Source organism: Deinococcus sp. LM3 (genome assembly GCF_002017875.1).
Classification (GTDB): domain Bacteria; phylum Deinococcota; class Deinococci; order Deinococcales; family Deinococcaceae; genus Deinococcus.
The window spans coordinates 1,600,200-1,654,848 of sequence record NZ_MUFV01000001.1 but is presented as its reverse complement, the minus strand read 5'-3'; the positions used below and the strand labels follow the sequence as shown (position 1 = coordinate 1,654,848).

Sequence of the window (54,649 nt, the reverse complement as noted above, 5' to 3'; positions counted from 1 at the left end):
TCTGGCGGTGGTGATCCTGATGGGGACGCTGGGGAGTGTGATCGGGACGTTGCCGCTGTATTACGTGGGGCGGGCGTTTGGTGAGGAGCGTCTGGTGGCGTGGGCGGATAAGCATGGGAAGTGGTTGACGTTGCGTGGGAAGGACATCCGGAAGGCGGATGATTGGTTTGATCGGCATGGGCCGAAGGCGGTGTTGTTCGGGCGGATGGTGCCGGGCATCCGGTCGCTGCTGAGTCTGCCGGCGGGGATGAGTGAGATGCCGATGGGGACGTTCCTGCTGTTCAGTGCGATCGGTTCGGCGTTGTGGTCGGCGTTGCTGGCGGGGGCGGGGTTCGCGCTGGGTGAGAATTACGACCGGGTGGAGCAGTATGTGGGGCCGGCCAGCAAGATCATTCTGGGTCTGCTGGCGGTGGCGGCGGTGGCGTGGTTCCTGCGCCGCAAGCGCGAGCAGGAGCACGCCGAGGTGTGATGGCTGTGGGTTGTGGGAAGAAGGAGGGGTGAAGCGCACAGGCCGTCACCCCTCCTCTGTTGCTGTTCCCACTGCCGACACCCCACTCCCCACAACCCTTGTCAGTGTTCGAGGCGGATGCGGGGCAGGCGTTTGTCGAGCCAGGCGGGCAGCCACCAGTTCCAGCGTCCGGCGAGTTTGAGGAAGGCGGGCACCAGCACGAGGCGCACGAGGGTGGCGTCGAGGGCGACGGCGACGGCGAGGCCCAGGCCGATGCTCTTGCTGGCGACGACGCGGCCGAAGGTGAAGGCGGCGAAGACGATGAACATGATGATGGCCGCCGAGGTGATGATGCGGGCGGTGTGGCCGACGGCGCGGACGACAGCCTCGTCGTTGGTGTGTCCGGCGAGGTATTCCTCCTGGACGCGGGAGAGCAGGAAGATCTCGTAGTCCATGCTGAGGCCGAACATGATGGCGAACAGCAGCACCGGGAGGCTGGCGTCGAGCACGCCGACGTCGGCGGGAATGCCGAGCGGGCCGGCCAGGAAGCCGTCCTGGACGATCAGGGTGACGACGCCGACGGCTGCCCCGACGGTCAGGGCATTCATGAGGATGCTTTTCAGGGGGATCAGGATGCTGCGGAAGGCGACCATCAGCAGCAGGAAGGTGCCAGTGAACACGGCCAGGATGACGGTGGGCAGGGAGCCGGTGATGGCGCGGCTGAATTCCTCGCCGCCGACGGGGGCGCCGCCGAGCAGGTAGGTGTAGCCGCTGGCCTGGATGGTCTCGCGGATCTGCCGCTCGAAGGCGGGGATGTCGCGGGCGGGGAGGTTGCGGTCGGGGACGACGGTGACGCGCAGCAGGGTGCGGTCGCGGCTGAACGAGCGGGTGGTGAGGGCGCTGACGGCGGCGAGGGCGTCGGCGTTGTCGCCACCGGCCGCCTGGAGGTCCTGCGGGGTCAGGAAGGGGCTCAGGACGCCCTGAACGCCGGGCAGGGCGCGCAGGTCGGTCACGAGGGCCTGGAAGGGCGCGCGGTCGTCGGGGCCGTAGCGCTCTCCTTTCAGGTCGAGGATGACCTCGAACTGGCTGAGCAGGCCGCCGGCACCGAGGGTCTCGACGTCTTTCAGGGCGTCGCGGCTTTCCACGCCGGGGGTCAGGCCCCACGCGCCGGCGTACCCGGTGCGGATGTTCAGGGCGGGGGCGGCGAGCAGCAGCAGCAGGGCGGCGCTGCCGAGTACGGCGGCCCAGGGGCGGGCGGTGACGCGCCGCGCGAAGGCGGTCCAGCCGGCCGAGGCGGCGCCGCTCTGCGCCCAGGTGAAGTTCAGGAGGCGGGGGCTGTTCACGCGGTCGCCGAGCAGGGCCAGCATGGCGGGCAGCGCGGTGAGGCTGGCGAGCACGGTGAGCAGGACGGCCAGGACGCCGCCGATGCCGATGGAGCGCACGAAGGCGATGGGCGGGAGGATCAGGCCGGCCATGGCGATGGCGACGGTCAGGCCGCTGAAGGCGACGCTGCGGCCGGCGGTCTGGACGGTGCGGTCGGCGGCGCGGCGCGGGTCGGGGGTGCGGGTCAGTTCCTCGCGGAAGCGGTTGACCATCAGCAGGGCGTAGTCGATGCCGGCGCCCAGGCCGAGCATGGTGATGACGCTCTGCGCGAAGGTGCTGACGGGCATCAGGTGGGTCAGGCCGTACAGGGCGGCCATGGCGACGCTGATGCTGAGGACGCCGACGGCGAGTGGCAGGCCGGTGGCGACGAGCGCGCCGAACACCACGAGCAGCAGCGCGCCGATCAGGGGCAGGGCGACGAGTTCGCTGCGTTTGGTGTCGCTCTCGGCGTAGTAGGTGAAGTCGTCGGCGATGGCCTGTCCGCCGGTCACGCGGATGTCCAGGGCGGGGCTGTCCTGCGTGGCGGCGTACTCGCGCACGCGGCGCAGGGCGTCGCTGGCGCCGTCGAGCAGGGGGATCTGGGCGAGCGTCAGGGCCAGGGTGCCGTCCTCGGAGCGGGTGCGGTAGGGGCCGCTGCCCTGCGCGGCGGTGACGCGGGTGACGCCGGGCACGTCGTCCAGGCCGTCCAGGAAGCGCTGGTAGGCGGCGTCGCCGTCGGGGGTGCCGAGGGCCGGGGCGCTGCGGGTGACCAGGATGACGGTGTTGGTGTCGGTCTCGCCGAAGCGGTCGCGCAGGGCGTCGGTGACCAGCGTGGATTCGGAGGTGGTCAGGCCGCTGGCCGGGTCGGCGTTCAGGGCGGCGGGGGCGCGGGCGGCGAAGGGCACGCTGAGTGCGGCGGCGATCAGCCACGCGATCAGGACGGCCCAGGGGTGGTGGGAGACGAGTCGGCCGAGGGTCCGCATGGGTCCGAGTAGATCACGGGTGGGTCGGGCAGACCGGAGGCAGGGCGACCAACTGCAACGGGTATCAACTGGCACCATCTTGCAGCATCTATTGACATCAGGCGTCAGATAGCGCAAGATGGCATCACCTGAGAGGAGGTACCGGTATGAACGACACGAACATCCCCACGGACGAGGTCCTGACCCTGGAGGAACTGGCCGCCTACCTGAAGGTCAGCGAGACCACCGCCTACACCCTGGTGCGGGGCGGTGAGATCCCGGGCCGCAAGGTCGGCCGGGAGTGGCGTTTCCTGAAAGCCCGCGTGACCCACTGGCTGATGCAGGCCGGAACGGAGGAAGACATGAACAAGACTGGATTCGTGCAGCGCGATGAACTGGGCGGGGAATTCAGGCAGGAAGGCGGCCAGGAGTACGTGGCCCTCTGGCTCCCCATCACCCGCGAGGAGAAGGCCGCGCAGATCGAGAAGGCCACCCGCGACGGCGTGAACGTCAGCGAACTCGTCGCCGATTACCTGCGCAGCTGGGCGAAGGCGTAAGGGCAGGGAGTGGGAAGTGGTGATACGGACTCCGATTGAAGGGTCTTTGTAGCCCCTTCAATCCGAGCGGATGCGAGTGGGAGCAGGCCGGGTTCCGGACGTGGAGCTGGCAATCCGGTGAAGTTCCGGATTGTCAGCGAAACAAACGGAATCCGTATGAGTGGACGGTGGAACCCCCACCCCGCTCACCACTTTCCGCTTCCTACGGTCCGTTTCAGAACAGTTCGTCGTGCAGGCGGTAGTAAGCGAGTTTCGTGTCGTCCACCAGGGCACGGCCGTACAGGTCGAGAAACATCCTGGCGTAGCGTTCACCCAGTTCGCTGCGCACACTGCGCGCGGCCAGTGCCAGATCGGCGTGGCGGTCGGCGATGCCGAGGCGGCCCACGTCGATCAGGCCCTCCAGCAGCTCGCCGTTCAGGATCAGGTTGTCCAGGGTGGCGTCCCCGTGCGTGACCACCAGGTCCTCGTGGGCGGGGCGGGTGCGGGCCAGTTCGTTGAAGACGCTGACCGGGCTGCGTCCGGCGTGGTCGTCGTCGAAGTCGCGGCTGTCGATCAGTCCGGCCTGCACGCGCTCGCGGGCCAGGGGCAGGGTCACGTCCAGCGTCTGCCGGAACGGGCAGTCCCGGATGGGCAGGGCGTGCAGTTCGCGCAGCGCGCGGGCCAGCAGGGTCACGACCCGTTCGGGGTGCAGCCGCGCGTCCGGGTGGCTCATGGGAATGCCGCGCAGGCGGGTCATGGCCAGGAATTCCCGGTCGCCCTCGATCTCGAAGGCCACGACCTGCGGCGCGGGGAGGCGTCCGTGCAGCCAGCGCAGCCGCTCGCGTTCCTGTTGCAGCCCTGTCGCGTGCGGCGAGCGGGTCTGGACCTTCAGCACGAACCGTGAGGATTTCCAGACCTGCGCGCCGCTCTGGCCGCCGCTCACGCGTTCCCAGCGGGCGGCGGGCAGCACGCGTTTCAGGGCGTCGGGCAGGGTCGGGCGGTCGGGCGCACTCACATCCCGCAGTCTGGCACGCCGGGCAGTCTGGCAGCGGCGCGGACGTTCAGGCAAGTGTGAAGTTCACCCGCGCCCGCCTGCCCCCCGGCGGCGGCGATCATGGGGGCGTGACTCCCTCTCCCTCTGCCCGGCCCACCTCTGCCCGGCCTCCCTCTGCCCGGCCCCCCACCGAAGAGCCGTCCAAGCGCGAGTGGTTCAGCGAGCTGATCGGCCGCACCCGCTTCGTGGTGCTGATCGCGGTGATCGCCGTGCTGCTGGTGTCGTTCAGCCTGTTCCTTCAGGGCACGCTGCTGGCGCTGTACACCATCTGGGACTCGTGGCGCGACACGCTGACGCAGGGCATTGCCAACCAGGACGGCGACATCGCCGTGGAATTCCTGGAGATCGTCAGCACCATGCTCAAGGCCGTGGTGTTCTACCTGATCGGGGTGGGCCTGTACTCGCTGTTCATCACGCCGCTGAACCTGACCTCGGCGCTGGGCGTCGAGAGCCTCGCGGATCTGGAGCAGAAGGTGGTGTCGGTGATCATCGTGATCCTGGGCGTCACGTTCCTGGAGCATTTCGTGCGCTGGGAGAAACCGCTGGACACCCTGTACTTCGCGGGCGCGCTGGCCCTGGCGGGCGGGGCGCTGGTGTTCTTTCAGCGGGTCCACCGGGGCAACGGCGGCGACCTTCAGCAGCCGCAGGCGAAACTGCGCGCCCGGCAGGACCTGTTCGAGCACCACACCGAGCAGCGGCACATCGAGGACCATGACGTGGAACTGGCCGAGCAGGCCACCGTCGCCAAGCAGGAAGGCAAGGTCGACGCCGGGGAGGGCAGCGGCTGAGCGCCCCGCGCAGACCGCCCCCGGGCGGGGAACGTGAGCCGCGCGGCCACCCCCCCGGCCCGGCGCGCGTACACTGTGCAGAATGAGGGTTGGTCTGCTTGAATCCCGCGCCGCGAGGCTCCCCACGTACTGGTCGGCGTACCTGAAAGAACTGGGGGCCGAGGTCGTCGTGCCTTCCCTGAGGGACGCCGAGTCCCTGGCCCTGGGCCGCGAGAGCCTGCCGGGAGAGCCGGCCCCGGTGCAACTGGCGCTGGGGCGCATCCTGTCGCTGGGCCGCGTGGACCTGGTCCTGCTACCGCAGTGGGCCGCCGTGAGCGGCGACGCCTGGAGCGAGGCGCTGCCCGAACTGCTCGCGCGGCGTATCAGTGGCCTGCCCACGCTGCTGGGCGTGCCGGACCGCCCGGACCTGATGGAAGGCGCGGCGGCCGAGGTGGGCATGCGCGTGTCGCAGAGTGCCGGCCGGGTCCGGCTGGCCATCGAGAAGGTCCGGCCGCTGGGCACCGACCCGCGCGCCGAGATGCCGCCCCTGAGCCGCGCGTCCCGCCGCACGGTTGCCGTGATCGGGCCGCGCGCCCTGCTGGGCGAGGACGCCCTGATCGGCCCGCTGCGCACCGCGATGGACGACCTGGGACTGTACCCGGTGTTCAGTCACGAACTGCCGGTCCCGGACGTCCTGAAACGCGCCGAACGGATCGAGCAGCCGGACCGGGCCGCGCCGGGCGACCTGGAGTTGTTCGGCGCGCTGTCGCTGCTGAGCGGCAAGGCCGCCGTGCGGGGCTTCGTGTTCGTCGTGCCGGCCGGTGACGGCAGCGCCGGGGCCGCCGTGACGCGGCTCTCCGCGCGGCTGCACAAGCCCTTCACGGTCCTGACCGTGGACGGCGTGCAGACGGACTTCCCGGAACTCGCGCTGCTGGCGGGCCGTCTGGACACCCCGGCCGCGTCCCGTCCGGCCGCGCCGGAACTGCCGGCCAGCGCCGCCGAGATCGCCGCCGCCGCGGCCGCCACCGGGGAGCGCGACGCATGAAGTGGTGGCGCTGGCTGACCACCCCGGACCCCGATCCGGGGTTCACGGGTCCCAAGCTGCTGAAACTGCTGACCCGCGTGATGCTGTTCGCTCTCGTGGCAACGCTGCTGAGCAGCTTGCTGCAACTCACGCCGCTGGGACCGTACCTGAATACCTGGTGGGGCAGTCTGCTGTTCGTGCTGGCGCTGTACATCCCGCTGGCGCGCTTCATGTCGGTGGATACCTTCGTGCCGCGCCGCCTGCAGGCCCGCGCCGACGCCGCCCGGGGCAAGGGGGCGTCCGGTCAGCGGGTCAGCAGCGCGCAGCGTCGCAAGGAACGCAACCGCTACGCCGGCGTCCGTAAGGGCGCGCCCAAGTACGGGGGCCGCCGGTAGGCACGGACCTCGCCCGCACGAGGAAACAACGCCCGGCGCGCGAGTGGGCCGGAGAAACCCTGTTCCGGCCGGCCGCGCAGCGACTGGTGGACCCGCTGGCCCGCCTGAACGTGGACCCGGCACACGTGGTGCTGCTGCACACGGCGCTGGGCCTGTACGCCGCGCTGCTGATTCACCGGGGCGAGCGCCTGCGGCCCGCCGTGCTGCTGCAGGTCAAGACCGTGCTGGACGGACTGGACGGCCAGCTGGCCCGCGCGACCGGCCGCACCACCGAGACCGGCCGCTACCTGGACACCGAGATGGACCTGGTCGTGGATCTGGCGCTGAACGTGGCGGTCAGCGGCGCGGCGGGCGTGCCGGCCACGCTGCTGCAGAGCCTTATCATGACCGTGGATTACCTGTGGGAACGCGAGTTCCGTGAGGCGCGCGGCGAGGTGTTCCGTGACCCGCCCGCGCAGGCCGGGGACAACCCCCATGTGCTGGCGGCCCTGAAGGGGGTGTATGCCGCCTACTTCGCGCCGCAGGAACGGACGCTGGGGGCGCTGTTCGAGCGGCGTCTCGCGCGCCTGACGGGCGGGGCACCGACGCCCGCCGACCGGGTCGCGTACACGCCACGCGCCGCGAACGTCGTGACTGCCAACCTGGGGCTGTCCACGCAACTGCTGCTGCTGGGGGCGTGCGTGCTGGCCGGGCGACCGCGCCTGTACACCCGCAGCCTGCCGGTGCAGGCGCTGCTGCTGGCGGGCGTGCAGTTGTGGCGCGAGGACCGGGTGCGCCAGTCGCGGGCCACCCGGTCAGGCGATACCGGGTCAGGCGGGGACGCCGCTCAGCCTTCCTCCAGGGGGTAGGTGCGGGCGGCGCGGGCCGCCAGCCAGATCAGGTAGGCGTAGAAGCCGCCCACCATCAGGAAGACCAGCCAGCCGGGAAAGTTCCCGATATCGGCCAACGAGAACGCCGCCGGGAATTCCAGCACCCATCCCTTGGGCTGCGCGAGGTCCAGTTTCGCCAGCCACGCCACCAGCACGGCCGTGTAGATCCACAGGTAGTTGCGGTTCAGGCGCCAGCCGAGCGCATCGGCGCGGGTCATGGGGCTGCGCGGTTTGCTCAGTTCGGCCAGCAGCAGCTGGTGCCAGCCGGGGTCCACGCGGTCGCCCAGCATGGCCGGGTAGAAGAACCGCTCCATGATCCGCACGCGGTGGTGCGCGATCTCGAAGGTCCGGAACCGCCGCGCCTCGAGGCGCAGGAAGAAGTAGTTCATGAACATGGCGAACAGGAACGTCGCATGGCTGTTCGTGGCGTCCCCCAGCGCGAACGACGCCAGACCGGCGGTCGTGACGACCGACCAGTTGGTGGTCATGTCCAGCCGCTGGCGGTAGGCGGTCATCTTGCCGACCTCGGCGCGGTACAGGTGAATCAGGGCGTTCGCCGCGTTCGTGCTGTAACTCACGTCCGTCAGGCCCGCCGTGACGGCCGCGCCGGGACCGCCGCCACTGCCGGGCATCAGCGACCCCCCGGTGACGGGCGGGCCGCCATCACAGGAAGGGGTTGCTGCGCCGCTCGTGCCCGACGCTGGTGCGGGGGCCGTGACCGGGGTACACGGCCGTGTCGTCCGGGAGGGTCAGCAGCTGCGTGCGGATCCCGGCCAGCAGCTGCGGATGGTTCCCGCCGGGCAGGTCGGTGCGCCCGATCCCGCCCTGGAACAGGGTGTCCCCGGCGATCACCACGCCGGGCGCCACGAACACCACGTGCCCCGGCGCGTGCCCCGGCAGGTGCCGCGCCGTGAGGGTCAGGTCGCCCGCCGTGAAGGTCTGCCCGCCGGCGATGTCGTGGTCTGGCGGGGCGGGCTGCGTGAACGGCAGGTTCCAGCGGGCGGCACTCTGCGCGCCCAGCGCGTACAGCTCCCGGTCGTCCGGGTGCAGCCACACCGGCACGCCCAGCTGCTCGCGCAGCGGCTGCACCGCCCCGATGTGATCGAAGTGCGCGTGCGTCAGCAGGATGCCCGTGACGGTCACGCCGCTCCCGGCGACGAGCGCGGCAATGCGGGCGGCGTCGTCGCCCGGATCGATCAGGAAGCCCTGGTCCTGCTCGCCCGCGATCAGCACGGCGTTCTCCTGGATGGGGCCGGTGGGCAGCGACCAGACGCGCAGCGGGCCGTGCGTGAAGGGAGCAGTCATGCCCCGGAGTCTACCGCCCGGCCGGGGCGGCCGTCAGGCGTGCCCGAGCGCGTCGCGCAGCGCCAGCGCGAACACCTGGAAGCTCAGGCTGGGGCTGGCGTACGCTTCGAGCGCCTCCTGCAGGGCGCTCAGGGCGCTGTCCGCGCGGGCGCGCTGGTGCGGCGGCAGGGTGCGCCACACGAAACGCAGCGCCTCCGGGTGCCAGCCGGGATCGAAGCGTTTCTCGAGCGCCTCGGCCGCCTGCAACGCGGCCAGCAGGCCCTCGCCCAGCGCGTCCGTGAGGTCGCGGGCGTCCCCCAGCGCGGCGCTGACCTTGGCGGGGTCGCCCAGCACCCCGGCGCGCCCGGCGGCGAACGCGATCAGGTCCGGGTCCGGGGCGTGACCGGCGCGCTCCAGTGCCCGCTGCAGCGCGCGGTCCGGGGCGGGCGTGACGCTCAGGCGGGCGCTGCGGCTCACGATGGTCGGCAGGACCGAGCGGCGGTCCTCGGCCAGGAAGACGAACAGCGCGCGGTGCGGGGGTTCCTCGACCAGTTTCAGCAGGGCGTTCGCGGCCTCCGCGCCCAGGTACTCGGCGCCGGCGACGATCACCACGCGCCGCGCGAAGGTGGGCCGCACCTCCAGGAACTCGAAGACGTGCGTCTCGTACTCGCGGGCCTTGTCGCGCCCCGACAGGACCGCGCCGATGGGAATCAGTTTGCGCCGCGCGGTCTTGCCGGTGGTGGTCGTGGCGCGCGGCTCGACCAGCAGCACGTCCGGGTGCCCCCCGGCGGCCAGGGCGCGGCAGGACGGGCAGGTGCCGCAGGCCTCGCCGTAGGGGCCGCGGCTGCCCGAGCAGTTGTGCTGCGCCGCGACGGCCCAGGCGACGTCCAGTTTGCCCACGCGGGCCGGGCCGGTCAGCAGCAGGGCGTTGCCCTGGAACGCGCCGGTCTGCTCGAGCAGCGGGCCGTGCAGGTCGGCCGCGCCCGCCAGCGTCGGGGCCGTCACTTGCCGATGGCGAGGCGCGCGGCGAGCACCTGCGGCAGCCCCGCCTCCAGCGCCGCCTCCTGCGCGCGTTCGATGTCGTAGGGCACGCGGAAGACCTCGAAGTGCGCGCGGGTCGTGTCGAACACCGCGTAGCTGGCCTGGGGGTTCCCGTCGCGCGGCTGCCCCACGCTGCCCGGATTCAGGATCACGCGGGTGCTGGGCGGCACCATGTAACTGCCGCCGTCCGTGAAGTGCTGCGCCTTGATCCAGTCCCCCACCGGCGAGTTCAGCGTGGCGTACACCGCCGGGACGTGCGTGTGCCCCACGAAGCCCAGGCGGCCCTGCCAGTGCCCGAAGGCCTCGCGGGCGGCGGGCACGGAATCGGTGTAGTCGTCCAGGCTGACGGGCGTGCCGTGCCGGTAACGCGCGCCGACGTGCGGGTCGTCGATCCCGTCGCGCCACAGGCGCACCCAGGCCACGTCCCGCTCGGACAGGCGCGAGAGTTGCCACATCAGCGCCATGGACACGATCGAGTCTTTCGTCTCGCGGCGGCCGTCGGCGTACTGCAGCAGCATGTCGTCGTGGTTGCCCAGGACGCACACGGCGTCCAGTTCGCGCAGCGCGTCGAGAACCTCGCGGGGGTGCGGGCCGTAGCCGAGCGCGTCGCCAAGGTGGATGACCTGATCGTACCGGCGTTTCTCGGCGTCGTTCAGGACCGCCTGGAGGGCGGTGTGGTTCGCGTGAATGTCAGACAGCAGCAGGAGCCGCACGCCGCCGATGATAGCGCGGCCCCTGCCCGGGGAACGTGTGAAACCCCCGCCCGGCACCCGGCGGGGCACCCGTCAGGGCCAGACGGTCACGCGGCCCGCCTGCGGGTCCAGCCGGGCCGGTGCGCCCAACGGCAGCGTGAGTTGCGGGCTGGTGTGCCCGAAATCCACGTTCGCCACGACCGGCATGTCCGCGCGGCCCGTTTCATTCAGCACGCGGCGCACCCAGCCGTGCAGGTCCTCGACCATCGCGGGCGTGTAGGTGCGGGGGCGGGCCAGGATCAGCCCGGCGGCGCCCGCCAGGATGCCCTGCGCGGCGTAGTTGCGCAGCCAGTACCCCACCTGATGCGGGGGCGGCACGTCGTTGCTGGTTTCCAGTGCCAGGACCGCGCCGCGCCACAGGGCCGGTTCCGGCCAGCCGGGCGTGCCGTTCAGCATGTCCAGCACCTCCAGGCAGCCGCCCAGCAGGTGCCCCTGCGCGGGCGCCTCACCCTGGAGCCACACCCAGCCGTCGCCGGGGCGGAAGGTGCGCGGGACTTCCTGCGCGGCCTCGTCGGCCCAGTCGGGGCCGCCCTGCGTCCACTCGGGGGCGGCCTCCAGATCGAAGGGCGCGGGCGGGTCCACCAGTGCGCGCCGCAGCCCCTGCACCGTGAAGGGGTGCATCCCGCCGTTCTCGGCCAGGTCGGTCAGGAGGGCCGGGCCGTGGTACGCCATGACGCCCGCCCGCAGGAACTGCGTGAGGGTCACGGTGGAGTCGCTGAAGCCCAGGAATGCCTTCGGGTGCGCGCGGATCAGGTCCGGGCGCAGGTGCGGCAGCAGGCGCACGCTGTCGTCCCCGCCGATGATGCTGACCATGCCGTCTATGTCCGGCGACTGAAGCGCCCAGTGCAGGTCGTCCGCGCGGGCCTGCGGGTTGTCCGCCAGGAACTCCGGGCCGCGCAGGGCGTTCGGGGCGGCCACGACCTCCCACCCGAATTCACGCGTGACCTGACCCACCCCGGCGCGGTAGCGGTTCATGACCTCCGTGACAAAACCGCTCGACAGGCTCAGCGCCGCCACCCGCGACCCCGGCCCCAGGCGCGACGGACGCACGAACCCGCGCTGAACGGAGAGAGGCACCAGGGACGCCGGATCGGGAACGGTCATGCCGGGCAGCCTACCGCCGGGACGCGCGGGCTGCCTGCGCCGACTGGCGTAGTGGCCGCCGGTGAAAGGCTCAGGGCGCGGTCAGGTCGAGGCTCAGCCAGTGCTCGGTATACACGCGCCCGTCCCGGCGCACCGCATCCGGCTGGGTGCCCCACACCCGGAACCCGGCGCGTTCGTACAGGCGGAGGGCGGCGGGCTGCGAGTCCATCACCGCGAGGTGCAGCGAGGTGACGCCCGCCCACGAGCGGGCCAGTTCCACTCCGGCCTGCACGAGTGCCGCGCCGACGCCCTGACCACGCGCGGGCGGGGCGACGGATACGCCGTACACGTTCACGCGGTGCGCCAGGGGTGGGGCCGCCTCACGCACCAGGGTCAGCAGCCCCACGAGGTCAGTGTGCAGGAACGCGCCCAGCGTGACACCCGGCGCGTCCGGCGCGAGGCGGGCGGCCAGCGCCTCGTCGCCCAGCGCGGCGAACTCGGCAGCGTTTGTCAGGAAGGCGGCCGGGTCGGCCTGCAACGCCGCCAGTCGCGCGGCCCGGTACGCGGGCGCGTCGGCGGGCGTCAGGCGGCGGACCGTGACGGTCACGCGGGTTCCGGCGTTCCGCCCAGCGTGACGACCCCGGCGGGCACGGCGCGGCTCACGCCGACGTGCCGGTCCCGCCAGTTCAGGACGTGCCCGTCCGCGCGGACGTGGCGGGTCAGGGTCAGGTCCAGGTCCGTGACCAGCCAGCCCGGTTCGTTCCAGCCGAGCTGCGCCACCACGCCGTCCTCGGGCAGCCCGTTGTCGGACGGGGCGTACACGCCCGCCGCGCCGTGCGCGTCCTCGACCGCGTACGTCCAGGGGGCGTCCGCGATCAGCGGGGCGTGCAGCGCGTACAGCTGGTTTTCCAGCGCGCGGGCCATACTGCCTACCCGCACGCGCGTGAACCCGGCGCGGCTGCCCGTGAAGGAAGGCACGACCAGCAGTTCCGCGCCCGCCTCGGCCTGCGCGCGGGCCAGTCCCGGAAACTCGCTGTCGTAGCAGATCGCCACGCCGAAGCGCAGCGTGCCGCCGGGCAGCGGCAGGTCGAACACCTGCACGCCCTCGCCCGGCGCGACGTGCCACTCCTCGGCCTCGAAGCGGGTCATCAGCAGCTTGTCCTGATGGCCCTGCGTGCCGTCCGGGCCGAACACGAACGCCCGGTTCACGAACGCCCCCGCGTGCGCGACCGGGTAACTGCCGGCCACGATGCCCACGCCGTACTCGCGGGCCAGCCGCGCGTGCAGCGCCACGAACTCCGGCACGAAGGCCTGAAGCGCCGGGCGCATCCCGATCACGTCGTGGTGCAGCCCGGCGGGCAGCAGGCTGACCAGTTCCAGCGGCGCGTACTCCGGGAATACCAGCAGCTCCGCGCCCTGGCCCGCCGCGTCCGCCACCCAGCGCGTCAGCTTGGCCTCGAAGGCCGCCCAGTCCGCCAGGAAGTCCACCGGGTACGCCGCCGCCGCCACCCGCACCCGCTCCACGCTGCCCACATGCCCTGTCATGCGCCCGAGTGTACCCGCCCCACCGCACGCGCACCGCCGCCAGATGACCTATCGGCAGGAGGCCGCACCCCATCCACCATCCGCCATCCGCCATCTGCCATCTGCTCTCCGCTCTCCCCCTCTGCTAGCGTGCAGGCATGACCACCGCCGGGGCGCTGCGCGAACAGGTGTGGGACGACCTGCTGGCCCGCCGCGCCTGCGCGTACCCGCTGCCGCCGCACGGGCACTGCCCGAACTTCACGCACGCGAGGAAGGCCGCCGCGCAACTGCTCTCTCACCCGGACGTGGCGGCCCTGCACACCCTGATCGTCGGGCCGGAACGGGCGCTGCTGCCCCTGCGGCAACAGGCGCTGAAGGCCGGAAAGACGCTGTTCGTGCCGCACCAGAAGAAGGAAGGCTGGTACTGGCGCGTGACCGACCCGGCCGGCGCGAAACTCAGCTCCCTGAGCGCGCACGGCGAGGCGACCCCCACCCCGGCGGGCGCGCAGGCCGCCGTGATCGCCTGCGTCGCCGCCGACCATCACGGCGCGCGGCTCGGGAAGGGCTTCGGCTGGGGCGCGCGCGGCCTGCACCTGGACCTACCCGAATTCACGCTGGCGCACCCGCTGATGCTGCGGCTCACCCTGCCCTGCCCTGCCGACTCGCACGTGGCCCTGATCGGCACGCCCGACCGGGTCATCACGCCCCCGGCGCACCTGCCGGGCGGAACGAACCGGCCCTGAAACGCGTACCATGCGGCATGAGCAAGAAGACCACCCCCACCTACGTGCCCGCCCTCGTCACGGTCGCCACGGTCGGCGTGGCCGCCGGTGCCGCCTACGTGGCCCGCACCCGCAAGAAAGAAGTCACGGAACTCGTCGTGAACCGCGTGCTGGAACGCCCCGCCGGCCGCAGCAGCTACAGCGACCTCGGCCAGAGCCTCGAACGGGCCGGGACGCTCCTGACCGGCCGGGCCGCCCGCGCCGCCGACACGCACGCCAACCGCGACCTGCTCTCACACATCATCGGCATCGAACGCTGGGGCCAGCAGCGCCTCAGCGCCGCCCTCGGCTCGTCCCCCGACCAGACCGACACGTACCACCCCTACCGCCCCCCGCAGGACACCACCCTGAAAGACCTGCAGGCGCTGATCACCACCACCCGCGCCGGCACCGTCGACCTGACCCGCCGCCTGGGCCACAACCCCCCCGACGACACCCTGACCATCGCGCACAACAGCCTCGGCCCCATGACCACCAAGGCCTGGCTGCGCTACCTGACGCAGCACGCCGACCTCGAAAGCCGCAAACTGCGCGGCGAGTAAACCCACCCACAAGAAGGCGGGCAGCGACCAGCGCACACGCGCCGGATCCTGCCCGCCCGCCCATACCCCCACCGGCCCCCCCACCCGGAAAACCCCTCTGCATTAAAACTGTAAGACCCGTCCTCCTACCCTGAGTGCACCATGAGTGTCCTGAACAGCGTACTGACCGCCATCGTCAAGGAAGGAGCCAGCGACATCCACCTGCGCACCGGCAGCGCCCCCGCCGGCCGCGTCAACGGCGTGATCAGACGCTACGGCGACACCCGACTCGCCCCCGAACACGTCGAAGCCTTCACCCGCGAAATGATGAGCCCCGCCATGTGGGACGCCTTCACCGAGAAACGCGAAGCCGACTTCGCGTACGGCATCCCCAACCTCGCCCGCTTCCGCGTCAACGCCTACTACCAGCGCGGCACCATCGGCCTGATCATGCGCGTCATCGAAGACAAGGCCATCCCCACCTTCGCGCAACTCGGCCTGCCCATCGACACCTTCGAAGCGCTCGCCCAGCACGAACGCGGCCTCGTCCTCGTCACCGGCCCCACCGGCAGCGGCAAGACCACCACCCTCGCCAGCCTCCTCAACCACATCAACGCCACCCAGCCCGTCAACATCGTCACCCTCGAAGACCCCATCGAAGTCCTGCACCGCGACCAGATGGCCCTGATCAGCCAGCGCGAACTCGGCATGGACACCATGAGCTTCGCCAACGGCCTGCGCGCCAGCATGCGCCAGGACCCCGACGTCATCCTCATCGGCGAAATGCGCGACAAGGAAACCGTCGAGGCGGCCCTGTCCGCCGCGCAGACCGGACACCTCGTCTTCAGCACGCTGCACACCCAGGACGCCATCCGCACCGTCAACCGCATCATCGACTTCTTCGCCCCCCACGAACGCGACCAGATCCGCCAGGGCCTCTCGGAAAGCATCGTCGGTATCGTCAGCCAGCGCCTGCTGCCCAAAGCCACCGGCGGCCGCGTCCTCGGCCTCGAAATCCTGCTCGGCACCCCCACCGTCCGCGAATGCATCAAGGACCCCGAACGCACCGAAGAAATCAAACAGGCCCTCCAGGAAGGCGGCTCACGCGGCATGCACACCTTCGACCAGCACCTCGCCAGCCTCGTCGCCAGCGGCCTCATGACCGAAGAAGACGCCATGGCCAGCGCCACCAGCCCCCACGAACTCAAGATCATGATGATGCGCGCCCAGTACGCCTGAACGGGAAAACCCCTCAGTCAGCTTCGCTGACAGCTCCCCTTAAAGGGGAGCCTTTTTTATCGCTGGAGTGCCGATTCGATCAGCGCTGCTACGCCCGGCAGGCTCCCCATGACCTCCGCATTCTGGAAGCGCACCACCCGAATCCCCGCCCCACCCAGCACCCGCGACCGTTCGGCATCGTACGCCTGGGCCTCCGCGCCGTCATGACTGCGACCGTCCAGCTCGACGCACAACCGCACGGACGGCGCGTAGAAATCCAGAATGAATCCCAGCAGCGGCACCTGCCGACGGAACTTCACAGGATGCGACCGCAGCAGATCGAACCACAACCGGCGCTCAGCAGGCGTCAGGGCGTTCCGCAACTCCCGCGCACGCGGCACAAGTGTTCTGGTGTAAGTGTCCCGCATGGCGCAAGGCTAACCCCTCCGCCCCCTTCGGGGGCACCTCCCCTCAAGGGGAGGCAGAAAGAAAAAGGCTCCCCTTGAGGGGAGCTGTCAGCGAAGCTGACTGAGGGGTTCTCCGCAAGCGGAGGGGTCGCCCGCAATTACGCCCGCATGCCCCCGCCTTGCTGTTTGTTCATCCAGGCGGGGGGTTTGGGTGCGAAGCGGCCGAGGATGGTCTGCTGGTCGTAGGCGAGGTAGGCGTCGGCCCAGGGGAAGGTGTGGTTGAGGACGCGGATGGCTTCAGGGCTGCCCATGCCGTGGTCGAGCTGGTAGATCACGAATTGTTCGGGGGTTTCCAGGCGGAGGTAGGTGGGCATGCTGCCGGCGTGTTCGTCGAGGACGCTCTGGAATTCGCCGATGGCGTCGGGGCTGGCGGTTTCGAGGTCGATGGTGACGTACATGACTTTGGGGACTTCGGCGAGTTGTTCGATGCTGACGAGTTCCTCGGCGATGGCGCGCAGGCCGCCGTCCTCGGATTCGAGTTCGACGATGACGAGGGCGGGGGTGTCGTTGACGAGTTTGTCCTGGATGCGGTCGTAGGCGCGGGAGAAGGCGACGAGTTCGGTCTGGCCGCTCTCGTCGGCGAGGATGAAGCGGGCCATCATGCCGCCACTCTTGGTGGGTTTCTTGACGACGCTCTCGACCATGCCGGCCAGGACGGCCTTGATGCGTTTGCCGGGGGCGACGTTCTGCGTCTGGAACCAGGTGTCCAGGTCGGAGATGCGGCAGCTGGCGGCCTCGCGCAGGCCTTCGTGCTGTTCGAGGGGGTGGCCGCTGATGTACAGGCCCAGGGCGTCTTTCTCGATGCTGAGGCGTTCCAGGTCGGTGAAGGGGGGGATGCCGGTGCGCAGCGGGCGTTCCTTTTTGACTTCTTCCAGGCCGAACATCATGCTCATGCCGGTCTGGGCTTTGGCATTGATGTCGGCGGTGCCGGCGGCGTCTTCGAGGGCGTCCTCGAGGCTGTGCATGAGCTGGTTGCGTTCGCCGAACTGGTCGAAGGCGCCGCTCTTGATCAGGCTTTCAAGGGCCTTGCGGTTGCAGACCTTGTTGCCCAGGCGTGAGCAGAAGTCCGCGAGGCTCTTGTAGCGGCCGGCGCGTTCGCGTTCCTCCAGGATTTTCAGGACGGCGCCCTCGCCCAGGCCCTTGATGGCGTACAGACCGAACAGGATTTCCTCGCCCTGCACGGCGAAGTCGGCGGCCGAGCGGTTGATGTCGGGCGGCAGGACGTGCACGTCCATCTTGCGGGCGTCGCTGATGTACTCGGCGACCTTGTCGCTGTCCTTGCGTTCGACGGTCAGCAGGGCCGCCATGAACTCGACGGGGTAGTTCGCCTTGAGCCACGCGGTCTGGTACGTGATCACGCCGTACGCGGCGCTGTGGCTGTTGTGCACGATCAGGTCGTTCGCGACGAAGTTGTGCGTGCCGGGCACTTCCAGATCGTAGGTCTGCGCCTCGCCTGCCGGGTCGATGGCAGTGATGGTGTCCCAGTACAGGTCGTCCGAGCATGCGTCCTGCAGCGCGGGTTCCTCGAAGAAGTCAGCCAGGGTCTGGATGGTGGCGCGGCGGAAACCTTTCTTGTGGGCCTTGGGCGCGCCGTAGAACTCCTTGGTGCACACGCCGGTACGGGCCTCGATCTCGCGCCAGCCCAGGCCGCTGGCGTTCTTGGCGGCCTGCACGCGGGTCTTGACGCTGGCCGGCAGGGTGTCGATGGTCTCGCGGTGGGGTGGGGTGAAGGCGTAGTAGGCGCGCAGGGCGTCCAGTTGCTCGTCGCGGCCCACGATGTGTGGCGCGATGACGGTTAGGAACTGGTCGATGGAGCGCCGCCCGACCAGATGCACGGTGTACCCGGTGCGCCCCCCCACGTCGTCGCCGCGGCTGTACGTGAAGTGCTTGCGCGTGACCTTGCCGACCATGCCCAGCCGCAGCAGCACGTGCGCCAAGTCGTCAGCGAGCGCGCGGGAGGACGTGGCGGCATACGGAGTGGTGTTGCCCACGCCGTACAGGAACCCGTCGCCCGACCAGTAGCGGCCCAGCAGCACGGCCAGCGAGGCATTGTTCAGTCGGAATGCCGCAGCAGGCAGGGCCTTGTCCACAGCGTTCACGTCCACCATGTTCAGGTCTTCGAGCCACAGGCGCACGCCCGACTTGCCACCCGCACTTCCCCTGACGCCGCTGCCCAGGTACACGTCGTGCACGTTCTGGCGTTCCGGGCGCACCTTCACGGTGGGGTGAGTGTTCGGGAAAGCTGAAGCCAGCGCGACCATGTCAGCCACCTGCGCCTCGCTCTGCGAGTACAGATACGCGCCGTGCGGGTGGCAGGTGTTGCCCTCAGCCAGAATCCAGCCCAGCAGCCCGGCCTGGTACTCGGGCCAGACTTCCGTGCCCAGTTCCGGCAGACGGGCGGGCGCGGCGATCCGGTCGCCGGGCGTCAGGTCTTCCACGTTCCGCCAGCCGTCGAGCGTCAACAGCGGGTGGTTGCCGGTGGCCGTCAGTTCGCGGCCCAGGGCGGTCTGCACGCGGAACACGGGCTTCACGCCGTTGTCGAAGAACTGCCCGGTGGGGCGCAGTTCCAGCCGGTACGCGCCGTTCACGCTGGGAAGCTCCACCGGTCGGCCCTCGCGGTACAGGTCGTCGATGCGCCGCAGCTCTCCGCCCACCACGGGTACGCGCGTGTCGCCCGTCAAGCACTTGTTGAAGCCGTAGTTGGCGAACGCGTCGAGCAGGTCGAACAGGCGGTTGCCCTCGTCTCTGGGCACGCCGTTCTTCTCGGCGCCCTCGACGAAGATCTGCCGCTGGCGTTTCATCTCCTCGGCGTCTTTTTTGCCCATGGCGCGGCGCAGCAGGTCGGCGCCGCCCAGGGAGAAGCCGGCGACCTCGCTGGCGATCTGCATGATCTGTTCCTGGTAGACGGGAATGCCGTACGTTTCGGCCAGGATCTTCTCCAGGTACCGGGCGCTGGTGGGGAAGCCGTCCCGGACGTAATCCACCTCTTCCAGGCCGTGGTGGCGGCGGACGTAGGTGGGGATGTTCTCCATCGGGCCGGGGCGGTACAGGGCCGAGAGGGCGATGATGTCGGCCAGTCGGCGGGGTTTGAGGCGCCTGGAGGCGTCGGCGATGCCGGCGCCTTCGAGCTGGAAGACGCCCTTGGTGTCGCCCCGGCTCATCAGGTCGTACGTGATCCGGTCGTCGAAGGGGATGGCGTCGAAGTCGATGTCGACGTTCTTGGATTCGCGCATGATGCGCCGCGCCTCGTCGAGGAACGACAGGGTGCGCAGGCCCAGGAAGTCCATCTTGATCAGGCCGATGTCCTCGACGGCTTTCATGTCGTACTGGCAGACCATGCCCGCGCCGCTGGTGTCGCGCATGACGGGCACGAGGTCCGTGAGTTTGTCGCGGCCGATGACCACGCCGGCCGCGTGGACGCTGGCGTGGCGGGTGAGGCCCTCGAGTTTCTGCGCGAACTCGTACGCTTCGAGCAGCTGGGCGTCCTCGTTGAGCATCTGGGCGATGTCGGGCACGCTCTCGCGGGCCTGTTCGAGGCTGTAGCTCTTGCCGAACTTGATGGGAATGAGCTTGCTGACCTTGTCGACCTTGGCGTACTCGAGGCCCATGACGCGCGCCACGTCCTTCAGGCAGGCCTTGGACGCCATGGTTCCGAAGGTGGCGATCTGCGCGACCCGGTCCTCACCGTACTTGTCCTGCACGTACTGGATGACCTCGACGCGGCGGGCGTCGTTGAAGTCGATGTCGAAGTCCGGCATGGAGATACGGTCGGGGTTCAGGAATCGCTCGAACAGCAACTCGAATTCCAGGGGATCGAGGTTCGTGATGCGCATGGCATACGCGACCAGCGAGCCTGCGCCCGATCCACGCCCCGGCCCCACGCTGATGTCCTGATCCTTCGCCCAGTTGATGTAATCCGCGACGATCAGGAAGTAGTCGGGGAACCCCATGTTGTTGATGACCGACAGTTCGTACTCGGCGCGGCGCAGGATCACCAGCGCGTGCTGGTGGTGGCCGCGCGTACTCTCCTCATGCTCGTCGGGGGTCAGTTCGATGCTGGTGTCGCTGCTGTTCTGGCGGGCGCGGCGGCAGTCCTCGTGCGCGTAGGCGGGCAGCGTGCCCTCCCCGGCTTCGGCTTCCATGAGTTCCAGTGCGGGGTAGGGAGTGTACTTCTCGCCGGCGGCCTTGCCGCGCGCTTCCCACTCGCTGCCGCAGAAGGCCAGCAGCGTGAACAGCGTTTCCAGGTCGCAGGTCTGCGGGTTGCAGTTCCCGGCGCGGGCCAGCACGCGGGCGGCGTCGCCCCCCAGCGCGGTCAGGCTGCGGGCGGCGTAATCACGCAGCAGCCCTTCCGTGGCGTGCGCCGGGTAGCGTTTCACGGTGCCCCGGTACGTCTGCACGCGCAGTTCCTCGGACATGGTGCGGCCCTCGGGGATGGGCAGGGCGGGCATCTGGTACACGCGTTTCTTGCCGACCGGCAGTTCCACGTTGCACAGGTCCGCGATCAGGGCGGTATTGTCGAAGACTTCCTCGCCCCACTCGCCCACGGGCAGCGCGGCCTGCATCTCCTCGAGGTTCTTGACGTAGAACTCGTCGCAGGGGAACTTGAAGCGGTTCTCGTCGGCCAGGGTGGCTTTCGTCTGGATGGCCAGCAGCGTCTCGTGCGCAGTCGCGTCGGTCTTCTTGACGTAGTGACCGTCGTTCGTGGCGACCATCCCGATGCCCAGTTCGTTCGCCCAGGCTTTCAGGATGGGGTTGTTCTTCTTCTGCTCGGGCAGCCCGTGATCCTGAATCTCGATGAAGTAGTTCTCGCCGAACAGTTCGCGGTACCACATCAGGCGCTTCTTGGCGTCGTCCTCGCGGCCCTGGAGGAGGAGTTGCTGCACCTCGCTGCCCAGGCAGCCGGACATGGCGATCACGCCCGCGTGATGCTCGCGCAGCAGTTCGTGGTCGATGCGGGGCTTGTAGTAGTACCCCTCGGTGTACCCGCGGCTGCTCAGGCGGCAGAGGTTCTGGTAGCCCTCGAAATCACGGGCCAGCAGCGTCAGGTGAAAGATGCCCTTCTCGCCGTCCTGCCCGCGCGTCCGGTCGCGGCGGGTGCCCTCGCCCGGCACGACGTACGCCTCGTACCCGATGATCGGCTTGACGCCCATCCCGGTCGCGTAGTTGTAGAAATGCACCGCGCCGTGCATGTTCCCGTGGTCCGTCATCGCCAGCGCCGGGGTCTGCCCTTCCGGCGTGACCTCCTTGGCCCACTTGAGCAGGTCCTTCAGTTTCGCCGCGCCGTCCAGCAGGCTGTACTGCGTGTGCTGGTGCAGGTGCGCGAAACGCTTGGGTTTGCAGCAGGAGCCGTCCGGCAGGTGAATGTGAGGCGCGGGGGCGGCGTCGGGGGCGGTCATGGCCCGAGTCTAGGGTGGGGTGGGGCGCCCTGTCAGTGACGGCCGGACTTGACGGGTGGCGGCAACCGCTTCCGCCGGATCGCGTGCCGTCGGGTGGGTCCAGGGTAAGAGTCCTGACAGGTCTGGCCGTTCACGCTGAGGTATGAGGCCGGGGCTGCTGGAATTGCGGTGGGCGTATGGACTGTTCGCACTGCTGGCCCTGGAGTCGTTTCTGCTGGCGTGGCTGGCGCCCCGCCCGGTGGTGTGGGCGCTGCTGCTGCCGGTGCTGCTCACGCTGGGCGTGGCCGCGTGGCTGGCGCCGCGTCTGGTGGCGATGCTGCGCGGACACCGGGAGTTGAAGGAGTCGTACGCGCAGGAGCTGGGGTTCGCGCGGCAGATCATGGAGACGGTCGAGCATGGGCTGACCGTGTCGGACGAGGACGGGCGGTTCGTGTACGTGAACCCGGCGTACGCGCGGATGCTGGGCCTGACGCCCGAGCAGGTGGTGGGCCGCTCGCCGTTCGAGTGGACGCTGCCGGAGGATCAGGAGCGCCTGCGGCAGGCGCGCGCCCGGCGGCTGAGCGGTGAGAGTTCGTCGTACATGACGCGGCTGCGCCGGGCGGACGGGTCGCTGATCTCGGTGGTGATCTCGGGGTCGCCGCGCTGGCAGGGCGGGCGGATCGTGGGGAACGTGGCGGCGGTGGTCGCGGTGGGGCAGCTGGAGACGGGGCAACTGGAGACCGAGCAACCGTAACCGCGGGGGCTGTAAACGAGGGCCGCGCGGCCTGCTGTACAGGCGGTCGCGCGTGGGTGTGGTGTGAATGCTGAGGCGGGTGGAGGGTGGGCGTTGCATCACCACTTAAACTTGAGCGTACTGCACTCAACTCTATTGACACTCCGAAACTGTGGCCCTATGATGGGCGCAGATCAGAACTGCTGCCCCCGTGGCGGCAAATCCCCACACTTCACACCATCAACACAGGAGCTCCCATGCCCAAAGCAGTCGGAATCGACCTTGGTACCACCAACTCCGTTATCTCCGTCATGGAAGGCGGCCGCCCCGAAGTCATCGTGAACGCCGAGGGCGCGCGCACCACGCCCAGCGTCGTCGCGTACAAGGGCGACGAGCGCCTCGTGGGCCAGATCGCGCGCCGTCAGGCCGCCCTGAACCCCGCCGCCACGCTGTTCGAAGTCAAGCGCTTCATCGGCCGCCGCTGGGACGAGATAAAGGAAGAAGCGGGCCGCAGCCCCTTCACCGTCAAGGAAGGCCCCGGCGGCAGCGTGCGCATTGAAGTGAACGGCCAGGACCTCGCGCCCGAGCAGGTCAGCGCCGAGGTGCTGCGTAAACTCGTGAACGACGCCAGCGCCAAACTGGGCGAGAAGATCAAGGACGTGGTCATCACCGTGCCCGCCTACTTCGACAACAGCCAGCGCGAGGCCACCAAGCAGGCCGGTGAGATCGCGGGTCTGAACGTGCTGCGCGTCATCAACGAACCCACCGCCGCTGCGCTCGCCTACGGCCTGGAGCGCAAGGGGAACGAGACCGTGCTGGTCTTCGACCTGGGGGGCGGCACCTTCGACGTAACAATTCTCGAACTGGGCGACGGCGTGTTCGAAGTGAAATCCACCAGCGGCGACACCCACCTGGGCGGGGCGGACTTCGACCAGCGCATCGTGGACTGGCTGGCCACCGAGTTCCAGAAGGACAACAGCTTCGACCTGCGCAAGGACAAGCAGGCCCTCCAGCGCCTGATCGAGGCCGCCGAGAAGGCCAAGATCGAACTGAGCAACGCGACCGAAACCTCGATCAGCCTGCCGTTCATCACCTTCGACCCGGAAACCCGCACCCCCATGCACCTGGAGCGCACCCTGAGCCGCGCCAAGTTCGAGGAGATCACCAGCGACCTGCTGCGCCGCGTGCGTAAGCCCGTCGAGCAGGCCCTCGCCGACGCGAAACTGGACGCGAGCAAGATCGACGAAGTGATCCTGGTGGGCGGCAGCACCCGCATCCCGGCCGTCAAGCGCATCGTGCAGGAACTGATCGGCAAGACCCCCAACGAGTCCGTGAACCCTGACGAGGCCGTCGCGCTGGGCGCCGCCGTGCAGGCCGGGATCATCCAGGGCGACTCCAGCCTGGGCGACATCGTGCTGGTCGACGTGACCCCGCTGACGCTGGGCGTGGAAGTCAAGGGCGGCATGATCGCCCCCATGATCACCCGCAACACCACGGTCCCCGCCAAGAAGACCGAGATCTACACCACCGCCGAGAACAACCAGCCGGGCGTGGAGATCAACGTGCTGCAGGGTGAGCGCCCCATGGCCGCCGACAACAAGAGCCTGGGCCGTTTCAAGCTCGAAGGCATTCCGCCCATGCGGGCCGGTCAGGCGCAGATCGAGGTGACCTTCGACATCGACGCGAACGGCATCCTGCACGTGACCGCCAAGGAGAAGACCAGCGGCAAGGAGTCCAGCATCCGCATCGAGAACACCACCACCCTCGACAAGAGCGACGTGGAGCGCATGGTGCAGGAAGCCGAGCAGAACGCCGCTGCCGACAAGCTGCGCCGTGAGAAGGTCGAGAAGCGCAACAACCTCGACTCGCTGCGCGTGCAGGCCACCTCGCAGATCGAGGAGAACGAGGGCGCCGCGCAGGCCGCCAAGGACAAGCTGAAGGCCGCCGCCGACGAGGCCGAGGAAGCCATCCGCAGCGACGACGACGCCCGCATCGACGCTGCCCAGAAGAACCTGGAAGAGGAACTGCGCGCCTTCATGACCGCCGCGCAGGGCCAGGGTCAGGCGCAGGGCGACGACACCGTCAACCTGGGCAAGGACAAGCAGGACGACGACGTGATCGACGCGGACTTCAAACCCGCCGAGTAACCCCCCTTCCCTCCTTCCAGGGGGAGGCGAGGGCCGGGCGAGGCGGCCGCCCACCAGCATCAACATCCACGGGAGAGGACGGCCGCCACGCCTCCTCTCCCCCTTTTCTTTCATCCTTCATTCCCCCCAGGAACGCCCGGCAGCCCGTAAGCTGAGCGGAATGTTCCGCAAGAGAGGCCCCAAGATGACCGACGACCAGCACAAACCCGCCCCCGAGGCCACCGAGACCGATACCCACACGAAAACCGTCAGTGAGGACGGCCTGGACATCCCCGACATCGAAACCGACAACCTGCAGGAAGACCTGGAAACCGAGTTCCCCGGCCTGGACGGCATGGACGAGAACATGTTCGGTCAGGTGCAGGAGATGATGGCGAAACTCGGCCGCGCCGACGAACTGGAGAAGGAGAACGCCGACCTGAAGGGCCGTCTGGCCCGGCTGGCCGCCGACTTCGAGAACTACCGCCGCCGCACCCAGGAAGACGTCTCTGCCGCGCAGGGCCAGGGCATAAGCAAGGCCGCCGAGGCGCTGATGCCGGTGTACGACGACATGGACCGCGCCGTGACCATGGGCGCCGCCGAGCCCGCCAAACTGATTCCCGGCATGCAGGCCGTGCAGGGCAAGATCCTGACCGTGTTCGCGGGCCTGGGCCTGGAAGCGACCGGGAAGGAAGGCGAGGCCTTCGACCCGCAGTGGCACGAGGCGCTTCAGGTCGTGCCGGGCGACGAGGACGACGTGATCGTGCAGGTGTACCAGCTGGGCTTCCGCATGGGCGACCGCCTCGTGCGCCCCGCCCGCGTCGTCGTGAGCAAGAAGGGCTGAGGGGGAAACGGTGATGGTTGACCCAGAAGACAAGACGGCGTCGGCTGAGGCCCCTGCGACTCCATCAACCGTCACCCGTTCACCCTCCGGCGACCCGCTGCATGGGGTGACGCTCGCCATGATCGTCGAGCGGCTGCACGAGGCGTACGGCTGGGACGAACTGGCCCGGATGGTCCCGGTCCGCTGCTTTCAGTTCGATCCGAGCGTCCAGAGCAGCCTGAAGTTCCTGCGGCGCACGCCGTGGGCGCGGGCGAAGGTCGAGGCGCTGTACCGCGACCTCGTGACCACCTGAACCGCCCTGCCCTGACCTCACTGAGCTGAACCCACGGAGCTGAACCCACTGGGCTGAACCCACCGTCCTCATTCGCCTGAAGGAGGCGCACATGGCTTACAAGGATTACTACGACGTGCTCGGCGTCTCCCGCGGGGCGTCCGAGGCGGACATCAAGAGCGCGTACCGCAAACTCGCCAAGCAGTACCACCCGGACAAGAACGCCGGGGACGAGAAGGCCGCCGAGCGGTTCAAGGAGATCGGCGAGGCGTACGCCGTCCTCTCCGACCCCGAGAAACGGCAGGTATTCGACCAGTTCGGGCACACCGGGCAGGTCCCGCCCGGCTACGGCGGCCCCGGCGCGGGCGGCGGGTTTCAGGGCGGGGACTTCTCGGGCTTCGATCCGGGACAGTTCAGTGATTTCTTCCAGGGACTGTTCGGGCAGACCGGGCGGCGCGGCGGCGCGGGCCAGGGCTTTCCGGGCGGCGCGCAGGTCAACCTGGAAGACCTGCTGGGCGGCGGCGGGATGGGCGGCGGGCGGCGCTTCGTGCAGAACGTGGAAGGCGAATTGCAGGTCACGCTGGCCGAGGCGTTCAGCGGTTCGGACGAGGTCATCAACGTGGACGGCAAACGCCTGAGCCTGCGCGTCCCGGCCGGCACGCGCGACGGCGCCCGCCTGCGACTGGCCGGGCAGGGACCGGGCGGCGGGGACGTCCTGCTGACCATCCGAGTGCTGGAAGACGCCCGCTTCGAACTGGACGGCGACCACCTGACCACCAGCGTGGACGTGCCCGCCCCCGTCGCGGCGCTGGGCGGAGACGTGACCGTGCAGACCCTGGGCGGCAAGGGCAACCTGAGCGTACCCCCAGGCAGCAGCGGCGGCCGGCGTATGCGGCTGCGCGGTCAGGGCTGGCCAAAGAAGGACGGCACGCGCGGCGACCTGTACGTGCGCCTGAACGTGACCGTGCCCGCCACCCTGAGCGACGAGCAGAAGGACCTGTACCGCCGACTGCGCGACCTGGGGTAAATCCTGAACGGATACGGGAGGAGCCCGACTCCCTTCCCGCATGACTGCTGGCCGTTCGCCCTCTCCCCTTGCGGGAGAGGGAGGGAGGAGCGGAGCGACGGAAGGGTGATACGGACTCCGATTGAATGGGCTGCAAAGCCCGTTCAATCCGAGCGGAGCGAGTAGAAGAAAAACGGGTTCCGGACGTGGAGCTGGCAGATCGGTGGTGTTCCGATCTGTCAGCGAAACAAACGGAATCCGTATGAGGGGGCCACCGGGCGGCCCGGAATGACTTGAATTCAGTGCAGCCCCCTATGCGAAGCCCCCCGGCTCATCAGCTCCGGGGGGCTTCCTGCGTTTCAGGGTTACTGCCCGGTCTGTTCGATCATCTGATCGCTGAGCGTCCACAGGCGGCGGGCGCTGTCAGCGTCGAGCGCGTGGGGTCTGTACCCGAACAGCGGACTGGGGTTCGCCTCGTCCAGCGGAGTGCTCTGTTGCAGGTCCTCCAGGAACAGGCCGCCCACGCCGTCCAGTTCGGGGGCGGTGGCAGCCCACACGCTGGTGCTGGCCCCCTGGGCAGGGGTTTTGAAGGCGGGGTTGGGCACGCCGTTCTCGTCGATCCAGCCCCGGCGCTGCGCCTCGCCTTCCGGCATGTGCTTTTGCAGGCCGGTCATGATGCCTCCGGGGTGAACGGCGTTTGCGGTGACGCCCTGCGGGCCGTAGCGGCGGTTCAGTTCGACGGCGAACAGGGCGTTGGCGGTCTTGCTCTGCCCGTATGCCTGCCAGGGATCGTAGGGAGTGGTCTGGAAGTTCGGGTCGTCCCAGCGGATGTCGCTGAGGCGGTGCGCGCTGCTGCTCAGGGACACCACGCGGGCGGGCGCGGCGGCCAGCAGGGCCGGCATCAGCAGGCGGGTCAGCTGGAAGTGACCCAGGTGATTCGTACCGAACTGCGTCTCGAAGCCGTCGGCGGTCAGGCCCTGCGGGGTGGCCATGACGCCCGCGTTGTTGATCAGGATGTGAATGCGGGGTGCGGCGGCCAGGATTGCCGCCGCCGCCTGCCGCACCGAGGCGAGCGACCCAAGATCCAGGTGAAGGACGTGCACATCGCTGTTCCCGGTCTCCTGGGCGAGATCGCGGGCGACCTGCTCGCCGCGCGCCGTGTCGCGCACCGGCATGATCACCCGCGCGCCGGCGCTCAGGAGGGCACGAACCGTTTCCACCCCCAGACCGGACGCCGCGCCGGTCACGACGGCGGTGCGGCCATGTAGATCAGTGTGTGCGAGGACGGTGGTGGCGTCGGCGCGGGGGGCCAGTGGGCTCTTGATCGGAGTCATGCCCTCACCGTAGACCTCCGGGGGCGTGCGAGGGCAAGGGCGCCCACGCCAATCAAGGAACAGTGAAGGGGCACGCCGGGCAAGGGCGCGCCCCTCCTGCGGGTGCGGCGTTCAGATGGTGGGCTGGCTGATGCCCTGCAACGCCTGCTCGTCCGCGCCGGAATGCGTGCGCGTGGCGAGGTCCGCGAGGCTCACGATGCCGACCACCCGGCCTTCCCGCGTGACCGGCAGGCGGCGCAACTGCCGCTGTGCCATCTCTTGGGCCGCCTCCGCTACGTCAGCAGCGGCGTCGAGGGTGAACACGTTGCCGGTGGCGTAATCGCTGGCCTCGCTGCCCAGGTCGTGCCCGTACGCCACGGCCCGCACCACGATGTCCCGGTCGGTCAGGATGCCGGCCAGGGTGTCACCGTCCATGATCAGCACGTTCCCGATGTCCTGCTCGCGCATCAGCAGGGCCACTTCCTTCAGGGTCGCGCCGCGGTCCACGGTGGTCAGGTCGCTGGTCATGATGTCACTGAGGGTCGTCATGCCCTCACCCTACGAAGTGATTCCGGCAGACGGGTGGGAATCCAGCCAAGAAACGTTGGGCCGCGCCCACCCGGTACGGGCTGGGGGGCGGGACGCCCCGATCAGCGCCCCGCCCCCAGCCGCCTGGCGGTTACTTCATCAGCCAGTCGAAGCTGGTCTTCATCAGAATGTTGCGACTGTTGGGCGTCAGGCCTTCCAGGCCGAAGCCCATGGTGACGGTGCGGTACGACCCGGCGTCGTTCGCGACGATCGCTCCGGCGTTCTCACCGGCCGACTGGGCGCTCACGCGCGGGCGGTTCTGTGCCGACTGGGTGTTCCCACCCAGAATCTGGTTCAGGACGCCGCCCAGGATGTTCGCGGCCAGACGCTCGACCAGACCGCGTGGGTCCTGCACCTTCTGCGCGGCGCGGGTGCGGTTGGGGTCCACGCGGATGCTCTGCGCCGTGATGGTCCCGGCGGTCGCGTTCGCGCTGCCCCAGCTGGCGACGGTGGCGCTGCCGCCCAGATCGGCGATCACGTCGGGGTAGTACTGGTTGGCGGCGCTGCCCGACGCGTTCAGGGTGAAGGCGGTGCTGCCGAACGCGCCACCGGTCACGAATTTCGCCTGCCCGCTGCTGTCCGCCACGAAGCGGGCTTTCAGGGTGCCGGTGTAGAAGGCGCTGGTACCGATGTCGTACCCGATGTCCTGCCCGGTGATCAGGAGGTTCCCGCCGCCCGCCACGTACTGCCGCAGCGTGTTCTGATCGGCGGCCGTGATGGTGTTCTGGTACTGCTCGCCGGTCGCCCACACGACGATGTCGGCGCGTTTCATCTCACTCAGGGGCACGGCGCCCTGCGACTGGGTGTTCCACACGAACGCCCCGCCACTGACGGCGTTGGCCTTAATGGCGTCGCGCAGCGCGGCCGTCACGTCGGGGCCCTGGCCCATGTCGTCATCGACCAGGAGGACGCGGGGTTTCTTGCCGGCGCTGGGGGCCGGAGCAGGCGTGGGGGCCGGGGCGGGCGTGGGGGCCGCGCCGCTGCCCGGACGGTCCTTGATGAAGCAGCCTTTCTTCAGGCCGGGCGCGGGGTCGCGGCCCCACTCGGCGACCGTGCAGTTGAAGCCGTCCGTGCCGACGCCGGTCAGGTACTTCCCGGCCGTGCCGAACGCCGCATCCTTCTGACCGCTGAAGTCACACTTGCTGCCCTCCAGCGCGCAGAGGGTGTAGCCGGCCGGGCCGGTCGGCGCCGGTGCGGGCGCCGGGGTCGGCGTGGGGGCAGGGGGCGGCGTCGGGGTAGGTGTGGGTGTCGGGGTGGGTGTCGGTGCAGGTGCGGGCGTGGGGGCCGGAGCCGGAGCGCCCGCGTTCACGCCGAGTTTACCCAGCGCGCCCGGCACGCTGATCAGCCCGAAGCCCGTGTTGTTGTTCTTGCTGCCCGCGTTGCTGGCGCTGGTGTACAGGGCGTTCTTGATGCCGTCCACATTGGTGCCGGGCTTGGCGGACAGCAGCAGGGCCGCCGCGCCCGCCGCGATCGGACTGGCCTGCGAGGAGCCGCTGAGCGCCCCGTACTGCCCGTTCGGGAAGGCGCTGGTGATCTCCACGCCCGGCGCGGCGATGTCGGGTTTCACGAACACGCCCTTGATGGTGCTGTTCCAGTTGACCGGCCCGCGGCTGCTGAAGCTGGCCACCTGCCCGTTGCGGTCCACGGCACCCACGCCGATGGCGTCCGGCAGGTTGCCGGGGCTGCCGGTGCTGGCCGAGGTCGGCCCGAAGTTCCCGATGGCGAACATGGGGACCACGCCCGCCTTGATCATGTTCTGCACCGGCACGATGAACTCGTCGAAGGTGCCGGGAATCCCCAGGCTCATGTTCACGATGTCGGCGCCGTCATCCGTGTCGGCATTGTTGTCCGGGTCCAGCACGTACTGCATCCCGGCGATCACCTGCGCGAAGGTGCCCTCGTTGTTCGGGAGGACCAGCGCGCTGATGACCTTGGCGCTGGGGGCCACGCCCACCGTGTCGCCCACCAGCAGGCCCGCCGTGTGCGTGCCGTGGTTGGTCGTGTCGCGGGTGGCTGCACCGTTGACGCGTTCACCCTCGCCGTTGAATTCGGCGAACGCTGCGACCTTCCCGTTCAACTGCGGGTGGCTGGCGTCGATGCCGCTGTCCAGGTGCCCGATCCTGACACCCTGTCCCTTGAATCCGGCGGCCCAGGCCTGCGGCGCGCCGATCTTCGCGAGGTGCCAGGCCTCGCCGGGCGCGGCGGCAGCGGCACTGAGGGCCACGGCGCGCTGCGGTTTGGGAATCTGCACCTTGAAGTTCTCGAACACGTCCGACACGAACGGCAGTTGTGCCATGCGGCGCGCTTCGACGGGGCTCAGGGGCAGGAAGATACTCTGGTCGAGCCAGAGGTTGGTGGCCTGTTTGACACTGCTGGCACTCACGATCCCGGCGGCCGAACCGAGCTGCGCGACGATGGTGTTCAGCTGGGCGCGCAGGTTCTTGAACTGGGCGCGGCCGCGCTCATCGTTGGGAAGGTTGAAACGGACAATCACGCCCACCTTCGTCTGGTCGCCCTTCTGCGCGCGCGCCAGCAGGGTGGGCGAGAGTCGGCCGGCGTCGGCCTGACTGAGGCCGCCCAGGGTCAGGGCCGCGCCGAGCATCATGAGATTCCGCTTCTTCATGAGGTTCAGCCTATGCGCCCGTGCGTGACTCGCCCTGAAGGGAACGTGAGGAAGCCTTGACCTGCCGTCAGCCGGGGGTCAGGGTCGGCTGGCGGGTGGGCCGCTCAGCGGGTGTACTCGACGATCAGTTCGCCGGTATCGACCGAGCGGCGGATCATGCTGGTGCGGGTGTAACTGAGCACCACCCGCCCGCTGGTGAGTTGCAGGAGGCTCAGGGTGCCGCGCACGCCGTTGCCGCTGGTGGCGTTGCTGCCCGCAATGCGCCACTGGAAGCCGCTGCGCACGTCCAGCCCCTGGTCCGGCGCCGTGCTGGGCGTGACGCTGGTGGGGCGGGCACTGAATCCTTCCGGGCCGCGCATCTCGCCGGTTTTCAGGTCGATGCTGACCCCCTTCAGGACGCCGTTCATCAGTGGGCCGTCCCCGAAGGTGATCTGGTTGGCGTCGCGCGTGACGGCCAGCCGGAAGGTCTTGCCGGTGGACGCCAGGATCTCCTGGAAGACCACGTAGCGTTTGAAGTCCTCGCGGGAGATGCCCAGGCGTTCGTCGTAGGTGGGTTGCAGGCCGCGCGCGGCGTTCACGATCACCTGCTGCAGCGCCTGCGGGTTCCCGCCGACACTGGCGACCCGCAGCTGCAGTTCCACCGTGGAGATACTGGGCCGCCGTTCGAGCAGCGTGACGGTCTGTGAGGTGGCGGGCAGCAGCGCCGCGAGCCGGGGCTGCCAGCCGGCCGGTAGCGCGGGCGGCGTGGGAGCGCTGCTGCTCAGGCCAGACATCGACAGGCCGAGCGTCATCACTACTGCGGGGAGAGGCCAGGCCACCTTCATGCAATCGCGAGCATAGTGCGGCATGGTGAGAATTCCCCGCTGCACAGGCCGAGTTTTCTGAACCGCACGTCAGTTCGCCGTCAGGTTGCCGGAGGGGGATGAACAGGCTGGGAGCAGGGCTGGTGTGGGTAGGACAGATAGAAACAGAGGCGACACGAGGCCGCCTCTGCTACGTGGGGTGGGGAAGGCTCATACGGACTGCCGTCTGTTTCGCTGACCATCCGGAACTTCACCGGATCGCCAGCTCCACGTCCGGAGGGGCGTTTCTCTCCTGCTCGCTTCGCTCGGATTGAATGGGCTTTGCAGCCCATTCAATCGGAGTCCGTATCAGGCCTTGCCGACACTGCCGAGCACGCGCAGTTTGTGCTCGATGACCTGGCTCATGACTTCACGGGCCGGGCCGAAGATCTTGCGGGGGTCGAATTCTTTGGGGTTGGCGGCCAGCGCCTCGCGGATTCCGACGGTGCTGGCCAGACGCAGGTCGGTGTCCACGTTCACCTTGGCGATCCCGAACCCCGTGGCGCGCTGCAGGTCCTCGTCGGCGATGCCGGCCGCGTCGCCGATCTCGCCGCCAGCCTTGCGGAAGCGTTCGACGATTTCCTGCGGGACGCCGCTGCTGCCGTGCGCGACGAGGGGAATGCCGGTCAGGCCGGCGATCTTCTCGATGCGGGCGTGGTCGATGTACGGGCGGCCCTTGCCCTTGAACGCGCCGTGGCTGGTGCCGATGGCGATGGCGAGGTAGTCGGTGCCGGTCTGCTCGATGAACTGCACGGCTTCCTCGGGGTCGGTCAGGAAGGCGTCCTTCTCGTCCACGACGATGTGCTCCTCGATGCCGCCCAGGCGGCCGAGTTCGCTTTCCACGCTGATGCCCATGGCGTGCGCGGCCTCCACGACCCGCCGGGTTTCCTTGACATTGCCTTCGAAATCGTGGTGCGAGGCGTCGATCATGACGCTGGTGAAGCCCATCTTGATGGCTTTCAGGGCGCTCTCGTAGGAGCTGCCGTGGTCGAGGTGCAGCGCGACAGGCACGGTGGCGCGCCGGGCGAGGTCGATCACGATGTTGGCGAGATCCTGGCCGCCGTACTTGATGGCCCCCTCGCTCATCTGCACCATGACGGGGCTGCGCAGCCGCTCGGCAGTGTGGATGATCGCCTGGGTGATCTCCATGTTGTTGGTGTTGAACGAGCCGACGCCGTACTTGCCGGCACGGGCGGGAACGAGAATGTCATTACCGGTCACGAGCATGAGAAGACCTCCTTACAGTCGCCTTTCACTTTACCTGCCGGAACTGGGCGGATGCCGGGGCCGTCCACATCTCTGGGCCGGGAACAATAGACAGGTCGGCGCGGGCGCGGGCCGGGGCGTAGCATGGCAGGCATGAACAGTCCCCTCTCCCCCGCAGCCTTCGACCTGACCGGGACGCTGTCGCGCCGCGCGCAGAGCATGAACGCCAGCGCCATCCGCGAGATCCTGAAGATCACGCAGCGGCCCGACGTGATCAGTTTCGCCGGGGGTCTGCCCGCCCCGGAACTGTTCCCGCTGGACGAGGTCCGCGCCGCGAGCAACCGCGTGCTGGACGTGTACGGCCCCGCCGCGTTGCAGTACTCCACCACCGAGGGCCACCCGCCGCTGCGCGAGTGGATCGGCGCGCAGGCCGGCATTCCGGCGGGCAACGTGCAGATCGTGACCGGCAGTCAGCAGGGCCTGGACCTGCTGGGCAAGGTCCTGATCGACGAGGGGGACGTGGTGCTGGTCGAGGCGCCCACGTACCTGGGCGCGCTGCAGTCCTTCCAGCCGTACGGGCCGCGCTACGTGCAGGTGCCCACCGACGAACAGGGCATCGACGTGGACGCCCTGGAAGCCCTGCTGCCCGGCCTGAACGCCAAGCTGCTGTACGCCGTGCCGAACTTCCAGAACCCCACGGGGCGTACCCTGAGCGCCGAGCGCCGCCGCCGCCTCGTGGAACTGACCGCGCAGCACGGCGTCCTGCTGATCGAGGACGACCCCTACGGGCAGCTGCGCTTTACCGGCGAGGCGGCCCCCAGCCTGTACAGCCTGGGCCTGGAGCTGCACGGCGACGCCGACCGCAACCACGTCATCTACTCCAGTTCCTTCAGCAAGACGCTGGTGCCGGGCCTGCGGGACGCGTGGGTGCAGGCCGCCGCGCCCATCATCGGCAAGCTGATCCAGGCGAAGCAGGGCGCTGACCTGCACACCCCCACCTTCAACCAGATGATCATCGCGGAACTCGTGGACAGCGTGCTGCCCCGCCAGATCGAACGGGTCCGGCAGGCGTACGGCGAACGCGCGACCCTGATGCTGGACCGCATCCGCGCGGACTTCCCGGACGGCGTGGACTACACCACCCCGCAGGGCGGCATGTTCCTGTGGCTGACCCTCCCACAGGGCATCGACACCCAGGCGCTGCTGCCGCGCGCGGTCGAGCGCAAGGTCGCGTACGTGCCGGGAAGTCCCTTCTACGCGCTGGGCGGCGGCCAGAACACCATGCGCCTCAGTTACAGCAACGCCACGCCCGAGCAGATCACGCAGGGCATCCGGGCGCTGGGCGATACGCTGCGGGGGGCCCTGGCCGAGCTGTAAGGGGGCTCTGCCCCGTATCATCAGGCGCGATGAGTGACGCACCGCTTGGCGTGTTCGACAGTGGCGTGGGGGGCCTGAGCGTCCTGGCGGACCTGCGCCGGGCCCTGCCGGGCGAGGACCTGCTGTATCTGGCCGATACGGCGCACGTGCCGTACGGGGCCCGTCCGGACGACGAGATCCGGGACCTGACGGACCGGGCGGTCTCGGCGCTGCACACGCGGGGCGTGAAGGGCGTGGTCGTGGCGTGTAACACGGCGTCGGCGTTCAGTCTGGGGCACCTGCGGTCGCGTTTCGAGATGCCGATCATCGGGCTGGTCCCGGCCGTGAAACCGGCGGTCCTCTCGACCCGTTCGGGCGTGGTGGGGGTGCTGGCCACGCCGGGCACGCTGCGCGGCACGCTGCTGGCCGACGTGATCCGTGAGTTCGCGGACCCGGCGGGCGTGCGGGTCATGCGGGCCGTGAGTACCGAGCTGGTGCCGCTGGTCGAGGCGGGGCAGGCGGACTCAGCGCGGGCGCGCGAGGTGCTGCGCGAGGTGCTGACGCCGCTGGCGCAGGCTGGGGCCGACGGGCTGGTGCTGGGTTGCACGCACTACCCGTTCCTGGCGGGCAGTATCCGCGCCGAGTTCGGGGACACGTTCACGCTGCTGGACAGCGGCCCGGCGGTGGCGCGGCACACGCGGCGCGTGCTGACCGAGCGGGGGTTGCTGTCCGTGCGGGAGTCGGGCGGCCAGGAGCGTTTCCTGGTGACGGGGGACGTCGCGCGGGCCGCGCCGGTCATGGCGGCGCTGCTGGCAGCGGCGGGTATGGGGGCGGCGGGTATGGGGGTGGGCGGGGCCTATACTGAAGGTCAATCCAACCGGGCGGCCCCGCTGCCCAGAATTGAGTCCATCCAGACATGAGCACACCAATCAAAGGCAGCAGCACCCCCCAGCTCCTCCCGGTCCGTGAGGGCCGTACCCTTCTGGAGCCGCGCCCGCTGACCGTCAAGCGCGGCGTGAATCCGCACGCGCCGGGCAGCGCGCACCTGATCATGGGCCGCACCGAGATCATGGCGACCGTCAGCATTCAGGACAAGGCCGCGCCGCACATGCGGGGCAGCAAGGAAGGCTGGCTGACCGCCGAGTACTCCATGCTGCCGCGCGCCACCACCGACCGGCAGGCCCGCGAACGCAACCTGCAGGACGGCCGCCGTTACGAGATCCAGCGGCTGCTGGGGCGGGCGCTGCGGGCCAGCATGGACCTGCGGCACTTCCGGAACCAGACGCTGTACGTGGACTGCGACGTGCTGGTCGCAGACGGCGGGACGCGCGTGGCGAGCATCCTGGCCGGGCACGCGGCGCTGCATGACTTCTGCGACCGCCTGATCCAGAAGGGGCAACTGACCGACTGGCCCATCGCGCACAACGTGGGCGCGATCAGCGTGGGCCTGCTGCGCGACGAGGTCCGCGTGGACCTGGATTACGCCGAGGACCGCGTGGCGCGCGCCGACCTGAACGTGGTCGCCACCGACACGGGCCTGATCATCGAGGTGCAGGGCGGCGCCGAGGAGGGCGCGCTGACCCAGGAGGAGTACGTGCGGCTGCTGTCCACCGGGGCGTTCGCGGTGCAGGGCGTCATGGCGGACCTGACGCGGCAACTGTCGGTCATTCAGGGCATGTGAACGCCGCCCAGCCGCCCGGCCGGGGCGGGGCGGGCGGCTGCGGTAGACTCCAGGCCAAGTTCCAAGGAGGTTACCCATGAGCGTGACGAGATTCATCGGGCGGGCGTTGCTCGCGAGCATCTTCATCAAGAACGGCCTGGACCACCTGCAGAACCCGGACCCCATCGTGCGCGCCGCGCGGGGGCCGAGGTGCCGGAACCGGAACTGGCCGTCAAGGTGAACAGCGGCGTCATGGTCGGCGCCGGGGCGCTGCTCGCGCTGGGGCTGGCCCCACGGGCGGCCAGCGTGGCCCTGGCGACCAGCCTGGTGCCCACCACGGTCATCGGGCATCCCTTCTGGGACAAGGACGGCAAGGAGCGCGCGCAGCAGCAGGGGCAGTTCCTGAAGAACCTCGCGCTGTTCGGCGCCCTGCTGTACGTCAGTAAAGAGTAAAAAGAGACGCAGGTTGAACGTTGATGGTTGATGGAGGGGGCGACCCTCTGTCAACCATCAACCATTCACCATCAACCCCTCATACGGATTCCGTTTGTTGCGCCAACAATCCGGAACTTCACCGGATTGCCGGCTCCACGTCCGGAACCCGTTTCTCTCCTTCTCGCATCCGCTCGGATTGAACGGGCTTTGCAGCCCATTCAATCGGAGTCCGTGTCACAGCACGCGCAGGCGGTAGAACACGCCGGCCACCGCGACGGCCAGGGCCACGGCGAGGCCCAGCACGATCCAGATGCCTTCCGGGTTGTTCTGGAACGGGATGGGCACGTTCATGCCGAAGATGCTGGTCACCAGGGTCGGGATGGCGACCAGGATGGTGGTGACGGTCAGGACCTTCACGACCTGATTGACGTTGTTGCTGATCACGCTGGCGAAGGCTCCGGCCATGCTGGTCAGGATGTTGCTGGCGATGGACGCCATCTCGATGGCCTGAAGGTTCTCGATCAGCACGTCGTCGAGCAGGTCGCTGTCTTCCTCGTACATCTCGAAGATGCGGTCGCGTTTGACCCGTTCCATCATGGCCTCGTTGGCTTTCAGGCCGGTCAGGAAGTACACGAGGCTCTTTTCCAGTTTCAGCAGGTTCAGCAGTTCGCGGTTCTGCTGGCTGTTCTCCAGTTTGTCCTCGATGGCGTCCACGCGCTTGTTGATCTGCCGCACGTCGATCAGGAAGCGCTGGGCGTTGCGCAGGAACAGTTGCAGCGTCAGGCGGTTCTTCTTGCTGGTGCTGACGCGCCGCACCAGACCGCCCAGCACGTCCTTCACGACCGGGTTTTCCGGCAGGGCGCACACGGTCACGACGCAGTGGTCGGTGTGCAGGATACCCAGCGGGACCGTGTCGTAGGGAATGTCGCTCTCCTCGGGCAGGCGGTAGCTGGTCTGCATGATGATCAGCAGCTGCCCGTCTTCCCGTTCGAAGCGCGAGCGTTCATCCGGGTCGAGCGGGTAGGACAGGTAATCGAGGTCCAGGCCGGTCTCGCGGGCGACGCGGGCGAGTTCCTCGGCGGTCGGGTCGGCGGCGTTGATCCAGCAGCCGTCGGTGTAGCCGTCCGTGCGGGTGAGTTTCCCGCCGATGCTGCGGTAGTACGTCAGCATGCGGCGCCTCGGGTGGGGTGGGGCATGGCGCGTCCTCCAGGGGGTGCGTGAGGGCCGGCCTCGGCCACTCGGTGTGGTCGGGCTGAACTGGGCGGTTCGGCGTCCAGCGGTTCGGGGTTCACAGTCACCTCCCAGGGGGCGCAGCCGCCTACTGATCAGCCGCCTTCTGAGGACGGCGCGGCGCCGGTCATGCTAGCCCCGGCGGGGCGGGCGCGGCAAGGCGCGGCCACGGCGCAGACGAAAACCCCCACCGGGCGGGTGAGGGTTTTCGGATTTGGGCCGGGCCGGCACGGTGACCGTACATCATGTGGCCGGGCCGGCAGCAGGGCCGGTTTCCCGCGCTGCTGCCCCGCGCTGGGGGTTGCGACCGGAGCGGCGCGCGTCAGGCCGCTTCAGGCAGGGAATGGATTACAGGCCGAAGTAGACGCGGTTCTTGGCGATGAAGTCTTCCTCGCCGCCGGGGACGTCCTCTTCCGGGAAGATGGCGCTGACGGGGCAGGCGGGCACGCACGCGCCGCAGTCGATGCACTCGTCGGGGTGGATCAGGAACTGGTCGCCGCCGTCGTAGATACATTCCACCGGGCAGACTTCGGTGCAGGCCTGGTCCTTGACGCCAATGCAGGGGCTTACGATCACGTGAGGCATGAGGAACAGTATGCACACCTGCCCGCCTCGCCGCAAGGGCAGGGCAGACAGGTTTTTTGACGTTCAGGCGCGCAAAACCCGACCCATGAGGTCAGGATTGGGACGCGGTTCAGATCCCGGCGGGACCCGGTACGCCCGGCCGGCCGGTCAGTTGCGCCTCGGCCAGCGTGAGGTCCTCGTCCTTGTCCACGTCGGTTCCGACCGCCGCGTGCGGGGTGATCAGCGCGCGCGCCGGGACGCCCAGCAGCGCCGAAACCTTCGCTTCCAGCGCCGCCACGCTCAGGCGGCCCGTCACCAGCCGCAGCAGCACGCCCGGCCCGATCAGGCCCGCGAGCTTCAGCGGAGCCTTGCGCGCCGCGAGCACCTCGCGCAGCCTGGGCAGGAACTGACCGATCAGGGCCGGGTCCAGCAGGAACAGGTTCCCGCCCGTGAACGTTCCGTCGCGCAGGCGCGCATACGTGCGTTTCACGCCGGGGTACGCGGCCTCGCACACCTCGCGCCGCACCACCGGGTACACCAGCCCCGCCCCGGCAGGCGCGGCGTCCAGCACGCTGCGGACCTCTCCGGCGCGCAGCATCGGCACGTCCGCCGTGACGACCAGCACCCGCTCGCCGGGTTGCAGGCCGGCGGCGCGCAGGGCGTCCACACCGGCCTCCAGGTTGCTCAGGAGCGTGCCGTGATCGGTCACGCGCTCGTCGATCAGGTCGTCCAGTTCGGGCGTGGTCGGGCCGACGTACGCGACGCGCCCCACCCGGCCGCTGCCGCGCAGGGCGCGCAGCACGTGCAGCGCCATCGGTTCGCCCGCCACGGGAATCAGGGGCTTGACCTTCACGCCGTGCGCCGCCGCGAACGGATCGCCGGGGTCACCGCCGCCCAGCACCACGGCGCTCCAGGGCGTTGCATCCGTTTGTGTCATTGCCGCCCAGGGTAGCAGACCGCGCCGCCCGCTGCCCACGCCCCCCCGCCGCCGGTCAGGCCGGCAGGTGCAGCGCCGCCGTGAACCCCTGCCCCGGCGCGCTGCGCAGTTCCAGCGTGCCGCCGTGCAGCTGCGCCACGTGCCGGGCGAGCGCCAGCCCCAGCCCGTGCCCGCCCACGCCGGACGCGTCGGCCGCGCGGCTGGCGTCCGGACGGTAGAAGGCCTCGCCCAGTCGCGCGAGCGTGGCGGCGTCCACGCCGGGGCCATCGTCCTGGACCGTCACGGTCGCGCCGCCCGGCACGGCCCGCACGGTGACGGTCACGGTCGCCTGCGGGGCGTGCCGCACGGCGTTGGTCGTCAGGTTCCAGATGGCCTGCCCCAGCAGCACCCGGTCGCCGGCCACCGTGACCGGGCCGCCCGCCACGAGGTCCACATCCGCCAGCGGGTCCAGTTCGCGCGCGCGGTCCACGGCGTCCGCCGCGAGGTCCAGCAACGGCACCGGCGCGCGCTGCACGGCCCCTGGATCGCGGGCCAGCAGCAGCAGGTGGTTGGCCAGCGTGGACAGCCGCGTGATGTCCGTCCCGATCTCACGCAGGTCCGCCCGGTACCGCCCGGCGTCCCGGTCGCGGGCCAGGGTTCCCTCGACCCGCGCCGTCAGGGCCGCCAGCGGCGAGCGCAGGTCGTGCGCGGCCGCCCGCAGGAACCCCTGCTCGCGGTCACGGGCGTCCGCCAGCCGCGCGAAGCTGTGCTGCAGGGTCAGGGCCAGCCGCGCCAGTTCGTCCCCATCGCCCGCGCCGGGCAGCGGCACGCGCAGGTCGCCGCCCTCCCCCACCGACCGCGCCGCGTTCTCCAGGGCCCGCACCGGCCGCAGCAGCCGCCCCGCCACCACCCACCCCACCAGCAGCGAGAACAACAGCGCCAGCGGCAGCAGCCACACCAGCGCCCGCCCGAAAGCCTGCCGCGCCTCGGACAGCGACCGGGCGTCCACCGCCACCTGCAGCAGCGCGTCCCCCCGCAGTGGCCGCACCAGGATCAGGTGCGCGCCGTCCGCGCTCAGGTACCCGCCGGGCCCGGCCCGCAGGGTCAGCGGCACACCCTCCGGAAAGGACGACGTACCCACCGACGCCAGCTCCTGCCCCTGCGCCGCCACCAGCCGCAGGTCCACACCCTGGCGGTCCACGCCGTCCGCCACGCGCTCCAGGTCCCGCTGCGACACGGTCGCCACGCCCAGCAGCGCCCCCACCAGATCATCCCGCCCCGGCCGCAGCAGGCCCTCCACGCGGCCCTGCACAGCCCCCACCACGCTCAGCAGCCGCGCCTCCTGCGCCTGCCGCAGGAACCCGTTCACGGACCAGAACAGCCCGGCCGCGACCAGCGCCACCGCCAGACCGGTCGCCAGCGCCGCCCACAACGCCAGTCGCGCCCGCAGGGTCAGCCGCAGCAGGTCCAGCCGCATCTGCCGTTCCCGGCGCCGCTCAGCGTTCCACGCGGTATCCGCGTCCACGCTCGGAACTGATCGCCTCGGGCGCCATCTTGCGCCGCACGTACCGCACGTACACGTCCACGATCCGCGCCTCGCCGCCGAACTCCGGCCCCCACACGCGGTCGATCAGGTCCTCACGCGTGAACCACCGCTCGGGCGACAGCGCCAGCGCCTCCAGCAGCGCGTACTCGCGGCCCGTCACGGCCACCTCGGCGCCGTCCCAGGCGACCGTGCGCGCCACGGTATCCAGCGCACCGCGACCCGCCGCGAACGTCACGCGCGGCGCTCCCGCTCCCCGCTCGCGGCGCGACAGGGCCCGCAGCGTCGCCAGCAACTCCGGCATGGCGAACGGCTTGACCAGATACGCGTCCCCGCCCAGGTCCAGGCCCTGCACGCGGTCACTCAGTTCCCCGCGCGCCGTCAGGAACAGCACCGCCGAATCCACGCCCTGTTCGCGCAGTTCACGCGCCACCTGAAAGCCGTCCATGCCGGGCAGCATCACGTCCAGCACCACCAGCGGGAACTCGCCCATCACGGCCGTCTCCAGCCCCTCGGGGCCCGTCTGCGCCCAGGTGACGGCGTACCCGGCCTCCCGCAGCGCCTCCATGGTCGGCTGCGCGATCCGGGCGTCGTCCTCCACGAGCAGCAGTCTCATGCGGCCCAGTGTACGCGCGGCGGTTAAGGGGTGGTTAGCCGCTCACGGCGCGCCACAGCAACCAGCCGCCGAGCGTCATGAGCAGTAGCAGGACCGCGATCAGGGTGGGGATCAGCCAGGGCAGGCGGCGCTGCACGCGCAGGCTGCGGCCGCGTGCCTCGGTCAGCACGGGTTCGGGCAGGGTGCGGGCGGCCAGGGCCAGCAGGGTGGGCACGATCAGCACGTCGTCCGCGAGGCCCAGCACCGGGGTCAGGTCGGGCAGCAGGTCCAGGGGCAGCAGGGCGTAGGCGACGGCCAGGGCCGCCATGAGTTTCGCGCCTGCGGGGGTGCGGCGGTCCCCGAGGGCGAACAGCAGCGCCAGCGAGTCACGCCAGCTGGAACGGATACGTGCGATCACACCCCCTGGTACGCGGCCCGGCCGGCCGGCGTTGCGGGCCGCTCCCGCCGGACCGGGGGTACCCGTCGGGGGGGATGGTGGTATGCTGGGAGGGTCCGCTGTGACCGTGCTCCCGACCGGGGCCGGCGCGGCGCTGGAGGTCAGGCAAAGTAGGCGGCTCGCCCTGCGAGTCCACGTGTACCGCGAGGACACGTTCACGGAAGACGGGAACACGCACGCAACTCACACCATTCAGGCCCCGCCACGCGCGCCGGGCCGGTGTGAACTGCCTGACTCCCCGCCTTCCGTCGCCTGAGTTCCGGACGGCCGGGTGTGTTTCCGTGTGTACCGTTTCACGCCCGGCCTGTGGTACAGTTCTTGCTTGGTGACCCGCTCGTGCGGGTGCGCGACAAGGTCCAAGCCGTCCGGGGCAGCGATTCCCGGCCGCGCGGCAGGAGGAATCACAATGTTTGCAATCATTCAGACCGGCGGGAAGCAGTACCGCGTTCAGGAAGGCGACGTGATCCGCGTCGAGAGCCTGCAGGGCGAAGCGGGCGACAAGCTCGACCTGGCCCCTCTCTTCGTGGGCGGCGACAAGGCCCTGTTCGGTGACGCCGTCGCCAAGTTCGTCGTGAACGCCGAAGTGGTCGAGCACGGCCGCGGCGAGAAGATCTACATCCGTAAGTACAAGAGCGGCGTGCAGTACCGCCGCCGCACTGGCCACCGCCAGGACTACACGGCCATCAAGATTCTGGGCATCAAGGGCTAAGGGAGGATACCGACATGGCACACAAGAAAGGCGTAGGTTCGTCCAAGAACGGACGTGACAGCCAGCCCAAGTACCTGGGCGTGAAGAAGTTCGGCGGCGAGCAGGTGCTGGCCGGTAACATCCTGGTCCGCCAGCGCGGCACCAAGTTCAAGGCCGGCCCGAACGTGGGCATGGGCCGCGACCACACGCTGTTCGCCCTGGAGCACGGCAAGGTCGTGTTCACGAACCGTGGCGCGAAGGGCCGCTTCATCAGCATCGAAGTGCCGACCGAACTCGCCGCTGACTGATTCCCGGTCGCGGGTTTTCAGGCAGTTCAGCGCCCTGCCCCGGTGAAGGGTGGGGCGCTTTTTTACGGTTTTCCGGGTCCGGGTGTTCCGGGTTCCGGCCGGCCGGGGCCGCAGGGCCGCAAGATCAAGCAGGGTGAGGACGGTGCCGCGCGGCACGCACCTTGCCCCGAAGGGAGAGGTGAGTGCAGTGGCGTTTCGTGACGTTCTGAATATCGAGGTGGCCGCCGGGAACGGCGGGGACGGCAGCATGTCCTTCCACCGCGCGAAGTACATGGAGAAGGGTGGCCCGGACGGCGGGCACGGCGGGAAGGGCGGCAGCATCATCCTGCGCGCCATCGAGGGCGTGGAGTCGCTGGAGCGCCTGCTGGGCCGCCGCAAGTTCAAGGGCCCCAACGGCGCGTACGGCGAGGGTCGCCTGCGCCAGGGTTCCGACGGTGAGGACATCTACATCGACGTGCCGGTCGGCACCACGGCCTTCGACGAGGAAACCGGCAAGGTCATCGCGGACCTCGTGCGGGTCGGGCAGACGAAGGTCATCGCGCGCGGCGGTCTGGGCGGGCGCGGCAACAGCACCTTCACCAGCAGCACCCGTCAGGCGCCGCGCTTCGCGGAACTGGGGACGCCCGGCCAGAAGCGCCGCGTGCGCCTGGAACTGCGTCTGATCGCGGACGTGGGACTGGTCGGCTACCCGAACGCCGGCAAGAGCAGCCTGCTCGCGGCGCTGTCGCGCGCGAACCCGGCCATCGCGGATTACCCGTTCACGACCCTGTCGCCCATCCTGGGCGTCGTGGACCGCGTGGACGCGCACGGCAGCCCGCTCGACGAGCGCCTGACCCTGGCGGACATTCCGGGCATCATCGAGGGCGCCAGCGAGGGCAAGGGCCTGGGCCTGGAGTTCCTGCGGCACATCAGCCGCACGCGCGTGCTGGTGTACGTGCTGGACGTGACCCGTGACCCGCTGGGCGAACTGGCGCAGCTGCAGGCCGAGCTGCGCTCCTACGACCCCACCCTGCTCGAGCAGGTGGCGCTGATCGCGCTGAACAAGGTGGAACTGGTCGACGAGGACCTGGCCGTGATGGTCGAGGACGAACTGGTCGGCGCGGGCCTGCCGGTGCTGCGCGTGAGTGCCAAGGAAGGTCTGGGCATGGACGAACTGCGCGAGTCGCTGTTCCAGCTGCTGCCCGACCGGGAACTGTGGGCGCAGACGCACGCGCTGGACATCGAGCCCGACGTGGTCCGCGAGGAACCGCTGCGCCTGGAATTCCGGATCGATCCGGCCGCGCAGGGCGTGGGCATCATCAACGACGGCCAGCCGGAACGGGTCTGGAAGGTCATCGGCGGGGGCTTCGAGGAACGCATCGTGCGCTTCTCGCGCTACCTGGAGGAAGCCTCGGAGTACCTGGGGAACGTCTTCAAGCGTCAGGGGCTGTACAACGCCCTGAAACGCGCCGGAGCGCGCGAGGGCGACACGGTCGAGATCGGGCCGCACCGCTTCGAGTACTTCGACGAGGACGAGAACAAGGGCTGAGCCCGTTCAGAAGGTAAGGGAAGGAGCCGGGAACAGATTGCGCTGTTCCCGGCCCCTTCCCTGTGGGGTCGAGGCCTGCGCTCAGCGGGTGCCGCTGTAGGCGCCGCTGCACGCCGCGCCGCGTTCCGGGGCGGTGGCGCCCTGCTCGTACTTGTCCAGGAAGGCTTTCAGGCGGGCGTCGTCGGGCTGGTCGACTTTCAGCTGCGCGCCCCAGGCGCTCATGGCGACCGGTGTGTCCAGGCCCTCGTAGGGGCTGAGCAGGGTGTAGGGGCGGCCCTCGACCAGTTTCTTCAGGGTGTCCAGGCCCGCGGCGTCCAGGTCCGGGCGGTACGTGACCCAGACCGCGCCGTGTTCCAGGCTGTGCACCGCGTACTCGTTGTACAGGGGGCGATCGTACACGCCGCAGTTCTGCCAGCTGGCGTTGTGCGGGCCGCCGGCCGGGGGGTTCTCGGCGTAGATCAGGGAGCCGGTGCGGTGGTCCCCGGCGGGGTACTTGAAGGTCTGGACGCCCTCGATGCCTTTGGAACCGCAGGCGGTCAGGGCGAGCAGCAGCAGGGGCAGCGCGCGTTTCATGAGGTCACAGAGTACCGCGTGGGTACCGGCGCTGCCCAGGGTCATCCGGACCTGCGCCCCGCCCGGCGCGTGCGCGGGGGCGAGTCATACGGGTTCCGTTTGTTTCGCCGACATCCGGGACTTCACCGGATTGCCAGCTCCACGTCCGGAACCCGTTTTTCTCCCACTCGCTTCGCTCGGATTGAACGGGCTTTGCAACCCATTCAATCGGAGTCCATATCACTCGCCGCCGTGACTGCCGGAGCGGGAGGGCGGCGGGGTGAAGCCGGGTGGGCGGCCGTCCGGGTAGCCAGGGCCGGTCAGGTCCACCGGCTGCCGGTCCGGGACGAGGTCGCCCTTCAGGCCGCGCGCGGCGAGGACCGGCAGGAAGGATTCCATGACGTCCGGTTCGCCGTGCACCAGCCACACGTGCGGCGTCCCGGCGGTCGCCAGGAAGGCCAGCAGGTCGTCCTGGTCGGCGTGCGCGGAGAAACCGCCGATGGTGTACACGTGGGCGCGCACGGCGATCTCCTCGCCCATGACGCGCACGTGGTCCGCGCCGGTCACGATGCGCCCGCCGAGGCTGCTGGGCGACTGGTACGACACGCTGATCAGGCTGGTGCTGGGTTTCCAGAGGTGGTGCTTGAGGTGATGCTGAATGCGCCCGCCGGTCATCATGCCGTTGCCGGCCAGGATGATGGCGGGGCCGTCGTAGCGGTTGATGCGCTGCGATTCGGCGCTGGTGGGCACGACGTGCAGCGTGCCGGGCCGGAAGGGGTCCTCGCCGGCCTGCAGGGCGCTCCGGACTTCCGGGATCAGTTCGTCTCCGAACTCGAAGTACTCGTGCGTGGCGCGCGCCGCCATGGGGGAATCCAGGAACACCGGGATGCGCGGGACCTCGCCGGCGTCCATGAGGTTCTTGATGGTGTGCAGGATCGTCTGGGTGCGTTCGATGGCGAAACTGGGAATCAGGATCTTGCCGCCCTGCCGCACCGCGCCGCGCAGCGCGTCGCGGAACTCGGCGAGCGTGGCGGCCCAGGGGCGGTGGGTGCGGTTGGCATAGGTGCTTTCCAGCACCACGGCGTCGGCGGGGGGCGGCGGCGTGAAGTCCAGTTGCAGCCCGCTCTCGCGGTTGCCGAGGTCGCCGCTCATGATCAGGCGCGTGCCCCCGCCCTCGATCAGCAGGTACGCGCTGCCCAGGATGTGCCCGGCGCGGTGCGGCGTGACGCGCAGTCCGGCCACGCGGGTCGTCTCGCCGAAGCGCAGGGCGGGGCGCAGCAGGGCCAGGGCGCGGTGGACGTCCTCCTCCTCGTACAGCGGGGGCGGCACCTGCTCGTCGGGAATGCCCTGACGGCGGGCGCGGCGCAGGTCGTGCCGGTAACCGTCCACCTGCAACCGGGCGGAGTCCAGCAGCACCGTCTCGGCCAGCGCGGCGGTCGGTTCGGTGCAGTGAACCGGCCCCCGGTACCCGAGTTTCACCAGCAGCGGCAGGCGGCCCACGTGGTCGAGGTGCGCGTGCGTGAGGATCACGGCGTCCAGGGCCGCCACGTCGAACGGGAGCGGCTCGCGGTTGCGGGCCTCCAGGTCGTCGTTGCCCTGGAACAGGCCGCAGTCGATCAGCACGCGCCGCTCGCCGACCGTCAGGAGGTGCATGCTGCCGGTGACCGTGAGGGCCGCCCCGAAACTCTGGAGTTGCATGGGCCAGTGTACCGCCGCCCACACCCCCCACGCGGGGCCGGGCCATGCACCCGCCACGCCACCCCGTGGGGGTGCGCGTAATCCGGCCGCGCGTGACAGAGTTGTGCCGCTCCCCGCCGGATCATGGACGCGTGACGGCATGGAGGACACAGACGCAGGACGCCGAAGCCGTGCGCCACCGGGCCTACGTGCTCGCGGCGCTGGTGTCGGCGGCCGCGCACCTGGGCATTCTGACCCTGAAGGTGCCGCGCGGCGAGTGGCAGGACCTGCCGTCGTTCCTGACCGGGCTGGCCGTGTCGCTGCTGATCCTGTGGGCGCTGCTCTGGAAGCGCCTGCCGACCACGCGGCTGAACATGCCGGTGGCGGTCGCCGTGACGCTGGCGACCACCGCGGAATTCCTGCCGCTGATCTCGGCGCCGGCGGTCGGCACGCAGGCGTACCTGACGTTCGTGGGCACGGTGGCGCTGTGGTTCGGGCTGCTGCCGATCCGGCTGGCGGCGGTGCTGTCCGGGGCGGGGTACGCGCTGTTCGCGGCGCTGATCCTGACCCGCCCCACGCCGGACCTGACGCTGCTGACATACCTGGCGTGCATCACCATCGTGGTGGGCATGGTCGCGAGCTTCGGGCAGCGGGTCGTCACGCACCAAGAGCAGGCGGCGGCGTTCGAGCAGGACTCCCTGACCGACCCGCTGACGCAACTCCCGAACCGCCGGGCACTGCTGGCGCAACTGCGCGTCCTGTGGCCGGACGCCGGGCCGCGACGGGCGGAGTTCGCGCTGGTCATGCTGGACCTCGACCGGTTCAAGGACGTGAACGACCGGCTGGGCCACACGACCGGGGATCAGGTGCTGCGCGAGACCGGCCCGGCCCTGCGCGCCCTGACCGGCGCGGGCCTCCCGGCGGGCACGCTGCTGGCCCGCTGGGGCGGAGAGGAGTTCATGCTGCTGCTGCCCGGCGTGGGCGCGCAGGCGGCGTACGCCATGACGGCGCGGCTGAGCGGCGCGGTCCTGCCGCTCCCGGCGCACCTGCCAGACCTGACCTTCAGCGGTGGGGCGGCCCTGTCGCACGAGGTGGCCAGCCTGGACGACCTGCTGGCACTGGTGGACCTGCGGCTGCACGCGGCGAAGGCAGCGGGGCGCGCGCAGGTGCGCTGGGACGCCCGCGCGTCCGGCCCCTCAAGCTGATGGGACAGCCGGATCGGCGGCCGGGCGGATCGGCGGCTGGTCGGGTCGGCCCGGCGTCTTTATGGGCCGTTCATGTTCTGCCCGGGCGGGTGGGACCGGGGTGTACGTTCAGGGCATGACCCAGCACGAACCGGCAGCGACCAGCAGCTTTCAACGCATCCTGGTGGGCGTGGACTTCTCGGAGTCGTCCACGCACGCGCTGGCCACCGCCCGCACCCGCTTTCCCGGCGCGACCCTGCGGCTGGTGCATGTGACCGACGCCCGCGTGACCGCCGCGCCGGACCTGATGGGCGGCGTGAGCGCCGCCATGCCCGACCCGACCCTGCTGCACACCCTGGAGGACGCCGACGCCGCCCGCATGACACAGCTGGCCCGCCCGGACGAGGAGACCGAACTGATGGTCGGTGACCCCGTGACCGGCGTGCTGGACGCCGCGGGCCGCTGGAGCGCGGACCTGATCGTGGTCGGCACGCACGCACAGGGCGCGCTGGAGCACTTCTTCCTGGGCAGCACCGCCGAGAAGATCGTGGCGCGCAGCCCCATTCCGGTCCTGACCGTGCGCCGCGAGGACCGCGCATGAAGGTCGGGGTGGTCGGTGCGGGGCTGGTCGGCGCGACCGCCGCCTACGCCCTGACGCTGCGCGGCTCGTGCAGTGAACTGATCCTGACCGACCTGGACGCCGCGCGCGCCCGCGCCGAGGCTCAGGACATCGCGCACGCCGCGCCGGTCAGTCATGGCGTACGCGTCAGCAGCGGCCCGGTGGCGGACCTGCGGGGCAGCGCGGTCGTGATCGTCGCGGCCGGCGCGAACCAGAAACCCGGCGAGTCCCGCCTGGACCTGCTCCAGAAGAACGCCGCCATCTTCCGCGAGCTGATCCCGCAGGTGGTGGCGGCCGCACCGGACGCGACGCTGCTGATCGCCACGAACCCGGTGGATGTCCTGACGGACCTGACCGCCAGGCTGGCGCCGGGCGCGTCCGTGATGGGGTCCGGGACGGTCCTCGACAGCGCCCGCTTCCGGCACCTGATCGCCGAGCACGCCGGGGTGGACGGCACGCACGTGCACGGCTACGTGCTGGGCGAACACGGCGACAGCGAGGTCCTGGCCTGGAGTACCGCCAGCGTGGCGGGCCTGCCGGTCGCGGACTTCATGGCGGCGCGCGGCCGCGAGTGGACGCCGGAGATCCGCGCGCAGATCGACGCGGACACGCGCGGCGCGGCGGCGCAGATCATCAGCGGGAAGCACGCCACGTACTACGGGATCGGCGCGGCGCTGGCCCGCATCACCGAACGCGTCCTGGGCGACCGGCGCGGCATCCTGACGGTCAGCGCGCCCACCCCGGAGTTCGGCGTGAGCCTGAGCCTGCCGCGCGTGGTGGGCCGGGGTGGGGTGGTGGACACCATCTCGCCGTCGCTGACCGGGCCGGAACGCCAGGAGCTGGAACGCAGCGCCGGTGTGCTCAGGGCGGCGCTGGCAGCCCTGGACTGACCGGCGTGGTGGTGGGCGGGGTGGGCGCCGGGTTCAGGGGCGGCAGCGGATCGGACGGACTGGGAATCGCGGTCCGGTTCCCGGCTGGCGTACCCGCCGGGGTGTCCGATTCGGTGAACTCGCCCGTGATGGTGCCTCCCTCGGCCTTCATGGCGTACACCTCGTTGCGGTCGAGGTCGTACACGATCACCCCGGCGCGCAGGGTGTCGCCGCCCTGCACGCTCTCGGCCGGCTGGGTGGCCGTGCCGTACAGGCGGGCCACGTTGCGGGTGTCGTCGTACTCGACCCGCGCGGCGCGGCTGACCCGCCCGCCCGCCGAGTTGAACACCACGTTCCCGACCAGGGTGGTCTTCTCGTCGTCCACGCTGACCTCGATACGGTCGCTCTGGCCGGTCAGGGGATCGGTGTCGCTGCGGCGCGTGAACCGGATCGGCCCGTCGATGCGGGCCACGCCGTCGGCGCTGTCGTACACCAGGTTCTGACCGCGCAGTTCCGTGCGGCCCTGCGTGACGATCACGGTATCCGGCGCGGGTTTCGGGGCGGCCTGCACCTCGCAGCGGGTCAGGCGGTCGGTGGTGTCGGCCGGCACCTCCCCCGGTTCAAGGAAACGGCCCGTTCCGGCGCTGGCCTCCACGCGGCCGTCACTGCCGTCCTGCCCGTCTTTCGGGGCATTCTGCGTGACCACGGCCAGCGGCACGCGGATCACGTTCTTGTCGATGGTGATCTGCACGCCGCCCGCACCGGTCTCGCTGAACACCGCCAGGGTCGGCGCGCCCTCCGGGTCGTCCGGGAGCGGCTGGCACAGCGCGAACACGCCCGTGGTGTCGTCCGTGCCGGTCTTCACGATCACGATGCGGCGGTCCTTGCCGTCCTTCTCGCTGCGGCGCACCAGGGTCAGGCTGGACTGCTCGGCGCCGGCCTCGGGAGCGGCCTCAGCGGGTGCGCTCTGGATGGGGGCGGGCGGACTGGGTTCGGCCTGCTGCGCCCGCCCGCCCGGCACCCCGCCCGTGACCGCCAGCAGCGCGGTCAGGAGTGCGGCGACGGTCAGGCGGGAACGGGACATGCGCGCAGTTTACTTCTCGCCGCGCAGCTTGAACTGCTCGGCCGGAATCTTGTAAGCCGAGTTCAGGGCGCGCACGCGGCCCAGGTCGGTGCGCTGCTCCAGGTAACCGCTGGCCGGGGCCTTGACGGTCACCTTGCTCTTGCTGTCCACGCTGACGGCGTTCCCGACCACGTACGCCACGTTCTTGCGGTCGTCGTAGTACACGGCGTCGCCGGTGGTAGTGGTGGTGCCCTGCACGAGTTTCACGCCGCCACGCACGTACAGCGTCTTGGTCTTGGTGAGCGCGCGGACCTCCTGGCCGGTGATGACCAGTTCCTTCTGGTTCCCTTTGGCGGCGCGGGTCAGGCTGGGTTTGCCGGTCAGCTGGGCCAGTTCGCGGTCCTCGTCGAACACCAGCTTGTCGGCCTGTCCGTTCTGGGTGCCGGTGGACAGGGTCACGCCGCCCGTGCTGGTGGACACGTTGTTATCCACGTCCAGGCTCATCTGCGCGGCCTTGATGGTCACGGTGTCGCCGTCCTCTTTCTTCTCGGGGACGAAGGTGGCGCTGGCGTTGCCGCTCAGGACGCCCTGACCGGTCGTCTCGTCGTACGCGAGGGTGCTGCCGGCGGCGCTGAGGCGGCCGCGCGTGACCTTCACGGCGCCGGTGAAGTTCGCGGTGCGTTTGCCTTTCGCCTCGATCAGCGGCGTGCCCTTCGGCGCGGCCAGCACGGCCTGCGAGGCCTCGATGTTCAGGGTGCTGACCTTCGCCTTCACGGGACTGCCGGTGAAGGTCAGGGGGCCGTTGCGCACGTCGCCGCGCGGGCCGCCCTGAATGGTGATCAGGCGGTTGGTGGCGTCGGCCTGCGCCAGCACGGGCGCGGCGACGGTCAGGAGGGCCAGCAGGGACAGGGTCTTGGTACGGTTCATCATGGGGCTCCTTGAAGGTCAGGCTCCGGGGACGCGCTGGCCGTTCTCGCAGCGTTCCGTGCCGTCCAGGTCGTATTGCAGGGTCGAAGTGTCGTTGTCGGAGTCCTCGATCTTGAAGTCGAAACTCATGCGGAGTTTCTCGACGTGCCCGGTCATGAGCGGCGAGTCGAGTTCCGCGACCGGCGCGCTGAAGCCGCTGCCCTGCTCGATCTTCACGGGCATCTGCTCGGTGCCCTGAAGGTCGATGTCGGCACACTGCTGCACCAGCGTGATGCGCGCCTGACGGGTGGTCATGTTGTCCTGCCCGTCAATGGTCAGGTCCGGGGCGCTCAGGGTGGCGTCCAGCGTCTGGCGGCCCGTCAGGCGGCCCGAGGCGTCCCGTTCGCGCAGCAACCGCTGCCCCTGACCCAGGTCGGTCAGGCGCGTCTCGCCCAGCAGCGGGTCGTTCGTGACCTGCCCCGCCCGGAACTGCCACACGGCGTCCGGGTCGCGGGACGGGTACAGCGTGAGCTGCACGCCGGACAGGACGGCGCCGGTGGCCACGGCCGTGCGGTCCGCGCCGGGCAGCAGCGCGAAGATCAGGGCGAACCCCAGGATGCCCGTCAGGGCGTACAGGCCGAGTTTCTGCACGGGCGCACTCTAGCGCGCCCCTCTCATGAGAGTGGTGGGGATCGGGTGGGATACTCCGGGAGATCGTTCCGGCGGCGTTACCCTGGGCGGCATGATCGACTCTCACACCCACCTCGACTACATCGACGATCCGGCGGGCGCGCGCGGCGAACTGGGCCTGAACGCCATGGTCTGCATCGGCGCCAGCCCGCAGCACGCCCGGAACGCCGTGGCGCTGGCCGAACAGTTTGACGACGTGTACGCCACGGTCGGCCTGCACCCCACCGACACCGACGAGGACAGCCCGGACGCCCGCGCGCAGATCGAGGCCCTGCTGACCCACCCGCGCGTGGTCGGCATCGGCGAGAGCGGCCTGGACGACTACTGGGACGACACGAAACGCGCCGCGCAGGTGTCGGCGTTCGAGTGGCAGCTGGACCTCGCACGGCGCAGCGGGAAGGTGCTGGTCATTCACACGCGGGATAAGGCCGGGCAGGACAGCGCCCACCGGGGCGTGATGGACGTACTGCGAGCGTGGCCGGACGTGCCGGTGATCCTGCACTGCTTCAGCGGGCACCCGGAACTGCTGCGCTTTGGCCTGGAGCGGGGCGAGCACACGTACTTCGGCTTCGCGGGGAACACCACGTACAGGAACGCGCAGGAGATCCAGGCGGCCGCCCGCGACCTGCCCCTGACGCGGATGCTGCTGGAAACCGACGCACCCTTCCTGGCCCCCGTCCCGAAGCGCGGCAAGCCCAACCGGCCCGGCTACGTGCGCCACACCCTGGAGTTCATCGCGGCCCTGCGCGGCCTGGACCCCGCCGAACTGGAGGCCACGACCGACGCGAACACCCGCCGCGCCTACCGCCTGCCGCTGGCCTGACGGTCTCCACGATACCTCGACTTGAGATGCATCCAAATCAGAGGTATCGTGAAGGCATGAACGCCCGCGAGCAACTCCGCATGCTCATCCTGGCCGTCCTCGACCGCCAGCCCGAACACGGCTACGCCATCGCCCAGGCCATCAACACCCGCAGCGAAGGCCTCCTGCGCGCCCGCGAAGGCACCCTCTACCCCGCCCTGCACGCCCTCGAAGCCGAGGGGCTCATCGAGAGCCATGAACACGAGGTCGCCGGCCGCACCCGCCGCGAATACCGCCTGACCGACAAGGGCCGCGCCGCGCTGGCCCGCACCCGCCGCGACTGGCAGGCCCAGGTCGGCGCCGTGCAGGCGGTGCTGGGAGGAGGAGCGTGACCGGCGACCTCCGCAGCCTGCTCAGCCCCCGCCTCCAGCCTCCCCGGACCGTCGCGGAGTGGCTGGAGGTCGCCACCGACGGCCTGACCCCCGAAGCCGCCCACCGCGTCCGCCACGACTACCTGAACCACCTTCAGGACACCCTCGCGGCCCAGCCCGACCTGACCCACACCGACATCCTGCGCTGCTGGGGCTCCGCGCACACCACCAACCGCGAACTGCGGCGCACCCACCTGACCGTCCGGGACGCCCGCCGCCTGCCCCCCCGACACCTCAGCCTGGGCGGCAGCCTGTGGTCCGCATCCGCCCCGGTGGCTGGCCTGACGGTCGCCGCACTGCCAGACCTGCGGCGCGGCGAAGCCGTCACCCCCTTCCTGCTGAGCGTGGGCATCCTGACCGCACTGGCCCTGCTGCGCTGGTGGGTGCTGTCCCGACCGCTGCCCCCCACCCGCCGCGCCGCTGCGTACTGGCTGGCCGAGCCCCTCGGCGGCGCCCTCATGGCCGGTCTGGTGGCCGCGCTGTGGTTCCTGCACACCGGCACCCTGACTCCCGACCGACTGATCGCCTGGACCCGCGAACCCGCCTCCTGGGTTGCCCTGAGCTTCTTATCCTTCCACATCTGGCGACTCTCGCTCGCCGTGAACGCCAGCCGCAAGCTCGGCGCGGAGACAGCGTGACCCTGCACGACTGGCTGACCGTGGCCCTCCGCAATCTCGCCTCCGCCGCACAGGAGCGCATGAACGCCGAGTACCAAGCGCATGTGCAGGACGCCATGACGGGCGGGCTGACCGAACCGGAAGCCGTCGCCACCCTGGGCGACCCCGCGCAGGTGAGCCGCGCGCTGCGGCGCACCCAGTTGACGGTACAGGACGAGCGGTGGTTGCGGCACCTGACCTCGCCGGGAACGCGCACGCGCCGCGAATCACGCCGGGTGCTGTGGCTCCTGCCGCTGTGCCTGCCCGCCTGCGCCTTCACCTTTCAGCTGATCTTCGCGCTGGACGTGGGGTGGTCGTGGCTGACTGCGGCAGCTGTGGTGAGCGCGGTTGCCCTGGCCCTGCTGGCCGACCTGCGCATGGGCGACACCCTGCACGCGGCCGTCCGCTCGTCCCGGCGTGGCATGACCCTGTTCGCGGCGCTGCTGCTCGCGTTGCTGGTCGCCCCGTGGCCCGTGCCGCTGTCACCGCCCGCGCAGCTGTCCCTGCTGGCCGGACTGGCGCTGCTCGCGCTGGCAGCGTGGCGACTGTCCAGCCTGCCGCGCAAACTCACGGAGGTGCCGACATGACCCTGCACGACTGGCTGAACGTCGCCCTGCGTGACCTCGCCCCCGCCGCACAGGAGCGCATGAACGCCGAGTACCGCGCCCATGTGCAGGATGCCATGACGGACGAACTGACCGAAGCAGAAGCTGTCGCCACCCTGGGCGATCCCGCGCAGGTGAATCGGGCGCTGCGGCGCGCGTACGCCACAGATCAGGAATTGAGCAACGCGCAGGGTCCGAAGGTGTGGTGGTTCATGCTGCTGCTGGTGGCGGGGTACGGACTGTCCGCGCTGTGGTTTGAACAGGCTGTCGAAGCTGTTGCAGCGGCCACCGCCCTCGTG

The 54,649-nt window shown here is 70.0% G+C and carries 57 protein-coding genes (2 of these 57 only partly in view); 30 read left to right on the top strand and 27 right to left on the bottom strand.

Annotated features, from left to right (window positions below):
* Window positions 1–469, top strand: partial view of a DedA family protein gene (locus BXU09_RS07805; RefSeq protein ID WP_078301671.1) — the 3' portion only. Its footprint begins 146 nt before the window's first position; only the last 469 of its 615 coding nucleotides appear in the window; its start codon lies off the left edge, out of view; its stop codon occupies window positions 467–469.
* Window positions 470–570: 101 nt separating this feature from the next.
* Here BXU09_RS07805 and BXU09_RS07800 read toward each other — a convergent pair whose 3' ends face one another.
* The gene (locus BXU09_RS07800; protein WP_078301669.1) at window positions 571–2,793 is read right to left on the bottom strand and encodes an MMPL family transporter; all 2,223 of its coding nucleotides are present in this window, start codon (window positions 2,791–2,793) and stop codon (window positions 571–573) included.
* Between the two features lie 146 nt (window positions 2,794–2,939).
* Between BXU09_RS07800 and BXU09_RS07795 the strand changes: the two genes are divergently transcribed.
* Window positions 2,940–3,329, top strand: a complete 390-nt coding sequence (locus BXU09_RS07795; protein ID WP_078301667.1) for a helix-turn-helix domain-containing protein — start codon at window positions 2,940–2,942, stop codon at window positions 3,327–3,329.
* A gap of 214 nt (window positions 3,330–3,543) precedes the next feature.
* On the opposite strand, the gene BXU09_RS07790 is transcribed toward BXU09_RS07795, so the two are convergent.
* On the bottom strand, window positions 3,544–4,323 hold the full coding sequence (locus BXU09_RS07790; RefSeq protein ID WP_078301665.1) for an APH(3') family aminoglycoside O-phosphotransferase: 780 nt from the start codon (window positions 4,321–4,323) through the stop codon (window positions 3,544–3,546).
* Window positions 4,324–4,526: 203 nt separating this feature from the next.
* Between BXU09_RS07790 and BXU09_RS07785 the strand changes: the two genes are divergently transcribed.
* The 4 genes from BXU09_RS07785 to BXU09_RS07770 all read left to right on the top strand — a co-directional run bounded on the left by BXU09_RS07785 (window position 4,527) and on the right by BXU09_RS07770 (window position 7,396).
* Window positions 4,527–5,150 carry a YqhA family protein gene (locus tag BXU09_RS07785; protein WP_240501333.1) on the top strand — a complete coding sequence of 208 codons (624 nt, stop codon included), beginning with the start codon at window positions 4,527–4,529 and terminating at the stop codon, window positions 5,148–5,150.
* An 82-nt stretch (window positions 5,151–5,232) separates the two neighbouring features.
* The gene (locus tag BXU09_RS07780; protein WP_078301664.1) at window positions 5,233–6,174 is read left to right on the top strand and encodes a hypothetical protein; all 942 of its coding nucleotides are present in this window, start codon (window positions 5,233–5,235) and stop codon (window positions 6,172–6,174) included.
* On the top strand, window positions 6,171–6,548 hold the full coding sequence (locus BXU09_RS07775) for a hypothetical protein (protein ID WP_078301662.1): 378 nt from the start codon (window positions 6,171–6,173) through the stop codon (window positions 6,546–6,548). The genes BXU09_RS07780 and BXU09_RS07775 overlap by 4 nt, the downstream gene beginning before the upstream one ends.
* Window positions 6,549–6,634: 86 nt before the next feature.
* Complete coding sequence (locus tag BXU09_RS07770; RefSeq protein ID WP_240501105.1) at window positions 6,635–7,396, top strand: CDP-alcohol phosphatidyltransferase family protein; 762 nt, start codon at window positions 6,635–6,637, stop codon at window positions 7,394–7,396.
* Here the strand turns inward: BXU09_RS07770 and BXU09_RS07765 are convergent.
* From BXU09_RS07765 to BXU09_RS07735, 7 genes are all read right to left on the bottom strand, one after another.
* Complete coding sequence (locus tag BXU09_RS07765) at window positions 7,375–8,049, bottom strand: DUF2270 domain-containing protein (protein ID WP_078301660.1); 675 nt, start codon at window positions 8,047–8,049, stop codon at window positions 7,375–7,377. The genes BXU09_RS07770 and BXU09_RS07765 overlap by 22 nt on opposite strands.
* A 31-nt stretch (window positions 8,050–8,080) precedes the next feature.
* Window positions 8,081–8,722, bottom strand: coding sequence for an MBL fold metallo-hydrolase (locus tag BXU09_RS07760; RefSeq protein ID WP_078301659.1), 642 nt, complete (start codon window positions 8,720–8,722; stop codon window positions 8,081–8,083).
* A gap of 33 nt (window positions 8,723–8,755) precedes the next feature.
* Window positions 8,756–9,706, bottom strand: a complete 951-nt coding sequence (locus BXU09_RS07755; RefSeq protein ID WP_078301657.1) for a DNA polymerase III subunit delta' — start codon at window positions 9,704–9,706, stop codon at window positions 8,756–8,758.
* On the bottom strand, window positions 9,703–10,464 hold the full coding sequence (locus BXU09_RS07750) for a metallophosphoesterase family protein (RefSeq protein WP_078304857.1): 762 nt from the start codon (window positions 10,462–10,464) through the stop codon (window positions 9,703–9,705). The genes BXU09_RS07755 and BXU09_RS07750 overlap by 4 nt, the downstream gene beginning before the upstream one ends.
* A gap of 63 nt (window positions 10,465–10,527) precedes the next feature.
* Window positions 10,528–11,598: a S66 peptidase family protein gene (locus BXU09_RS07745; RefSeq protein WP_078301655.1), complete on the bottom strand. Its 1,071-nt coding sequence runs from the start codon at window positions 11,596–11,598 to the stop codon at window positions 10,528–10,530.
* A gap of 70 nt (window positions 11,599–11,668) precedes the next feature.
* Window positions 11,669–12,184, bottom strand: coding sequence for a GNAT family N-acetyltransferase (locus BXU09_RS07740; protein WP_078301654.1), 516 nt, complete (start codon window positions 12,182–12,184; stop codon window positions 11,669–11,671).
* Entirely contained in the window at window positions 12,181–13,122 is a 942-nt protein-coding gene (locus tag BXU09_RS07735) for a carbon-nitrogen hydrolase family protein (protein ID WP_078301652.1), read from the bottom strand. The genes BXU09_RS07740 and BXU09_RS07735 overlap by 4 nt, the downstream gene beginning before the upstream one ends.
* Window positions 13,123–13,259: 137 nt before the next feature.
* Here BXU09_RS07735 and BXU09_RS07730 point away from each other — a divergent pair, with 137 nt between their 5' ends.
* The 3 genes from BXU09_RS07730 to BXU09_RS07720 all read left to right on the top strand — a co-directional run bounded on the left by BXU09_RS07730 (window position 13,260) and on the right by BXU09_RS07720 (window position 15,643).
* A complete protein-coding gene (locus BXU09_RS07730) occupies window positions 13,260–13,844 on the top strand; it encodes a 5-formyltetrahydrofolate cyclo-ligase (protein ID WP_078301650.1) in 585 nt (194 codons plus the stop codon).
* Between the two features lie 17 nt (window positions 13,845–13,861).
* Window positions 13,862–14,425 carry a DNA-binding protein gene (locus BXU09_RS07725; RefSeq protein ID WP_078301649.1) on the top strand — a complete coding sequence of 188 codons (564 nt, stop codon included), beginning with the start codon at window positions 13,862–13,864 and terminating at the stop codon, window positions 14,423–14,425.
* A gap of 141 nt (window positions 14,426–14,566) precedes the next feature.
* Window positions 14,567–15,643 carry a PilT/PilU family type 4a pilus ATPase gene (locus BXU09_RS07720; protein ID WP_078301647.1) on the top strand — a complete coding sequence of 359 codons (1,077 nt, stop codon included), beginning with the start codon at window positions 14,567–14,569 and terminating at the stop codon, window positions 15,641–15,643.
* 56 nt (window positions 15,644–15,699) lie between these two features.
* Here BXU09_RS07720 and BXU09_RS07715 read toward each other — a convergent pair whose 3' ends face one another.
* Complete coding sequence (locus BXU09_RS07715; RefSeq protein WP_078301646.1) at window positions 15,700–16,050, bottom strand: endonuclease domain-containing protein; 351 nt, start codon at window positions 16,048–16,050, stop codon at window positions 15,700–15,702.
* A gap of 137 nt (window positions 16,051–16,187) precedes the next feature.
* Window positions 16,188–21,485 (bottom strand): DNA polymerase III subunit alpha, encoded by a 5,298-nt coding sequence (dnaE, locus tag BXU09_RS07710; protein WP_078301644.1) that lies wholly within the window; start codon window positions 21,483–21,485, stop codon window positions 16,188–16,190.
* A gap of 142 nt (window positions 21,486–21,627) precedes the next feature.
* Between dnaE and BXU09_RS07705 the strand changes: the two genes are divergently transcribed.
* The 5 genes from BXU09_RS07705 (at window position 21,628) to BXU09_RS07685 (ending at window position 26,465) form a co-directional block, all read left to right on the top strand.
* Window positions 21,628–22,218, top strand: a complete 591-nt coding sequence (locus tag BXU09_RS07705) for a PAS domain S-box protein (RefSeq protein ID WP_078301642.1) — start codon at window positions 21,628–21,630, stop codon at window positions 22,216–22,218.
* 236 nt (window positions 22,219–22,454) lie between these two features.
* Window positions 22,455–24,344, top strand: a complete 1,890-nt coding sequence (gene dnaK, locus BXU09_RS07700) for a molecular chaperone DnaK (RefSeq protein WP_078301641.1) — start codon at window positions 22,455–22,457, stop codon at window positions 24,342–24,344.
* Window positions 24,345–24,504: 160 nt separating this feature from the next.
* The gene (locus tag BXU09_RS07695; RefSeq protein WP_240501103.1) at window positions 24,505–25,167 is read left to right on the top strand and encodes a nucleotide exchange factor GrpE; all 663 of its coding nucleotides are present in this window, start codon (window positions 24,505–24,507) and stop codon (window positions 25,165–25,167) included.
* A 13-nt stretch (window positions 25,168–25,180) separates the two neighbouring features.
* A complete protein-coding gene (locus BXU09_RS07690; RefSeq protein ID WP_078301639.1) occupies window positions 25,181–25,459 on the top strand; it encodes a VF530 family protein in 279 nt (92 codons plus the stop codon).
* Window positions 25,460–25,550: 91 nt separating this feature from the next.
* Window positions 25,551–26,465, top strand: coding sequence for a DnaJ C-terminal domain-containing protein (locus BXU09_RS07685; protein WP_078301638.1), 915 nt, complete (start codon window positions 25,551–25,553; stop codon window positions 26,463–26,465).
* A 344-nt stretch (window positions 26,466–26,809) separates the two neighbouring features.
* Here BXU09_RS07685 and BXU09_RS07680 read toward each other — a convergent pair whose 3' ends face one another.
* The 5 genes from BXU09_RS07680 to fba form a co-directional block, all read right to left on the bottom strand.
* Complete coding sequence (locus BXU09_RS07680) at window positions 26,810–27,778, bottom strand: oxidoreductase (protein ID WP_078301636.1); 969 nt, start codon at window positions 27,776–27,778, stop codon at window positions 26,810–26,812.
* Between the two features lie 111 nt (window positions 27,779–27,889).
* Window positions 27,890–28,306, bottom strand: coding sequence for a CBS domain-containing protein (locus BXU09_RS07675; protein ID WP_078301635.1), 417 nt, complete (start codon window positions 28,304–28,306; stop codon window positions 27,890–27,892).
* A gap of 130 nt (window positions 28,307–28,436) precedes the next feature.
* Entirely contained in the window at window positions 28,437–30,968 is a 2,532-nt protein-coding gene (locus tag BXU09_RS07670; protein ID WP_078301633.1) for a S8 family serine peptidase, read from the bottom strand.
* A 104-nt stretch (window positions 30,969–31,072) separates the two neighbouring features.
* Complete coding sequence (locus BXU09_RS07665; protein WP_240501100.1) at window positions 31,073–31,759, bottom strand: hypothetical protein; 687 nt, start codon at window positions 31,757–31,759, stop codon at window positions 31,073–31,075.
* Between the two features lie 360 nt (window positions 31,760–32,119).
* The gene (gene fba / locus BXU09_RS07660; protein WP_078301632.1) at window positions 32,120–33,037 is read right to left on the bottom strand and encodes a class II fructose-1,6-bisphosphate aldolase; all 918 of its coding nucleotides are present in this window, start codon (window positions 33,035–33,037) and stop codon (window positions 32,120–32,122) included.
* Window positions 33,038–33,160: 123 nt separating this feature from the next.
* Here fba and BXU09_RS07655 point away from each other — a divergent pair, with 123 nt between their 5' ends.
* The 5 genes from BXU09_RS07655 to BXU09_RS07640 all read left to right on the top strand — a co-directional run bounded on the left by BXU09_RS07655 (window position 33,161) and on the right by BXU09_RS07640 (window position 36,485).
* Window positions 33,161–34,393, top strand: a complete 1,233-nt coding sequence (locus BXU09_RS07655) for a PLP-dependent aminotransferase family protein (protein ID WP_144012018.1) — start codon at window positions 33,161–33,163, stop codon at window positions 34,391–34,393.
* Between the two features lie 29 nt (window positions 34,394–34,422).
* Window positions 34,423–35,292 (top strand): glutamate racemase, encoded by an 870-nt coding sequence (gene murI, locus BXU09_RS07650; RefSeq protein ID WP_078301628.1) that lies wholly within the window; start codon window positions 34,423–34,425, stop codon window positions 35,290–35,292.
* A complete protein-coding gene (rph, locus tag BXU09_RS07645) occupies window positions 35,289–36,053 on the top strand; it encodes a ribonuclease PH (protein ID WP_078301625.1) in 765 nt (254 codons plus the stop codon). The genes murI and rph overlap by 4 nt, the downstream gene beginning before the upstream one ends.
* Before the next feature lie 76 nt (window positions 36,054–36,129).
* On the top strand, window positions 36,130–36,273 hold the full coding sequence (locus BXU09_RS21410) for a hypothetical protein (protein ID WP_240501098.1): 144 nt from the start codon (window positions 36,130–36,132) through the stop codon (window positions 36,271–36,273).
* Window positions 36,243–36,485, top strand: a complete 243-nt coding sequence (locus BXU09_RS07640) for a DoxX family membrane protein (RefSeq protein WP_240501096.1) — start codon at window positions 36,243–36,245, stop codon at window positions 36,483–36,485. The genes BXU09_RS21410 and BXU09_RS07640 overlap by 31 nt, the downstream gene beginning before the upstream one ends.
* A 216-nt stretch (window positions 36,486–36,701) precedes the next feature.
* Here BXU09_RS07640 and BXU09_RS07635 read toward each other — a convergent pair whose 3' ends face one another.
* The 6 genes from BXU09_RS07635 to BXU09_RS07610 all read right to left on the bottom strand — a co-directional run bounded on the left by BXU09_RS07635 (window position 36,702) and on the right by BXU09_RS07610 (window position 41,733).
* A complete protein-coding gene (locus BXU09_RS07635) occupies window positions 36,702–37,637 on the bottom strand; it encodes a magnesium transporter CorA family protein (RefSeq protein ID WP_078301624.1) in 936 nt (311 codons plus the stop codon).
* Between the two features lie 408 nt (window positions 37,638–38,045).
* The gene (locus BXU09_RS07630; RefSeq protein WP_055363590.1) at window positions 38,046–38,282 is read right to left on the bottom strand and encodes a ferredoxin; all 237 of its coding nucleotides are present in this window, start codon (window positions 38,280–38,282) and stop codon (window positions 38,046–38,048) included.
* Window positions 38,283–38,391: 109 nt separating this feature from the next.
* Complete coding sequence (locus BXU09_RS07625) at window positions 38,392–39,198, bottom strand: NTP transferase domain-containing protein (protein WP_078301623.1); 807 nt, start codon at window positions 39,196–39,198, stop codon at window positions 38,392–38,394.
* A gap of 55 nt (window positions 39,199–39,253) precedes the next feature.
* Entirely contained in the window at window positions 39,254–40,654 is a 1,401-nt protein-coding gene (locus BXU09_RS07620) for a HAMP domain-containing sensor histidine kinase (protein WP_078301622.1), read from the bottom strand.
* 19 nt (window positions 40,655–40,673) lie between these two features.
* The gene (locus BXU09_RS07615; RefSeq protein WP_078301621.1) at window positions 40,674–41,336 is read right to left on the bottom strand and encodes a response regulator transcription factor; all 663 of its coding nucleotides are present in this window, start codon (window positions 41,334–41,336) and stop codon (window positions 40,674–40,676) included.
* 34 nt (window positions 41,337–41,370) lie between these two features.
* The gene (locus BXU09_RS07610) at window positions 41,371–41,733 is read right to left on the bottom strand and encodes a DUF1232 domain-containing protein (RefSeq protein WP_078301620.1); all 363 of its coding nucleotides are present in this window, start codon (window positions 41,731–41,733) and stop codon (window positions 41,371–41,373) included.
* Window positions 41,734–42,178: 445 nt separating this feature from the next.
* On the opposite strand from BXU09_RS07610, the gene rplU reads away from it, so the two are divergent.
* The 3 genes from rplU to obgE all read left to right on the top strand — a co-directional run bounded on the left by rplU (window position 42,179) and on the right by obgE (window position 44,296).
* On the top strand, window positions 42,179–42,481 hold the full coding sequence (rplU, locus tag BXU09_RS07605; protein ID WP_055363608.1) for a 50S ribosomal protein L21: 303 nt from the start codon (window positions 42,179–42,181) through the stop codon (window positions 42,479–42,481).
* Between the two features lie 14 nt (window positions 42,482–42,495).
* Window positions 42,496–42,768 (top strand): 50S ribosomal protein L27, encoded by a 273-nt coding sequence (gene rpmA / locus BXU09_RS07600; protein WP_055363609.1) that lies wholly within the window; start codon window positions 42,496–42,498, stop codon window positions 42,766–42,768.
* Between the two features lie 187 nt (window positions 42,769–42,955).
* Window positions 42,956–44,296, top strand: coding sequence for a GTPase ObgE (gene obgE / locus BXU09_RS07595; RefSeq protein WP_055363610.1), 1,341 nt, complete (start codon window positions 42,956–42,958; stop codon window positions 44,294–44,296).
* An 81-nt stretch (window positions 44,297–44,377) separates the two neighbouring features.
* On the opposite strand, the gene BXU09_RS07590 is transcribed toward obgE, so the two are convergent.
* Together BXU09_RS07590 and BXU09_RS07585 are read right to left on the bottom strand one after the other, a co-directional pair.
* On the bottom strand, window positions 44,378–44,869 hold the full coding sequence (locus tag BXU09_RS07590) for a DUF3105 domain-containing protein (protein ID WP_078304849.1): 492 nt from the start codon (window positions 44,867–44,869) through the stop codon (window positions 44,378–44,380).
* A 219-nt stretch (window positions 44,870–45,088) separates the two neighbouring features.
* A complete protein-coding gene (locus BXU09_RS07585) occupies window positions 45,089–46,546 on the bottom strand; it encodes an MBL fold metallo-hydrolase (RefSeq protein ID WP_078301619.1) in 1,458 nt (485 codons plus the stop codon).
* A gap of 131 nt (window positions 46,547–46,677) precedes the next feature.
* On the opposite strand from BXU09_RS07585, the gene BXU09_RS07580 reads away from it, so the two are divergent.
* The 3 genes from BXU09_RS07580 to BXU09_RS07570 all read left to right on the top strand — a co-directional run bounded on the left by BXU09_RS07580 (window position 46,678) and on the right by BXU09_RS07570 (window position 49,218).
* Window positions 46,678–47,730 (top strand): diguanylate cyclase, encoded by a 1,053-nt coding sequence (locus BXU09_RS07580; protein ID WP_168174570.1) that lies wholly within the window; start codon window positions 46,678–46,680, stop codon window positions 47,728–47,730.
* A 115-nt stretch (window positions 47,731–47,845) separates the two neighbouring features.
* Window positions 47,846–48,310: a universal stress protein gene (locus BXU09_RS07575; RefSeq protein WP_078304848.1), complete on the top strand. Its 465-nt coding sequence runs from the start codon at window positions 47,846–47,848 to the stop codon at window positions 48,308–48,310.
* A complete protein-coding gene (locus BXU09_RS07570) occupies window positions 48,307–49,218 on the top strand; it encodes an L-lactate dehydrogenase (RefSeq protein ID WP_078301616.1) in 912 nt (303 codons plus the stop codon). Before BXU09_RS07575 ends, BXU09_RS07570 begins: the two co-directional genes overlap by 4 nt.
* Here the strand turns inward: BXU09_RS07570 and BXU09_RS07565 are convergent.
* Genes BXU09_RS07565 through BXU09_RS07555 form a run of 3 tightly spaced genes read right to left on the bottom strand, consistent with a single transcriptional unit; the run spans window position 49,190 to window position 51,817 of the window.
* A complete protein-coding gene (locus BXU09_RS07565; RefSeq protein ID WP_078301615.1) occupies window positions 49,190–50,281 on the bottom strand; it encodes an LptA/OstA family protein in 1,092 nt (363 codons plus the stop codon). The two genes, BXU09_RS07570 and BXU09_RS07565, sit on opposite strands and share 29 nt — an antisense overlap.
* Window positions 50,282–50,290: 9 nt before the next feature.
* Window positions 50,291–51,187 (bottom strand): LptA/OstA family protein, encoded by an 897-nt coding sequence (locus BXU09_RS07560; protein ID WP_078304846.1) that lies wholly within the window; start codon window positions 51,185–51,187, stop codon window positions 50,291–50,293.
* Between the two features lie 18 nt (window positions 51,188–51,205).
* Window positions 51,206–51,817, bottom strand: coding sequence for a hypothetical protein (locus BXU09_RS07555; RefSeq protein WP_078301614.1), 612 nt, complete (start codon window positions 51,815–51,817; stop codon window positions 51,206–51,208).
* A gap of 91 nt (window positions 51,818–51,908) precedes the next feature.
* Here BXU09_RS07555 and BXU09_RS07550 point away from each other — a divergent pair, with 91 nt between their 5' ends.
* The 5 genes in view from BXU09_RS07550 to BXU09_RS07530 are tightly spaced (at most 56 nt apart) and all read left to right on the top strand, a layout consistent with a single transcriptional unit that may run on beyond the window.
* Complete coding sequence (locus BXU09_RS07550; protein WP_078301613.1) at window positions 51,909–52,679, top strand: TatD family hydrolase; 771 nt, start codon at window positions 51,909–51,911, stop codon at window positions 52,677–52,679.
* A gap of 56 nt (window positions 52,680–52,735) precedes the next feature.
* Window positions 52,736–53,050: a helix-turn-helix transcriptional regulator gene (locus tag BXU09_RS07545; protein ID WP_078301612.1), complete on the top strand. Its 315-nt coding sequence runs from the start codon at window positions 52,736–52,738 to the stop codon at window positions 53,048–53,050.
* Window positions 53,047–53,727 carry a hypothetical protein gene (locus tag BXU09_RS07540; protein WP_078301611.1) on the top strand — a complete coding sequence of 227 codons (681 nt, stop codon included), beginning with the start codon at window positions 53,047–53,049 and terminating at the stop codon, window positions 53,725–53,727. Before BXU09_RS07545 ends, BXU09_RS07540 begins: the two co-directional genes overlap by 4 nt.
* Window positions 53,724–54,332: a hypothetical protein gene (locus tag BXU09_RS07535; RefSeq protein WP_078301610.1), complete on the top strand. Its 609-nt coding sequence runs from the start codon at window positions 53,724–53,726 to the stop codon at window positions 54,330–54,332. The genes BXU09_RS07540 and BXU09_RS07535 overlap by 4 nt, the downstream gene beginning before the upstream one ends.
* Window positions 54,329–54,649: the 5' portion of a hypothetical protein gene (locus BXU09_RS07530; protein WP_078301609.1), read on the top strand. 255 nt of this gene lie beyond the right edge of the window; 321 of the gene's 576 nt are visible here — the first part of the coding sequence; it begins with the start codon at window positions 54,329–54,331; its stop codon lies beyond the right edge, outside the window. Before BXU09_RS07535 ends, BXU09_RS07530 begins: the two co-directional genes overlap by 4 nt.

What these genes read in the sequence shown, in the direction of transcription:
- BXU09_RS07800 (WP_078301669.1), bottom strand. Translation starts at nt 2,793, where the DNA reads ATGCGGACCCTCGGCCGACTCGTCTCCCACCACCCCTGGGCCGTCCTG.
- BXU09_RS07795 (WP_078301667.1), top strand. Translation starts at nt 2,940, where the DNA reads ATGAACGACACGAACATCCCCACGGACGAGGTCCTGACCCTGGAGGAA.
- BXU09_RS07780 (WP_078301664.1), top strand. Translation starts at nt 5,233, where the DNA reads ATGAGGGTTGGTCTGCTTGAATCCCGCGCCGCGAGGCTCCCCACGTAC.
- BXU09_RS07775 (WP_078301662.1), top strand. Translation starts at nt 6,171, where the DNA reads ATGAAGTGGTGGCGCTGGCTGACCACCCCGGACCCCGATCCGGGGTTC.
- BXU09_RS07765 (WP_078301660.1), bottom strand. Translation starts at nt 8,049, where the DNA reads ATGCCCGGCAGTGGCGGCGGTCCCGGCGCGGCCGTCACGGCGGGCCTG.
- BXU09_RS07760 (WP_078301659.1), bottom strand. Translation starts at nt 8,722, where the DNA reads ATGACTGCTCCCTTCACGCACGGCCCGCTGCGCGTCTGGTCGCTGCCC.
- BXU09_RS07745 (WP_078301655.1), bottom strand. Translation starts at nt 11,598, where the DNA reads ATGACCGTTCCCGATCCGGCGTCCCTGGTGCCTCTCTCCGTTCAGCGC.
- BXU09_RS07735 (WP_078301652.1), bottom strand. Translation starts at nt 13,122, where the DNA reads ATGACAGGGCATGTGGGCAGCGTGGAGCGGGTGCGGGTGGCGGCGGCG.
- BXU09_RS07730 (WP_078301650.1), top strand. Translation starts at nt 13,260, where the DNA reads ATGACCACCGCCGGGGCGCTGCGCGAACAGGTGTGGGACGACCTGCTG.
- BXU09_RS07725 (WP_078301649.1), top strand. Translation starts at nt 13,862, where the DNA reads ATGAGCAAGAAGACCACCCCCACCTACGTGCCCGCCCTCGTCACGGTC.
- BXU09_RS07720 (WP_078301647.1), top strand. Translation starts at nt 14,567, where the DNA reads ATGAGTGTCCTGAACAGCGTACTGACCGCCATCGTCAAGGAAGGAGCC.
- BXU09_RS07715 (WP_078301646.1), bottom strand. Translation starts at nt 16,050, where the DNA reads ATGCGGGACACTTACACCAGAACACTTGTGCCGCGTGCGCGGGAGTTG.
- dnaE (WP_078301644.1), bottom strand. Translation starts at nt 21,485, where the DNA reads ATGACCGCCCCCGACGCCGCCCCCGCGCCTCACATTCACCTGCCGGAC.
- BXU09_RS07705 (WP_078301642.1), top strand. Translation starts at nt 21,628, where the DNA reads ATGAGGCCGGGGCTGCTGGAATTGCGGTGGGCGTATGGACTGTTCGCA.
- dnaK (WP_078301641.1), top strand. Translation starts at nt 22,455, where the DNA reads ATGCCCAAAGCAGTCGGAATCGACCTTGGTACCACCAACTCCGTTATC.
- BXU09_RS07695 (WP_240501103.1), top strand. Translation starts at nt 24,505, where the DNA reads ATGTTCCGCAAGAGAGGCCCCAAGATGACCGACGACCAGCACAAACCC.
- BXU09_RS07690 (WP_078301639.1), top strand. Translation starts at nt 25,181, where the DNA reads ATGGTTGACCCAGAAGACAAGACGGCGTCGGCTGAGGCCCCTGCGACT.
- BXU09_RS07685 (WP_078301638.1), top strand. Translation starts at nt 25,551, where the DNA reads ATGGCTTACAAGGATTACTACGACGTGCTCGGCGTCTCCCGCGGGGCG.
- BXU09_RS07680 (WP_078301636.1), bottom strand. Translation starts at nt 27,778, where the DNA reads ATGACTCCGATCAAGAGCCCACTGGCCCCCCGCGCCGACGCCACCACC.
- BXU09_RS07675 (WP_078301635.1), bottom strand. Translation starts at nt 28,306, where the DNA reads ATGACGACCCTCAGTGACATCATGACCAGCGACCTGACCACCGTGGAC.
- BXU09_RS07670 (WP_078301633.1), bottom strand. Translation starts at nt 30,968, where the DNA reads ATGAAGAAGCGGAATCTCATGATGCTCGGCGCGGCCCTGACCCTGGGC.
- BXU09_RS07665 (WP_240501100.1), bottom strand. Translation starts at nt 31,759, where the DNA reads ATGACGCTCGGCCTGTCGATGTCTGGCCTGAGCAGCAGCGCTCCCACG.
- fba (WP_078301632.1), bottom strand. Translation starts at nt 33,037, where the DNA reads ATGCTCGTGACCGGTAATGACATTCTCGTTCCCGCCCGTGCCGGCAAG.
- BXU09_RS07655 (WP_144012018.1), top strand. Translation starts at nt 33,161, where the DNA reads ATGGCAGGCATGAACAGTCCCCTCTCCCCCGCAGCCTTCGACCTGACC.
- murI (WP_078301628.1), top strand. Translation starts at nt 34,423, where the DNA reads ATGAGTGACGCACCGCTTGGCGTGTTCGACAGTGGCGTGGGGGGCCTG.
- rph (WP_078301625.1), top strand. Translation starts at nt 35,289, where the DNA reads ATGAGCACACCAATCAAAGGCAGCAGCACCCCCCAGCTCCTCCCGGTC.
- BXU09_RS21410 (WP_240501098.1), top strand. Translation starts at nt 36,130, where the DNA reads ATGAGCGTGACGAGATTCATCGGGCGGGCGTTGCTCGCGAGCATCTTC.
- BXU09_RS07635 (WP_078301624.1), bottom strand. Translation starts at nt 37,637, where the DNA reads ATGCTGACGTACTACCGCAGCATCGGCGGGAAACTCACCCGCACGGAC.
- BXU09_RS07630 (WP_055363590.1), bottom strand. Translation starts at nt 38,282, where the DNA reads ATGCCTCACGTGATCGTAAGCCCCTGCATTGGCGTCAAGGACCAGGCC.
- BXU09_RS07625 (WP_078301623.1), bottom strand. Translation starts at nt 39,198, where the DNA reads ATGACACAAACGGATGCAACGCCCTGGAGCGCCGTGGTGCTGGGCGGC.
- BXU09_RS07620 (WP_078301622.1), bottom strand. Translation starts at nt 40,654, where the DNA reads ATGCGGCTGGACCTGCTGCGGCTGACCCTGCGGGCGCGACTGGCGTTG.
- BXU09_RS07615 (WP_078301621.1), bottom strand. Translation starts at nt 41,336, where the DNA reads ATGAGACTGCTGCTCGTGGAGGACGACGCCCGGATCGCGCAGCCGACC.
- rplU (WP_055363608.1), top strand. Translation starts at nt 42,179, where the DNA reads ATGTTTGCAATCATTCAGACCGGCGGGAAGCAGTACCGCGTTCAGGAA.
- rpmA (WP_055363609.1), top strand. Translation starts at nt 42,496, where the DNA reads ATGGCACACAAGAAAGGCGTAGGTTCGTCCAAGAACGGACGTGACAGC.
- BXU09_RS07590 (WP_078304849.1), bottom strand. Translation starts at nt 44,869, where the DNA reads ATGAAACGCGCGCTGCCCCTGCTGCTGCTCGCCCTGACCGCCTGCGGT.
- BXU09_RS07585 (WP_078301619.1), bottom strand. Translation starts at nt 46,546, where the DNA reads ATGCAACTCCAGAGTTTCGGGGCGGCCCTCACGGTCACCGGCAGCATG.
- BXU09_RS07575 (WP_078304848.1), top strand. Translation starts at nt 47,846, where the DNA reads ATGACCCAGCACGAACCGGCAGCGACCAGCAGCTTTCAACGCATCCTG.
- BXU09_RS07570 (WP_078301616.1), top strand. Translation starts at nt 48,307, where the DNA reads ATGAAGGTCGGGGTGGTCGGTGCGGGGCTGGTCGGCGCGACCGCCGCC.
- BXU09_RS07565 (WP_078301615.1), bottom strand. Translation starts at nt 50,281, where the DNA reads ATGTCCCGTTCCCGCCTGACCGTCGCCGCACTCCTGACCGCGCTGCTG.
- BXU09_RS07560 (WP_078304846.1), bottom strand. Translation starts at nt 51,187, where the DNA reads ATGAACCGTACCAAGACCCTGTCCCTGCTGGCCCTCCTGACCGTCGCC.
- BXU09_RS07550 (WP_078301613.1), top strand. Translation starts at nt 51,909, where the DNA reads ATGATCGACTCTCACACCCACCTCGACTACATCGACGATCCGGCGGGC.
- BXU09_RS07545 (WP_078301612.1), top strand. Translation starts at nt 52,736, where the DNA reads ATGAACGCCCGCGAGCAACTCCGCATGCTCATCCTGGCCGTCCTCGAC.